At 58.8% G+C, this 55,841-nt stretch carries 54 protein-coding genes and 2 tRNA genes (2 of these 56 cut by a window edge); 29 read left to right on the top strand and 27 right to left on the bottom strand.

Annotated features, from left to right (window positions below):
• Positions 1-334, bottom strand: partial view of an electron transfer flavoprotein-ubiquinone oxidoreductase gene (locus B9Z40_RS01325; protein WP_100171528.1) — the 5' portion only. Its footprint begins 1,358 nt before the window's first position; the window shows 334 of its 1,692 coding nt (coding positions 1-334); it begins with the start codon at positions 332-334; the stop codon falls past the left edge of the window.
• A gap of 151 nt (positions 335-485) precedes the next feature.
• Here B9Z40_RS01325 and B9Z40_RS01320 point away from each other — a divergent pair, with 151 nt between their 5' ends.
• Both B9Z40_RS01320 and B9Z40_RS01315 read left to right on the top strand, forming a co-directional pair.
• Positions 486-1,268 (top strand): SDR family oxidoreductase, encoded by a 783-nt coding sequence (locus B9Z40_RS01320; RefSeq protein WP_100172848.1) that lies wholly within the window; start codon positions 486-488, stop codon positions 1,266-1,268.
• A gap of 11 nt (positions 1,269-1,279) precedes the next feature.
• Complete coding sequence (locus B9Z40_RS01315; RefSeq protein ID WP_100171527.1) at positions 1,280-1,702, top strand: thioesterase family protein; 423 nt, start codon at positions 1,280-1,282, stop codon at positions 1,700-1,702.
• A 39-nt stretch (positions 1,703-1,741) separates the two neighbouring features.
• Here B9Z40_RS01315 and B9Z40_RS01310 read toward each other — a convergent pair whose 3' ends face one another.
• On the bottom strand, positions 1,742-2,626 hold the full coding sequence (locus B9Z40_RS01310) for a metal-dependent hydrolase (RefSeq protein ID WP_100171526.1): 885 nt from the start codon (positions 2,624-2,626) through the stop codon (positions 1,742-1,744).
• 99 nt (positions 2,627-2,725) lie between these two features.
• Between B9Z40_RS01310 and B9Z40_RS01305 the strand changes: the two genes are divergently transcribed.
• On the top strand, positions 2,726-3,394 hold the full coding sequence (locus B9Z40_RS01305; RefSeq protein WP_233204747.1) for a TetR/AcrR family transcriptional regulator: 669 nt from the start codon (positions 2,726-2,728) through the stop codon (positions 3,392-3,394).
• Positions 3,395-3,477: 83 nt separating this feature from the next.
• On the opposite strand, the gene B9Z40_RS01300 is transcribed toward B9Z40_RS01305, so the two are convergent.
• Positions 3,478-4,071 carry a peroxidase-related enzyme gene (locus B9Z40_RS01300; RefSeq protein ID WP_100171524.1) on the bottom strand — a complete coding sequence of 198 codons (594 nt, stop codon included), beginning with the start codon at positions 4,069-4,071 and terminating at the stop codon, positions 3,478-3,480.
• A gap of 57 nt (positions 4,072-4,128) precedes the next feature.
• Between B9Z40_RS01300 and B9Z40_RS01295 the strand changes: the two genes are divergently transcribed.
• A complete protein-coding gene (locus tag B9Z40_RS01295; RefSeq protein WP_100171523.1) occupies positions 4,129-4,554 on the top strand; it encodes a carboxymuconolactone decarboxylase family protein in 426 nt (141 codons plus the stop codon).
• 53 nt (positions 4,555-4,607) lie between these two features.
• Here the strand turns inward: B9Z40_RS01295 and B9Z40_RS01290 are convergent, their stop codons facing one another.
• Positions 4,608-5,789 (bottom strand): OmpP1/FadL family transporter, encoded by a 1,182-nt coding sequence (locus tag B9Z40_RS01290; protein ID WP_143473914.1) that lies wholly within the window; start codon positions 5,787-5,789, stop codon positions 4,608-4,610.
• Positions 5,790-6,033: 244 nt separating this feature from the next.
• On the opposite strand from B9Z40_RS01290, the gene B9Z40_RS01285 reads away from it, so the two are divergent.
• The 11 genes from B9Z40_RS01285 to B9Z40_RS17295 all read left to right on the top strand — a co-directional run bounded on the left by B9Z40_RS01285 (position 6,034) and on the right by B9Z40_RS17295 (position 19,382).
• Positions 6,034-6,702, top strand: coding sequence for a TetR/AcrR family transcriptional regulator (locus B9Z40_RS01285; RefSeq protein WP_100171521.1), 669 nt, complete (start codon positions 6,034-6,036; stop codon positions 6,700-6,702).
• Between the two features lie 65 nt (positions 6,703-6,767).
• Positions 6,768-7,595: a DAPG hydrolase family protein gene (locus tag B9Z40_RS01280; RefSeq protein ID WP_100172847.1), complete on the top strand. Its 828-nt coding sequence runs from the start codon at positions 6,768-6,770 to the stop codon at positions 7,593-7,595.
• Positions 7,596-7,616: 21 nt separating this feature from the next.
• A complete protein-coding gene (locus B9Z40_RS01275; RefSeq protein WP_100171520.1) occupies positions 7,617-8,972 on the top strand; it encodes an FAD-binding oxidoreductase in 1,356 nt (451 codons plus the stop codon).
• An 86-nt stretch (positions 8,973-9,058) separates the two neighbouring features.
• The gene (locus B9Z40_RS01270) at positions 9,059-10,240 is read left to right on the top strand and encodes a glutathione S-transferase family protein (protein ID WP_100171519.1); all 1,182 of its coding nucleotides are present in this window, start codon (positions 9,059-9,061) and stop codon (positions 10,238-10,240) included.
• Positions 10,241-10,319: 79 nt separating this feature from the next.
• Positions 10,320-11,084, top strand: a complete 765-nt coding sequence (locus B9Z40_RS01265) for a crotonase/enoyl-CoA hydratase family protein (protein WP_100171518.1) — start codon at positions 10,320-10,322, stop codon at positions 11,082-11,084.
• Positions 11,085-11,134: 50 nt separating this feature from the next.
• The gene (locus tag B9Z40_RS01260; protein WP_158238045.1) at positions 11,135-11,851 is read left to right on the top strand and encodes a crotonase/enoyl-CoA hydratase family protein; all 717 of its coding nucleotides are present in this window, start codon (positions 11,135-11,137) and stop codon (positions 11,849-11,851) included.
• 1 nt (position 11,852) lies between these two features.
• Positions 11,853-13,523, top strand: coding sequence for an AMP-binding protein (locus B9Z40_RS01255; RefSeq protein WP_100171516.1), 1,671 nt, complete (start codon positions 11,853-11,855; stop codon positions 13,521-13,523).
• Positions 13,524-13,606: 83 nt separating this feature from the next.
• Positions 13,607-15,238, top strand: coding sequence for a hypothetical protein (locus B9Z40_RS01250; RefSeq protein WP_199172464.1), 1,632 nt, complete (start codon positions 13,607-13,609; stop codon positions 15,236-15,238).
• A gap of 46 nt (positions 15,239-15,284) precedes the next feature.
• The gene (locus B9Z40_RS01245) at positions 15,285-16,259 is read left to right on the top strand and encodes a nitronate monooxygenase family protein (RefSeq protein WP_100171514.1); all 975 of its coding nucleotides are present in this window, start codon (positions 15,285-15,287) and stop codon (positions 16,257-16,259) included.
• Between the two features lie 72 nt (positions 16,260-16,331).
• Positions 16,332-17,003 (top strand): nitroreductase, encoded by a 672-nt coding sequence (locus tag B9Z40_RS01240; protein WP_100171513.1) that lies wholly within the window; start codon positions 16,332-16,334, stop codon positions 17,001-17,003.
• A 60-nt stretch (positions 17,004-17,063) separates the two neighbouring features.
• Positions 17,064-19,382 carry an acyl-CoA dehydrogenase family protein gene (locus B9Z40_RS17295; RefSeq protein ID WP_143473913.1) on the top strand — a complete coding sequence of 773 codons (2,319 nt, stop codon included), beginning with the start codon at positions 17,064-17,066 and terminating at the stop codon, positions 19,380-19,382.
• 10 nt (positions 19,383-19,392) lie between these two features.
• Here the strand turns inward: B9Z40_RS17295 and B9Z40_RS01230 are convergent, their stop codons facing one another.
• Positions 19,393-19,953, bottom strand: coding sequence for a PAS and helix-turn-helix domain-containing protein (locus B9Z40_RS01230; RefSeq protein ID WP_100171511.1), 561 nt, complete (start codon positions 19,951-19,953; stop codon positions 19,393-19,395).
• A gap of 101 nt (positions 19,954-20,054) precedes the next feature.
• Here B9Z40_RS01230 and B9Z40_RS01225 point away from each other — a divergent pair, with 101 nt between their 5' ends.
• Entirely contained in the window at positions 20,055-20,762 is a 708-nt protein-coding gene (locus B9Z40_RS01225) for a CoA transferase subunit A (RefSeq protein ID WP_100171510.1), read from the top strand.
• A 1-nt stretch (position 20,763) separates the two neighbouring features.
• Positions 20,764-21,405: a 3-oxoacid CoA-transferase subunit B gene (locus tag B9Z40_RS01220; protein ID WP_100171509.1), complete on the top strand. Its 642-nt coding sequence runs from the start codon at positions 20,764-20,766 to the stop codon at positions 21,403-21,405.
• 69 nt (positions 21,406-21,474) lie between these two features.
• Here B9Z40_RS01220 and B9Z40_RS01215 read toward each other — a convergent pair whose 3' ends face one another.
• The 3 genes from B9Z40_RS01215 to B9Z40_RS01205 all read right to left on the bottom strand — a co-directional run bounded on the left by B9Z40_RS01215 (position 21,475) and on the right by B9Z40_RS01205 (position 23,905).
• Positions 21,475-22,275: a plasmid replication/partition related protein gene (locus B9Z40_RS01215; protein ID WP_100171508.1), complete on the bottom strand. Its 801-nt coding sequence runs from the start codon at positions 22,273-22,275 to the stop codon at positions 21,475-21,477.
• 61 nt (positions 22,276-22,336) lie between these two features.
• A tRNA-Gly gene (locus tag B9Z40_RS01210) sits at positions 22,337-22,410 on the bottom strand.
• Positions 22,411-22,423: 13 nt separating this feature from the next.
• On the bottom strand, positions 22,424-23,905 hold the full coding sequence (locus B9Z40_RS01205; protein ID WP_100171507.1) for an NAD-dependent succinate-semialdehyde dehydrogenase: 1,482 nt from the start codon (positions 23,903-23,905) through the stop codon (positions 22,424-22,426).
• 167 nt (positions 23,906-24,072) lie between these two features.
• On the opposite strand from B9Z40_RS01205, the gene alaS reads away from it, so the two are divergent.
• The gene (gene alaS / locus B9Z40_RS01200; RefSeq protein WP_100171506.1) at positions 24,073-26,724 is read left to right on the top strand and encodes an alanine--tRNA ligase; all 2,652 of its coding nucleotides are present in this window, start codon (positions 24,073-24,075) and stop codon (positions 26,722-26,724) included.
• A gap of 40 nt (positions 26,725-26,764) precedes the next feature.
• Here alaS and B9Z40_RS01195 read toward each other — a convergent pair whose 3' ends face one another.
• The 7 genes from B9Z40_RS01195 to B9Z40_RS01165 all read right to left on the bottom strand — a co-directional run bounded on the left by B9Z40_RS01195 (position 26,765) and on the right by B9Z40_RS01165 (position 32,239).
• Positions 26,765-27,673, bottom strand: coding sequence for a pseudouridine synthase (locus B9Z40_RS01195; protein WP_100171505.1), 909 nt, complete (start codon positions 27,671-27,673; stop codon positions 26,765-26,767).
• 1 nt (position 27,674) lies between these two features.
• Positions 27,675-28,424, bottom strand: a complete 750-nt coding sequence (gene trmB / locus B9Z40_RS01190) for a tRNA (guanosine(46)-N7)-methyltransferase TrmB (RefSeq protein ID WP_100172846.1) — start codon at positions 28,422-28,424, stop codon at positions 27,675-27,677.
• 93 nt (positions 28,425-28,517) lie between these two features.
• On the bottom strand, positions 28,518-28,985 hold the full coding sequence (locus B9Z40_RS01185; RefSeq protein WP_100171504.1) for a PIN domain-containing protein: 468 nt from the start codon (positions 28,983-28,985) through the stop codon (positions 28,518-28,520).
• Positions 28,972-29,199: a DUF6364 family protein gene (locus tag B9Z40_RS01180; RefSeq protein ID WP_100171503.1), complete on the bottom strand. Its 228-nt coding sequence runs from the start codon at positions 29,197-29,199 to the stop codon at positions 28,972-28,974. The genes B9Z40_RS01185 and B9Z40_RS01180 overlap by 14 nt, the downstream gene beginning before the upstream one ends.
• 47 nt (positions 29,200-29,246) lie before the next feature.
• Complete coding sequence (gluQRS, locus tag B9Z40_RS01175; protein ID WP_100171502.1) at positions 29,247-30,185, bottom strand: tRNA glutamyl-Q(34) synthetase GluQRS; 939 nt, start codon at positions 30,183-30,185, stop codon at positions 29,247-29,249.
• 6 nt (positions 30,186-30,191) lie between these two features.
• Positions 30,192-31,238, bottom strand: a complete 1,047-nt coding sequence (locus B9Z40_RS01170) for an NAD(P)/FAD-dependent oxidoreductase (RefSeq protein ID WP_100171501.1) — start codon at positions 31,236-31,238, stop codon at positions 30,192-30,194.
• 68 nt (positions 31,239-31,306) lie between these two features.
• Positions 31,307-32,239, bottom strand: coding sequence for a LysR family transcriptional regulator (locus B9Z40_RS01165; protein WP_100171500.1), 933 nt, complete (start codon positions 32,237-32,239; stop codon positions 31,307-31,309).
• A 106-nt stretch (positions 32,240-32,345) separates the two neighbouring features.
• On the opposite strand from B9Z40_RS01165, the gene B9Z40_RS01160 reads away from it, so the two are divergent.
• The 5 genes from B9Z40_RS01160 (at position 32,346) to B9Z40_RS01140 (ending at position 39,138) form a co-directional block, all read left to right on the top strand.
• Entirely contained in the window at positions 32,346-33,059 is a 714-nt protein-coding gene (locus B9Z40_RS01160; RefSeq protein WP_100171499.1) for a pirin family protein, read from the top strand.
• Between the two features lie 56 nt (positions 33,060-33,115).
• Entirely contained in the window at positions 33,116-33,649 is a 534-nt protein-coding gene (locus tag B9Z40_RS01155; RefSeq protein ID WP_100171498.1) for a flavodoxin family protein, read from the top strand.
• Between the two features lie 168 nt (positions 33,650-33,817).
• Entirely contained in the window at positions 33,818-34,513 is a 696-nt protein-coding gene (locus B9Z40_RS01150) for a DUF599 domain-containing protein (protein WP_100171497.1), read from the top strand.
• 46 nt (positions 34,514-34,559) lie between these two features.
• A complete protein-coding gene (gene dnaE, locus B9Z40_RS01145) occupies positions 34,560-38,087 on the top strand; it encodes a DNA polymerase III subunit alpha (RefSeq protein WP_100171496.1) in 3,528 nt (1,175 codons plus the stop codon).
• A 64-nt stretch (positions 38,088-38,151) separates the two neighbouring features.
• Entirely contained in the window at positions 38,152-39,138 is a 987-nt protein-coding gene (locus B9Z40_RS01140) for an NADPH:quinone reductase (protein WP_100171495.1), read from the top strand.
• Positions 39,139-39,155: 17 nt separating this feature from the next.
• On the opposite strand, the gene tolA is transcribed toward B9Z40_RS01140, so the two are convergent.
• The 9 genes from tolA to B9Z40_RS01095 are packed head-to-tail and all read right to left on the bottom strand — an operon-like array spanning position 39,156 to position 45,673.
• Entirely contained in the window at positions 39,156-40,124 is a 969-nt protein-coding gene (gene tolA, locus B9Z40_RS01135; RefSeq protein WP_100171494.1) for a cell envelope integrity protein TolA, read from the bottom strand.
• A 10-nt stretch (positions 40,125-40,134) separates the two neighbouring features.
• A complete protein-coding gene (locus tag B9Z40_RS01130; protein ID WP_100171493.1) occupies positions 40,135-40,554 on the bottom strand; it encodes a biopolymer transporter ExbD in 420 nt (139 codons plus the stop codon).
• A 10-nt stretch (positions 40,555-40,564) separates the two neighbouring features.
• Positions 40,565-41,263: a protein TolQ gene (gene tolQ / locus B9Z40_RS01125; protein ID WP_100171492.1), complete on the bottom strand. Its 699-nt coding sequence runs from the start codon at positions 41,261-41,263 to the stop codon at positions 40,565-40,567.
• Complete coding sequence (locus B9Z40_RS01120) at positions 41,260-41,682, bottom strand: YbgC/FadM family acyl-CoA thioesterase (RefSeq protein WP_100171491.1); 423 nt, start codon at positions 41,680-41,682, stop codon at positions 41,260-41,262. The genes tolQ and B9Z40_RS01120 overlap by 4 nt, the downstream gene beginning before the upstream one ends.
• Complete coding sequence (locus B9Z40_RS01115; protein WP_100171490.1) at positions 41,679-42,866, bottom strand: pyridoxal phosphate-dependent aminotransferase; 1,188 nt, start codon at positions 42,864-42,866, stop codon at positions 41,679-41,681. Before B9Z40_RS01115 ends, B9Z40_RS01120 begins: the two co-directional genes overlap by 4 nt.
• An 11-nt stretch (positions 42,867-42,877) precedes the next feature.
• A complete protein-coding gene (gene nusB / locus B9Z40_RS01110; RefSeq protein ID WP_100171489.1) occupies positions 42,878-43,402 on the bottom strand; it encodes a transcription antitermination factor NusB in 525 nt (174 codons plus the stop codon).
• Complete coding sequence (gene ribH, locus B9Z40_RS01105; RefSeq protein WP_100171488.1) at positions 43,402-43,908, bottom strand: 6,7-dimethyl-8-ribityllumazine synthase; 507 nt, start codon at positions 43,906-43,908, stop codon at positions 43,402-43,404. Before ribH ends, nusB begins: the two co-directional genes overlap by 1 nt.
• A 2-nt stretch (positions 43,909-43,910) precedes the next feature.
• The gene (gene ribBA, locus B9Z40_RS01100; RefSeq protein ID WP_100171487.1) at positions 43,911-45,038 is read right to left on the bottom strand and encodes a bifunctional 3,4-dihydroxy-2-butanone-4-phosphate synthase/GTP cyclohydrolase II; all 1,128 of its coding nucleotides are present in this window, start codon (positions 45,036-45,038) and stop codon (positions 43,911-43,913) included.
• Positions 45,035-45,673 (bottom strand): riboflavin synthase, encoded by a 639-nt coding sequence (locus B9Z40_RS01095; protein WP_100171486.1) that lies wholly within the window; start codon positions 45,671-45,673, stop codon positions 45,035-45,037. Before B9Z40_RS01095 ends, ribBA begins: the two co-directional genes overlap by 4 nt.
• A gap of 240 nt (positions 45,674-45,913) precedes the next feature.
• Between B9Z40_RS01095 and phaR the strand changes: the two genes are divergently transcribed.
• Positions 45,914-46,471 carry a polyhydroxyalkanoate synthesis repressor PhaR gene (phaR, locus tag B9Z40_RS01090; RefSeq protein WP_199172511.1) on the top strand — a complete coding sequence of 186 codons (558 nt, stop codon included), beginning with the start codon at positions 45,914-45,916 and terminating at the stop codon, positions 46,469-46,471.
• Positions 46,472-46,528: 57 nt separating this feature from the next.
• Positions 46,529-47,926: a 30S ribosomal protein S12 methylthiotransferase RimO gene (rimO, locus tag B9Z40_RS01085; protein ID WP_100171485.1), complete on the top strand. Its 1,398-nt coding sequence runs from the start codon at positions 46,529-46,531 to the stop codon at positions 47,924-47,926.
• A 133-nt stretch (positions 47,927-48,059) separates the two neighbouring features.
• Here the strand turns inward: rimO and B9Z40_RS01080 are convergent.
• Positions 48,060-48,144: transfer RNA gene (locus B9Z40_RS01080), tRNA-Leu, on the bottom strand.
• An 18-nt stretch (positions 48,145-48,162) separates the two neighbouring features.
• On the opposite strand from B9Z40_RS01080, the gene rnr reads away from it, so the two are divergent.
• Positions 48,163-50,439 carry a ribonuclease R gene (gene rnr / locus B9Z40_RS01075; protein ID WP_100171484.1) on the top strand — a complete coding sequence of 759 codons (2,277 nt, stop codon included), beginning with the start codon at positions 48,163-48,165 and terminating at the stop codon, positions 50,437-50,439.
• 6 nt (positions 50,440-50,445) lie between these two features.
• Here rnr and B9Z40_RS01070 read toward each other — a convergent pair whose 3' ends face one another.
• The gene (locus tag B9Z40_RS01070) at positions 50,446-51,939 is read right to left on the bottom strand and encodes an NAD(P)H-hydrate dehydratase (RefSeq protein ID WP_100171483.1); all 1,494 of its coding nucleotides are present in this window, start codon (positions 51,937-51,939) and stop codon (positions 50,446-50,448) included.
• Positions 51,936-53,291 carry an amidase gene (locus tag B9Z40_RS01065; protein WP_100171482.1) on the bottom strand — a complete coding sequence of 452 codons (1,356 nt, stop codon included), beginning with the start codon at positions 53,289-53,291 and terminating at the stop codon, positions 51,936-51,938. The genes B9Z40_RS01070 and B9Z40_RS01065 overlap by 4 nt, the downstream gene beginning before the upstream one ends.
• Positions 53,292-53,503: 212 nt before the next feature.
• Here B9Z40_RS01065 and rpsB point away from each other — a divergent pair, with 212 nt between their 5' ends.
• The 3 genes from rpsB to pyrH all read left to right on the top strand — a co-directional run.
• Positions 53,504-54,253, top strand: a complete 750-nt coding sequence (rpsB, locus tag B9Z40_RS01060) for a 30S ribosomal protein S2 (protein WP_100171481.1) — start codon at positions 53,504-53,506, stop codon at positions 54,251-54,253.
• Between the two features lie 78 nt (positions 54,254-54,331).
• Entirely contained in the window at positions 54,332-55,225 is an 894-nt protein-coding gene (gene tsf, locus B9Z40_RS01055) for a translation elongation factor Ts (protein ID WP_100171480.1), read from the top strand.
• Positions 55,226-55,284: 59 nt separating this feature from the next.
• On the top strand, positions 55,285-55,841 hold the 5' portion of the coding sequence (gene pyrH / locus B9Z40_RS01050; RefSeq protein WP_100172844.1) for a UMP kinase. 166 nt of this gene lie beyond the right edge of the window; 557 of the gene's 723 nt are visible here — the first part of the coding sequence; it begins with the start codon at positions 55,285-55,287; its stop codon lies beyond the right edge, outside the window.

The following is a 55,841-nucleotide window of genomic DNA, read 5'->3' as shown; positions in this document are numbered from 1 at the left end:
AGAAGATGCCGGGGGTGCGGGTGGCACCGGTTTCAGACAAAAAGCTCCAGGCGTCGTCGGTCACGGGCTGGTTCAGCGGGGCGCCCAGTTCTTTCCAGTTGGGAAACAGTTCGGTCAGTGCTTTGGGGTCCATGATGGCGCCGGACAAGATGTGCGCGCCGGGCTCGCCGCCTTTTTCCAGCACGACCACCGACACGTCCTGGCCTTTTTCAGCGGCCAGTTGTTTGAGTCGAATGGCAGTAGACAGGCCGCCAGGGCCGCCACCGACCACGACCACGTCGTATTCCATGGATTCGCGGGGGCCGTAAGTGCTCAGGATTTCTTGGGGGCTCATGAACTTCTCTTCAGTGCAGGGGGTCAAAACAAATGCCCGGACTCTGTGCTGTCGGGCGTGTGACTCATTTTATGCGGCTCTTTGAGGCTTGGCCCGCACAATGGTGTCAGCAGTTGTTGCCCAAAATGGGTTCATTCTTGAAGGAGTTGTCATGGCTTATGAAATTGATTTGTCGGGCCGCGTGGCTTTGGTCACGGGGGCTTCGGGCGGTTTGGGGGCGCAATTTGCCCGAACACTGGCCGCAGCAGGTGCAGGCGTGGTGTTGGCCAGCCGCCGCATCGACAAGCTCAAGGACCTGCGCGCCGAGATCGAAGCAGCAGGGGGCGACGCCCATGTGGTCGAGATGGACGTGACCGACCGCCACAGCATTGCGGCTGCCGTGGCGCACGCCGAAACCGAGATGGGCAGCCTCGACATTTTGGTCAACAACTCGGGCGTGAGCACGACCCAGCGCATCCAGGATGTGACGGAAGAGGATTACGACTTCATCATGAACACCAATGTGCGCGGTGCATTTTTTGTGGCGCAAGAGGTGGGCAAACGCATGTTGGCCCGGGCCAAAGGCGCTGCGCCTGGCAGCTTCACGGGCGGGCGCATCATCAACATCGCTTCGATGGCGGGCCTCAAAGTGCTGCCGCAAATTGGTGTGTATTGCATGAGCAAGGCCGCCGTGATCCAGATGACCAAGGCTTTTGCGGTGGAATGGGGCAAATTTGGCATCAACGTGAACGCGATTTGCCCGGGCTACATCGACACCGAGATCAACCACCACCACTGGTCAACAGAGCAGGGTCAAAAGCTCATCAGCATGCTGCCGCGCAAGCGTGTGGGCCAACCGCAAGATCTGGATGCCTTGCTCATGCTGTTGGCCAGCGACCAAAGCCATTTCATCAATGGCGCGGTCATTTCGGCTGACGACGGATTTGCTGTCTGAGGAGCCAAGCCATGAAGTTGGAGCTGCCTGAACACAAAAAACTGGTGCATGAGCTGGTGATCCCCATCCGTTGGGGCGATATGGACGCCATGGGCCACGTCAACAACACGGTCTACTTTCGCTACTTGGAGTCCACCCGCATCGATTGGTTCGACAAAATCGGCTTTGTGCTCAACCCCAAAGGCGAGGGGCCGGTGATTGTGAATGCGTTTTGCAATTTTTACCGGCAGTTTGAATACCCGGGCGACATCTTGGCCAAGATGTATGTCAGCGATCCAGGTCGCACCACGTTTGAAAGCTGGTGCACGTTGGAGCGGGTCGACCAGCCTGGCCGCGTGGACGCAGCGGGGGGGGCCACCACCATTTGGGTGGATTTCCCGCAGCAAAAAGCCGTGACCATGCCTGACTGGGTGCGCGAAAAAGTCACGCCCTGATCAGGGTGGTTCAGGGCCGGCTAGGCCTGCTTGAGCGTCTTAAGCCTTGGCCCCGACCGCCGTCCATTGGTCGGCATGGTTTTGCAGCCAGTCTTTCGACAAGGTCTCGCTGCCCACTTGCATGGGGTGAAAGTCTTTGCGGGTGTATTCCCAAACGGGTTTGGCCACGCGCCAAACCATGCCGTGGCGACCGAACAAGAACTTGCCTGCTGACCACCAGGTGGAAGGCTTAAAGAGCGTCTTGTCGTGCCAGAGGTTGTTGACCGTTTGGCGAAATACGTCGGTGCTGAACTGGATGGTGACGTACCAAAACCAGCGCATGCGCCAAGTGTGGTTGCCCCCTAAGCGTTGGTACAGGTCAAAGGCCACGCATTTGTGCTCGGACTCTTCGGCCGCGTGCCAGCGCCAGAGGGTTTTAAGAGGGTCTTCTGCACCAGCGAACCAGTCGCCTGGCTGGTCCAGTCGGTCCAAGGTCAGGTCGCCAAAAATCGAGGTGTAGTGCTCAAAAGCGGCGGTGATGGCCAGCTCGTGCAAGTAACCTTTCTCGCTTTTGCTGAAAAATTCTTCGCGGCCTTTCTTCAGGCGGCGCTCTGCGCGAGGCCCCCAGTGGTTCACCAAGCCTTGCTTTTCAAGGTGGGCGTTGTACAGCGCATGCAGGTGGCGGTGCGTGGCTTCCTGGCCAATAAAGCCTTTGGCAACGCTTTTCAGGTCAGCGTTCTCTGGTGTGTCGGGCAAGACTTTGGCACCGTTCTTGACCGAATCGATGAAGGATTGCTCTCCCACGGGAAAGCTCATGGACAGTGCATTGGCGTAGGCGGTGAGGAAGGCGTCGCCGCCATTCCAGTGGCGTGAAAAACCTTGGCTCAGGTCAACCGACAAGCGGCGAACCGTCAGGTCGGAAGGGGCTGCTGCGTGAGTGCTCATGGGGAGTGCCTTGGAAATCGATCAGAATGTGAGCATTGTTCAGGTTTTGCAAAGACCTTGCAACTCGCGATCTGCTCACATTTTTTGAAGGGCTTTTTTATGGCCACGGCCAAACCTTCCAAGACGACACCTCAGCCGCAAGCCTTGCCCAGCATCAGGCGCCAGCCTTCGCAGGCCCGGGCCCAGCAAACCATGCAAACGCTGTTCAAGGCGGCTGCTCAGATTTTGGACAAGGAGGGCGAGGCGGGTTTGACCACCAACAAGGTGGCTGCGGCAGCTGGTTTTTCGATTGGCACGCTGTACCAGTACTTTCCGAGCAAAGAGGTGCTGGTGCGCGCCATGGCGGCCAAAGGCCAAGACATGGTGCTGCAAGCCCTGGAGCAATATTTGGCGGCACTCGAGCTCAGACCAGACGTGGCCCAGATGGACCCGCAAGACTTTCTGCGCCAAGCCATGAAGATTTTGCTGCAGGGATTTGCCACGGGCAAAGGCTTTAGCCAAAGTTTGATTCGCCTGGGCTGGCTGATGGAGCAACCGCAAGAGACGGCCAGCGTGGTGCGCCAAGTGGCCGATCGTTTGGCGATCTTCTTTGAGCGCATCAACCATCCTGCCTTGAAATCACCATCGCCCGCACAGTTGTTTGTGCTCAGCCGCTCGGTGATCGGCACCCTGCGCAGCGCCAGCCTCGAAAAATCACCGCTCTTGGGCAGTGCGGCGCTCGAGGACGCGCTGGTGCAGGTGGCTTGGGCCTTGCTGGCCCGCAAGTGATGTGGGAGCCCCGCCCCCGGGGCGATGGTTTGGGGTCTGACGGGGGCGTTTTCGCGGCGAGGGCGCCGCTCCTACAGCGGAGGTCAGGCGGGTTTGACTTTGGGCGCACGGCCCATCAGATAAAACTCGGGGTTGGGCATCATGCCGCTGAAGCTGGCCATGCGGTTACTCAGACCAAAGAAGGCCGTGATCGCCGCGATGTCCCAGATATCCTCGTCGTTGAAGCCGTGCGCATGCAGGGCGGCAAAGTCGGCTTCTTCCACTTCGTCGGAGTGCTGGCACACCTTCATCGCAAAGTCCAGCATGGCGCGCTGGCGTGGGCTGATGTCGGCCTTGCGGTGGTTGATGGCCACTTGGTCGGCCACCAGCGGTTTCTTTTCGTAGATGCGCAGAATAGCCCCGTGCGCCACCACGCAATACAGGCAGTGGTTGGCCGCGCTGGTGGTGGTCACGATCATCTCGCGCTCGCCTTTGGTCAGGCCACTCGCGCGCCCCACCGACTCGGGCACCATCAGGGCGTCGTGGTAGGCAAAGAAAGCCCGCCACTCGGCTGGGCGGCGTGCAAAGGCCAGAAACACATTGGGGACAAAACCGGCTTTTTCTTGCACTTCCAACACTTTGGCTTTGATGTCGTCGGGCAAGTCATTGATATCGGGGGCAGGGTAGCGTGTGCTCATGGCGTCTCCAATGGGTGATATTTTTGATTATGCTCATGACACTTCAAGGAGCCTGTCATGTCCAACACACCTTCACGTTCACCCATCGAGCAAGCCCGCGACGCCCGCCCCGAAGACGCCGCCTTCCAGGCGGGCCTGACCACCCGCACCCAGGTCATGGGCCCCGAGTACGTGGACCGCGCCTTGGGCGCCGCCACCGACTACACCATGCCCATGCAGGAGTTCATCACGGCCAACGCCTGGGGCAATGTCTGGCAACGCCCAGGCCTGGACCTGAAAACCCGCAGTTTGATCACCGTGGCCATGCTCACGGCCCAGGGCAAACAGCACGAGCTCAAGGCCCATGTGCGCGGCGCCCTGAACAACGGCGCCACCCCCGAAGAGCTGCGCGAAGTCATGCTGCACGCCACGGTGTACTGTGGCTTTCCTACCGCGATTGACGCCTTTCGCAGCGTCACCGAAGTGGTCGAATCTCTGGCCTGAGGGGCGTGGAGACCGCGCACGGCCAGAGATCGCCTGGGTCTGAAGCGATGGCTTTAAAAGCGTGACTGGTAACCCAGTCGCAGCACTTGTGTATGCCCCTGCAGAGAAACGCCTGAACTTGCACCTGTGCCGGTCAGTGTTCTCTGGGGCGCAGCATCAAAACTGAAACTGATGTCGGATTTATCATCGAGTTTCATGCTCGCGCCAACAGCGATGTTGCTGTTGTCGATGGCTGGCGACAGAATGTTTTGCATCACTCGGCTGCTGTCGATTTGTGCGGTGTTTTTGCTGTAGCCTGCGCGCAGAGTCCATGTTGGGTTCAGTTCCCAAGCCGCCCCGACTTTGAAGATTTTTTGATCGCTCCAGCGAGGGCCGGCAGGATCCTGATTCGCTTTGACCGCAGCGTAATTGACTGTGATCCAGTCGGCCGCTAAGGTCACTGCAGGCGTCACTTTCCAGGCTGCACCGATGCCGTAATCGGAAGGCAAATCGACTTTGCCTTGGCTGTACAAAAGAATGTCCTGAGAATAACCTGACAGGGCGCTCATCGATGTTTTGGATCGGTAAGTGGTGCCCAGTGAAAGTTCTGGGGTGACGTTCCACAAGGCACCCAGTCGGGCACTCCAACCCGATGCCGATTGCGTGCCGTGACCTGGGACCGCTGCCATGCCGACACCCGGAATCGCCAGCAGAAGACCTTGAGAGTTCAGTTCTTGTTTGGCGTAAATCACGCTCAATCCCAATGCCAAATCGGCGCGGGGTTTCCATGCTGCACTGTGTGCGATCTCGGCAATCTTGCGATTGGATTTCAAGTTTTGTGCTGTACCCAGGACGGGTGTGCCCGGTGGCAAAGGCAGTGGGGCACCATAGTCAGAGCCCGCGCCTGCACCTGAGATGGTCACACCGACTGTCCATTCTGGATTCAAGACTTTGGCGAATCCACCCTCGGGTGCCATGACGGTGGTGTTGTCACGGAGATTGACCGGACCGACCGATGCGGTGGTGTTGCCACTGAACGCTACGAGATTGACAGCAAAAGATGTGGGTACAAAGCCCAATCCAGCAGGGTTGTTGACTGGTGCGGAGGCGTCCAGTGGCAGGGCAATTGATGCGCCGCCCATGCCTGCGTTTTTGATACCATAACCATTCAACTGGATGCCGTTGACCGCCCAAGCATTGCTCGCGAGCAAAGCCATTGTGGTGCCGCTTGCGCTGACTTTCAGGATGGTTTTCAAGATGTCTTGATGCGTTTTTTTTCTGCATGTTTATCTCCAGTGCGTGTTCGGTGTTGAAAAATGACACCCTCTTGAGAAGGCGCAAGTTGATCGAACTCAACTTGATTTAATTATGCTTATCGGTATAAATAAATTGCTAGCTAGGACTTTCACCTAGACGTTTGTGACCATGGGCCGGATGTATCCACGCCATGACTTATCCACCCTCAAGCGCTTGGCGCTATTGAGTTAAAGTTCATGCCCTATGCATGCCAACACGCCCGAAACGCCAACGCCACGCAGGCGCGGACGTCCTGTCAAGAGCGACATCGATGCCGCTGTTGTCATTCGCCAGGCCGCCCTCAAGGCATTTGCCCGCGCAGGCTTTCAGGGGGCCAGCATTGTCGAAATAGCTCAATTAGCAGGCGTCGCCAAGCCTCTGGTGCATTACCACTACGCGTCCAAAGACGTGTTGTGGGAAGCCGCTGTGAGCGGAGCTATGGCAGATCTGATGGCAGATATGGCCAGTTTTCAAAAAGATTTGAGTGCCTTGCCGATCCAGGATTTGCTGCGAAAGTCTGCCAAGCAATTGGTGGTTTTTGCGTCACGTCATCCTGCCCTGGTACATATCGTTGTGGATGAAACAGCCAAGGGTGGCGCTCGTGCGCAATGGCTGCAAGAACATTTTTTGCTGCCCAGCTATGCCATGGCCAAAAACCTTCTCAACGTTGTTGCCATGATGCAAAACCCCGCGATTGCCCCATTGCCCGTTGAGCACATCGTGCCCATGGTTTTGGGGGTTATGAATTTCGCTTTTATGGAAGCACAGGTGATTCGCAAGGCCTATGGTGTGGATGTCTATTCAGACGTGTACATCGAACGCCATGGGGAATTGCTTTTTCAACTCCTGAGCGGCTTGCTTTCCAAAACTTAGGGAAAGTTCTAGGGTGAATTTATTATGCTGATTGGCACAATAAAACCTTGCCCAAGGATTTTCCCATGTCTATACGCCATCCCAAAGCGCTGCATCTGGGCTACTCGCCATCTGAGCTTGCCAGCAGTCCTTATGCACGTTTTTTCAAGACGGATGTATCACCGCTGGCCGATCATGTTAACGAAGCCTTGCTGGTGGGTACCCAGCCCAGCGAATTGTTTCCGGATGTTAATCAAGCCCGCTTGCTTTTGAACCCGGGATACTGGCCCATAGAGACGGGTTATGGCTTGGGGCCTGACGGATCGGTGCAAGTCTTTGCACTCACTCCGATGCCAAGGGTCACGCCTGCCATGTGGGACTGGTGGTTCGCCTGGCACGGCAGCGAGGCGCAGCGCTACAAACTGTGGCACCCCCGCGCCCATTTGCACGTCGTTTGGGCCGATGGCCGCGCTGACCTGACGCACTACGTGGGTCGCGTCTCCAAAGTCGTGGAATACGTGGGGCCAGAACGCCTAGATTTGACCATCCGCTTTGTCTCGCCCGCCAGTCTGGGTTTGGATGAACACACGCTCCAGCAGCAAGGTGAAGTCGCCATTTGTGCACGAGGCGGTATCGCTGGCACGCCCGTAGAAACAGGCTGGTTGATTCACCATCTCCGGCCCGTCGCTGGGGGGTGCGAAATGCGGTCTCGCTTTTGGTTGGGGGGGCGCCATGTTCAGTTGCGAGGCACCAAGGGGGTGATGGGTTCACTGTTGGGTCGTGCCGCGGCTTATTTCAACCCCTTGAGTGCAAGTCAAGGCGCTGAATTGTTAGTGCACTGTGCTCAGGAAATGAGCCATCTGGCGACCATCTTGCCTGAGCTCTACAAAGAGTTTGGCCCTCACTCACGCTGAACAAACACAGGAGTTTTCTTCATGCAACGCACATCCTCACGCGGCCAGATTTTTCGCCGTGGACAAGCTGGCTTTGAGCAAGCTGTTCTGGGCACGAGTTTTACAACCAGAGATCCAGGGCGTCGGCCGGACATCGTGGTGCAGGCCAATGACCTTAGCGAAGTCATCACAGCAGTTCGTCAAGCCCATCAAAATGACATGCACATCGGCATGTGCTCGGGTGGTCACAGCTGGGCGCAAAACCACATCCGAGAGGGCGGCATGATGCTGGACCTTTCGCGCCTCAACTCGATCGAAGTCAACCCCACCCAGATGACAGCCATCATCGGCCCGGCGGTTCTTGCGGGTGAACTGAATTTGGCCTTGGTGCCGCACAAGTTGTTCTTCCCAACTGCTCACGCCTGGACTGTGGGTATGGGCGGCTTTCTGCTGCAAGGCGGGTTCGGTTGGAATAGCCGCAACGTGGGTGTCGGGTGTCAAAACGTCATTGGGATCGATGTGGTCCTGGCCGATGGCACATTGGTGCATGCCAACGAAATTGAAAATGCCGATTTGTTCTGGTCTGCTCGCGGTTCAGGTCCAGGGTTTTTCGGTGTGGTGGTGCGCTTTCATTTGAAGCTGCACAAGCGTGCCAAATTCATTGGCATGAAATTGCAGGTGTTTCGCATCAAGCACCTTGAAGAAGTCTTGGCCTGGGCCGATCGTGTGGGGCCTACCGTGTCACCTAATGTGGAATTCCAGATGGTCATGAACCCCAAGGCCACATTGATCAATGCGCATGGCATCGAGGTGGTGTCACCGGTCATGGCCGACAGTTGGAAGGAGGCTCGCGAGTTGGTGGCATTCATGTCGAACAGCCCGGTACGATCCAAAGCCAGTTTCACGCTGCCGCTGCTGCCCATGTCGCTGAATTTCATGATGAAGGCGGGCGAAAAAACCTTGTTCTTGTCCAACACCCGCTGGAGCGCCGACAACATGTGGATGGACAGCCCCGTCGATCCGCTGCTGCCCGCGATTCGCAGCATCGCGGACACCCAGCCGCCTCATCCCAGCCATGTCCTTTGGCTCAACTGGAATGGTCCGGTGCAGCGCCCGGACATGGCTTTTTCTCAAGAACACCGCACCTATTTGGCGCTGTATTGCGGTCTTGGCAAAGGCGTGGATGAAGCCAAGCATGCCAACTGGGCAACGGATCACATGAAAGCCTTGGAGCCATGGAGCCGGGGTATTCAACTGGCCGACGAAAACCTGGCCCGCAGGCCCTCCAAATTTGTGTCTGACGCCAACATGGTTCGGCTCGATCAAGCCAGGGCCAAGTATGACCCTCAGGGGCGCTTTCATCCTTGGATGGGGCGTTTGCCCGCTCCAAGTGCATGAGACACAAGTCGTCAATCGAATGACCGTCATTGGGCCAAACGTTTGGTTTGTCCGGCCCAGCGATTTTTGAATGGAGAGTTAAGAAAATGACCACCGCAGTTGATCCGAAACGTCCATACATTCTTTGGGGCACGCCCCACTCGCTTTACACCGGCAAAGCACGGTCCTGCTTGATCAAGAAAGGGCTTGCATTCGTCGAACGTTGTCCTTCGCATCCGGATTACAAAGCGCGCGTTCGTCCGGCGGTCGGGTTGGTGACCTTTCCAGTGCTTGAAACGCCAGAGGGGCATTTCATTCAAGACTCGACGGACATCGTCACTTATTTGGACGCTCTGGATGCTCAGGATTCTGCAAATTCGATGTGTCCAAATTCGCCGCTACAGCGGGTGGTGGCACGACTGATCGACGGCTTTGGCCTCGAGGGCATGCTGCAGGCCGCCATGCACTACCGCTGGAGCTATCGCGACGAGCAGGAACTGTTCTTGCAGACTGAATTCGGACGTGGACTCTACGCCGGACCAGACCCCGAAGCACGAAGGGCTGCTGGCAGGCGTGTGATGGATTTCTTCAGCGCCAGCTTGCCAGCTCTGGGCATCACCCCGCAGACCCAGCCTGCGATCGAGGCGGCATATGAAGAACTTCTGGAAGCTCTTGACGTTCACTTTCAGAGCTATCCCTATGTGATGGGCTGGCGTGTCAGCATGGCCGACCTGGGACTGATTGCGCCCATGTACGCGCACCTTGGGCGCGACCCTTACCCGACAGCGCTGATGAAAAAGCGCGCGCCCAACGTGGCGCGCTGGGTAGAGCGCATGCAATTGCCCAATACACCCGATGGCGAATTTGCAACGCATGAAGCCGATTGGTTGCCCGATGACACCATCCCTGCCACGTTGGAGCCAGTGCTGACCTTGATGTTCAAAGACTGGGGACCTCAGCTTTGTGCAGACATGGCGATCTACCAGCAATGGTGTGATGCCCACCCTGATGCGCCATCAGGTCAATTGATTCACTTCAGCAATGACCCCGTGGTGCACCCCACTGTGGGCATGGTCCGCTACACATGGCGTGGTGTCCAGGTGCAACGTGCCAGTGCCGTGCATGGCTTGTGGCTGTTTCAAATGGCTCAACTTGCTGCACAAGATTTGCCCGGTGAGGCCGCGCAAAACCTGGCGGCGCTGTTGCAGCGCACAGGGGGGCAGGAGGTGATGACCTTGAATCTGCCTCGCCAGATCGAGCGTCGAAACAACGTGCTGGTGCTCCAGTAACCCAAGGCAATTCCTCATCCAAACGCTGCGTTTTCATCAGCGTCAAGTCAAGCAATATTTCAATCATCAGGAGTTTTCAATGAGCGACACAGTGCAGGTGAGCGTCGATCAAGGCGTCATGACGGTCACGATCAATCGCCCCGAAGCCAAGAATGCGGTCAACCGCGAAGTGGCCGAGGGCATCGCTGTGGCTATGATCGCGTTGGACAGAAACCCGGCGATTCGCTTGGCGATTTTGACGGGTGCGGGCGGCATGTTCTGCTCAGGCATGGATCTGAAAGCCTATGTTCGTGGCGAATCGCCCTTCATCAATGGCCGTGGCTTTGGCGGGCTGTGCAGCAAACCACCCCAAAAGCCGCTGATTGCAGCGGTTGAAGGCTTTGCGCTGGCTGGAGGGTTTGAGCTGGCTATGGCTTGTGACCTCATCGTGGCCGGCGATGGCGCCCGTTTTGGCACGCCCGAGGTCAAGGTCGGATTGATTGCAGGTGCTGGCGGGCTGCTGCGCACGCCGCGCCAAATTCCCCAACGCGTTGCCATGGAAATGGCCCTCACTGGCGAGATGATCAGCGCTGCACGCGCGTACGAGTTGGGGCTGGTCAATCGGGTTGTGGCCTCAGGTGGGGCGCTGACTGCCGCACTGACATTGGCGCGTGTGATAGCCGCCAATGGGCCTCTTGCCGTAGCCGCCAGCAAGAAAGTCATATCCGAGTCGCAAGACTGGTCATCCCAAGAAATGTTTGCCCTGCAAGAACCCTTGCTTAAAGCGATTGCCACCAGCAAAGACGCCATGGAAGGGGCAACCGCTTTTGCTGAGAAGCGCCGACCTCAATGGCAGGGTTGCTGATCGATGCGCAAGCCCTCCAGCTCTTTAGCACTTTTTTATTTGGAACTGACATGAATACCCTGGTTCGTTATGACTTGAACAACGGTGTGGCAACGCTTCGCATGGACGACGGCAAAGCCAACGTCATGAACATCGCCATGCTGGCAGCCCTGAATGGGGCGCTGGATCGCGCAGAACAAGAAGCCAAGGTGGTGGTCTTGTCTGGCCGCGATGGTTCCTTTTCGGGTGGATTTGATTTGGGGGTTTTCAAGCGTGGCGGCCCCGACGTGCAGACCATGTTGGAGGAGGGGATGCGCCTGTGCGCTCGCTTGGTGGACTATCCACTGCCGGTGATCGCTGCTTGCACCGGCCATGCTGTTGCGCTGGGGGCCATTTTGCTGCTGTCATGCGACCTGCGTGTTGGTGTCGATGTGGGCGCCCGATTCCAGATCAATGAAGTACGGTTAGGCATGGTCTTGCCGCGACTGACAGTGGAGGTCTGTCTCAGAAAGCTGGCGCCGGCGCAAATGCACACCGCGACAACGCTGGGTATGCCCTTTACACCAGCATCTGCATTGTTGGCGGGCTTTGTCGACGAATTGGTGCCCGCTTACGCCATGCAAGAAGCTGTTCAACGGCACTGTGCCGACCTCCTCGCGCTGGACTCGAAGTCTTTCGCCATGAACAAGCACCGCATCAATGCCCAAGTGATGGAGGCCATGGCCGTTGCTATGAAGGCCGATATGGCCGAATGGAATGCAGCACATATGGGCATGGAGGTGGCTTGACATGGACACATCCTCCAACATGCTGGCCCTTCAAAGGCTCTACCACTGGGAAGCTACGGCTGCGCATCGCGTGTGCTTCACACAGCCCATGGGTCAAGGTTTGGTCGAGACATTCACATGGGCCGAAGCCGCTCATGAGGTGCGCTGCATGGCCAGCCATTTGCAATCGCTGGGACTTCCCCCGGGCAGCCGGATCGCGATTTGGGGGAAAAACACAGCACATTGGCTCATGGCCGACTGGGCCATCTGGATGGCGGGCCATGTCTCCGTGCCTCTGTATCCAACGCTGGCCAGCAAGACAGTGCGTCAAATTTTGGACCACAGCTGCGCGTGTCTGATCTTTGTCGGTAAACTCGACAACCCCGAAGCGATGAGGGCCGGTCTGCCCGAGCAGTTGCCTTGCATCAAGTTGCCTTTGAGTCCGCCATGGTCTGGTTCTGACTGGTCAGAGATCGTTCGGTTGCAGCGCCCCCTTCAGGGCCAAGTCATTCGCCCCGCCCAAGACCTGTGCACAGTGATGTACACCTCTGGGACCACTGGAAATCCCAAAGGCGTGATGCACAGTTTTGGCACGTTCCAATCGATCATTGCACAGGGGCTCGAACGTATTCCATTGGACGAAAACGACAGGATGCTGTCTTATTTGCCTCTGTCGCACATTGCCGAACGGGGTCTGGTTGAACACATGCTGTTGGCCACGGGCATGCATGTCTTTTTTGCGGAATCCCAAGAGACATTTGCACAGGACATGCAACGGGCACGCCCCACGTTCTTCTTTTCTGTACCCCGGTTGTGGCTCAAGTTTCGGGAAGGTGTACACGCCAAGATGCCACCCCAAAAGTTGGCGCTTTTGCTCAAAATTCCATTGCTCAATCGGTTGGTTCAAAAAAAGATATTGACCGCCTTGGGTTTGGACCAATGCCGTGTGGCCGCAGGAGGTGCCGCGCCCATGCCGCCTGAGTTGTTGCGTTGGTATGGCGCACTGGGTTTGAACCTCATCGAGTTGTATGGCATGACCGAGAACGGATGCACCCATACGACCGATGTACATCACCCCTTGCCTGGCAGCGTGGGGAAAGTTCTGAATGGCGTGAAATGCCGACTTGACCCGGAGACGAGTGAAGTGCAGGTCCTGTCCTCGGGGCTGATGGTGGGGTATTTTCTGGAGCCCCAATTGACCGCTCAAGCCTTCACATCGGACGGCTGGCTGCACACCGGAGACAAGGGATCGGTCGATGCGCAGGGCAATCTGAAACTGACAGGCAGGGTGAAAGACCTGTTCAAAACCAGCAAGGGCAAATATGTGGCACCCGCGGCCATAGAGGCCATGCTGTCGTTGATGCCTGGTGTGGAAGCCTGCTGTGTGGTGGGTGCCAACATGGCTCAACCGCTGGCCATTCTGGCACTGACACCTGAACGGGTCAAACAAGCCTTGGAGCCAGAACAGCGTCAAAAATTACAAGCCGATTTTGAACGTGAACTGGTCCTGATCAATCAACAGCTTGACCCGCATGAGCGGCTCTCTTGCCTGGTTCTCGATCAAACACCATGGACGGTGGATTCTGGATTCATCACCCCCACGTTGAAAGTCAAGCGCAACCAGATTGAAGCGGTGTATGGGCCTTCTTTTGAAGCCTGGTCCGAACTTCAAAAATCCATCGTCTGGCTTTAGGGCGCTGATTTTTAACCTGCCCGATGCATCTGTCATTCGCCACTCAAATTTACTTGTTGAATTATTTTTAAAGGAGACTGTTCATGAATTTATTTAAAAACTCACGAGGTATTTTTTTCTCAGGAATGTTGATGGCATCGCTGCAGGCTAGTGTGTCTTTGGCACAAAATTACGGCCCACCGCAGGCCGTGGTGGCACCGTCAAGTTTCAAAGGCGTTCATGGCTTGGCGATAGACAAGCAAGGGCGACTTCTGGCGGGTAGCGTGGTGGGGATGTCCATCACCCAGGTCGATGCCGCAACTGGCAAAAACACCATTTTGGTAGACGCTCCGCAAGGTCAGGCAGATGACATCGCCATCGGGCCCAAGGGCGAAATGGCCTGGACTTCGTTTCTGCAAGGTGTTTTGCGCATTCGTGAAAATGACAGTGCACCGATTCGAGTCATTGCCAAGGATCTCCCCGGCATCAACTCACTGGCCTTCGATCCAAAGAGCGGCAAGTTGTATGCATCCCAGGTTTTCTTGGGTGACGCACTTTGGGAAATTGATGTGACCGGTGTCAAACCTCCCCGCTTGATCAAAAAAGACATGGGCGGTCTGAACGGTTTTGAAGTGGGTGCAGATGGTTGGATCGTCGGACCTTTGTGGTTCAAAGGACAAGTTGTCAAGCTCAATCCAATCGATGGCGAGATGAAAGTCATCAACAGCGAATTCAAAGTTCCTGCTGCAGCCAACTTTGACAGCAAAGGAAATATCTGGGTCGTGGACGCTAAAACCGGCGGCTTGTACCGAATCCATGCGGCTGACGGCAAGCGCACACGCGTTGCACAACTGGAAACAGGCCTGGACAACCTGGCGCTGGACAAGAACGACAACATTTATGTTTCCAATATGGTGGACAACGGTGTGCAACAGATCAACCCAGTCACGGGCCAAGTTACACAAATCATCCAAGGCGGCATGGCGGCACCAGGCGGTATCAAGTTGTCGGAAGATGGCAAGACATTGTTTGTGGCGCACGTTTTTGGATTGCGTGCGGTCGATACCGTCAGCGGCAAACTCAACGACATCGCACGGATGCACGGTGACCCTATCGAATATCCGTTTGCCCTGTCTTTGTCCAAAGACCACTATGTGATGTCGAGTTGGTTTACAGGCACGGTGCAATTGCTCAATCGCAAAGACAAAAGCACCAAAGCTATGGGGCATGGCCTGGCCGCACCCATGGATGCCATCGAACTGGGCGATGGCCGGGTGCTGGTATTGGAGTTGGCTTCTGGCGCTTTGACGCAGTTGAGCGGCGCAGATTTGCATGACAAAAAACAAGTGGTCACGGGTTTACAAGGACCCACACAAATGATTCTTGGAAAAGATGGCGGCGTGTACATCACCGAGCTGTCTGGGCGGTTGGTTCGAGTGGACACCGCTGACTGGAGTCAGAAAACCATTTCAGAAGGACTGGCTGCTCCGGAGGGACTTGCACAAGCGCCGTCCGGAAAATTCATCGTCGCTGAAACAGCCAAGCGTCAGTTGACTGAAGTCGATCCGTCGAACGGCATCAAGCGGGTGATTGCTTCAGACTTGCCCATCGGCTTTGAAGCTGGTCCTGGCTTGCCACCGCCTTACTTGACGACGGGTGTGGCTGTTGCAGCCGATGGCACGGTTTATTTCAGTGCCGATCGGAACAACGGCATTTACAAAATCAAACCGCAATGATCGACTGGCGAGTTATTTTTTCCTTAACTGACGCAGGAAGCAAAACATGAAAACACGCATCACAGAACTCTTGGGCATTCGCCACCCGATCATGCAAGGGGGCATGCACCATGTGGGTTATGCCGAGCTGGCCTCGGCCGTGTCCAATGCCGGGGGCTTGGGCATCATCACCGGCTTGACCCAGAGAACGCCAGAGTTGCTGGCCAAGGAAATTGCGCGCTGCCGCCAGATGACCGATCAACCCTTTGGTGTGAATCTGACCTTTTTGCCCGCCTTCACTGCGCCCCCGTATCCGGAATACATCCGGGCCATCATCGAAGGCGGTGTCAAAGTGGTGGAAACCGCCGGGCGCAACCCGCAAGCCTACATGCCTGCATTGAAGGCGGCGGGCATTAAGGTGATTCACAAATGCACCTCGGTCAGACATGCCCTGAAGGCCGAAGAAATTGGCTGTGATGCGGTCAGTGTGGATGGCTTTGAGTGCGGCGGCCATCCTGGCGAGGACGACGTGCCCAATTTCATCTTGTTGCCCCGTGCGGCAGAGGAACTCAAAATTCCATTTCTGGCCTCTGGTGGCATGGCCGATGGCCGCAGCCTGGTGGCGGCCTTGGCCATGGGCGCTGACGGTATCAACATGGGAACCCGCTTCATTGCCACGCAAGAAGCGCCAGTGCATGAAAAAGTGAAGCAGGCCATTGTGGCCGCCAGTGAGCTGGACACCACGCTCATCATGCGGTCCATCAAGAACACCGAGCGCGTGCTGATGAATGAGGGCGTGAAGCGCGTTCAAGAGATTGAACGTGAAAAAGGCGCAGCCCTGAGCATCAGCGACATTGTTGAGCATGTGGCGGGCGTCTATCCCAAGGTCATGAACGATGGAGACCTTGATGCCGGTGCCTGGAGTTGCGGTATGGTGGCGGGGTTGATCCATGACGTGCCCACATGTCAGCAATTGGTCGATCGGATCATGGCGCAGGCCGATCAGCTGATTCGCCAGCGGCTCAGTGGCATGTTGGCTTGAGTAACCTAGGCATCACAGTTGAATTGACGGCTCAAAACTTTTCAACCATCCTTAGATGAGGAGACAAAACCCATGGAATTTTCAGAACTCATCAAGGCCCGAAAAAGCGTTCGCGGCTACCTGCCCAAACCCGTGCCACGCGAGGTGATCGAAGAGATCATTGAGGTGGCCAAGTGGTCGCCTTCGTCGATGAACACGCAGCCTTGGTATGTGCATGTGGTCACGGGCGAGCCTTTGGATCGCATTCGCCGGGGCAACACCGAGAACATGGTCAAGGGTGTGCCGCCCAAGCGCGACTTCCCGATGAAAGAGGCCTACGACGGTATCCACCGAAAGCGCCAGGTGGACATCGCCATTCAGCTGTTCGACGCCATGGGCATCGCCCGCGACGACAAAGAGCGGCGCACCGATTGGGTCATGCGTGGTTTTCGGCAGTTCGATGCGCCTGTGTCACTGGTGCTGACCTATGACAAATACCTCGAACCTGCGGCCATCAGCCAGTTTGACCTGGGCGCTTTGTCGCATGCGCTGGTGCTGGCCGCGTGGGAGCGCGGCTTGGGCAGCGTCATCAACGGCCAAGGCATCATGCAGTCGGCCGTGGTGCGTGAGCACGCGGGCATTCCAGATGACCAGAACATCATGATCTGCATCGCCATGGGCTACCCGGACGAAGACTTTGTGGCCAACAGTGTGAAGTCGGTGCGCGAAGACGCTGCCAACTTTGTGCGTTACGTCGGCTTCTGATCCCACTTTTGACCCAGGCGCCATCAGGCGATGGCGGCCGCCTCTGAGAGCGATGACCCCATGAACTTGAGCAAAGACGAACTGGCATTTCGCGACGAAGTGCGCGCCTTTTTGGCGGCAGAGTTGACCGACGAAATTCGCCTGGGCGGGCACCGCACCTCGGGCATTTTTTCGGACTACGCGGTCGGCATCCCTTGGCAGCGGATTCTGGCCAAGCGCAGCTGGGCTGCGCCGCACTGGCCGGTGGAGTGGGGTGGCTGCGGCTGGACGCCCAGGCAGCACGACATTTTTGCCAGCGAGATGTCGGCCGCCGACGCCCCCAAAATTTCGCCCCTGGGGCTGGTGATGGCCGCACCGGTGCTGGTGGCGTTTGGTACGCAGGCCCAAAAAGAGCGTTGGCTCGCGGACATCCGCAACGGCGTGAGTTACTGGTGCCAGGGTTACAGCGAGCCAGGGTCGGGTTCCGACTTGGCATCGCTGCAATGCCGTGCCCGCCGAGACGGCAACGAGTGGGTGATCAATGGCTCCAAAATTTGGACCACTCACGCCCACAATGCCACCCACATGTTTTGCCTGGTGCGCACCGACAGCAGCGGCAAGCCCCAGCAAGGCATCAGCTTTTTGATGTTCGAGCTGAACAACCCGGGCATCCAGATCCGGCCGATCATCAGCATCTCGGGCGACCACGAATTCAACCAGGTCTTTTTTGACGAGGCCCGTGTGCCCGCTGACGCCCTGATCGGCGAAGAAAACCAAGGCTGGACCATTGCCAAATTTTTACTGGAACACGAACGGGGCGGCTCGTCTGCGCCGTTCTTGCGGGGTCGTTTGGCCCGCTTGCGCGAGTCCTTGCAAGAAGCCTTTGCGCAAGACGCGCCCGGCTCCGAGCAAGAAGACATCGCCCTGAGCTTGGCCAACGCGCAGTGCCGCATCGACGCTTTGCACGCCTGGGAACAGCAGGTGCTGACCGCCCGCATTGGCGGCGGCACGCAACCTTGCTGGATGCCGGCTGCGCCCTCCATGGGCAAGGTGCTGGCGACCGAGCTCAAGCAACACCTGACCGAGCTGGGCCTGGACATTGCAGGCCCCTATGGCGCCAGCAGCCTGACGATCGAGGAGGCAACTGCCCACGCTTTGCCTGTGCCCGAAGAGTCGGTGTTCGCAACCCGTGCGTATTTGAACGACCGCGCCGCGTCGATTTATGGCGGCACCAACGAAGTCCAGCGCAACCTGATCGCCCGCCACATTCTGGGGGCCGAAGTGGTAGAGCCTGTGGTGCCTACCGACGAAACGCAGGCCATGCTCGTGGCCAGTCTGCAAGGCTGGCTGCAAGACAAATTGCCCTTCGAAAAACGCGCACAAATGATCGCCACGCCACAGGCGATAGGGCCGCTGTGGCAAGGTTTGGCGCACGAGCTGGGCCTGTTGGGTGCGGCATTGCCAGAACACCTGGGCGGCATGGGCGGTGGATTACCCGAGCAGCTGCTGATCTGCCAGGCCTTGGGTGCGGCTTTGGTGGCCGAGCCTTACAGCAGCACTGCCGTCTTAGGGGCGACCTTGTTGCAGGCGCTGGGCGACCCGGCAGCCGATGCTTTGCTTCAAGGCCTGGCCGAGGGCCAAGTGCGTTTGGCCGTAGCAGCCTTAGAGCCTGGCGGGCGCACGGACCTGAGCCGGGTGCAGACCCGTTTGCACAACGCGAACGGACAGATACACATCAGCGGGGGCAAAGCCCTGGTGCGTGGCGCACCCGGAGCCACGCATTGGCTGGTCAGCGCAAGAGACGACGCGGGCCAGCTGTGTATCTGCCTGCTCGATCCCGCAGCCAGCGGGGTTCAGCGGCGTGATGTTCGGCTGATTGACGGCGCTTGGGCGGCTGAGTTGGCCTTTGACCAAACGCCCGTGCAGGCTCTTATCGGTCAGGGCGACGCAATGGCAGCACTCACGCAAGCCTGGGACACAGCCACCTTGGCCGCAGGTGCTGAAGCTGTGGGCGTGATGCAGGCCTTGATGCGCGACACGCTCAACTACACCAGCCAGCGCAAGCAGTTCGGCCAACCCTTGGCGGCCTTTCAGGCTTTGCAACACCGCATGGCCGACATGTACATGGCCCTGGTGCAGGCCGCAGCGGCGGTGGGTGCTTGTGCCGATGTGCTGGGCGAGAGCCCCGAGCGCCGCGCCGAGCGGGTGTCATCGGCCCATGTGACCGTGTTGCGTGCGGCCCGTTTGGTGGGGCAGGGCGCTGTGCAGTTGCACGGCGGCATGGGCATGACCGACGAGCTGGCCGTAGGCCATGGCTTCAAACGGCTCACGGTGATCGAGCAGCAGTTTGGCGGGGTGGCGCAGCATCTGCGGCGGGTGGCGGGTTTGACACGAGCCTGAGCTTGAACGCTCACCCCCGCATCAGCTTCTGAATCAGGTCCGCCGCCCCCGAGGCTTGGTATTTGCGCATCAGTTTGACGCGGTAGATCTCCACCGTGCGGTGGCTGATGCCCAGAGCCTTGCCAATCTCTTTGCTGGTCAGGCCATCCATCAGGTGGGCGGCGACTTCGCGTTCGCGGGCGGTGAGTTCGGCCTTGACGGGTTTGCGCGCCGAGAGGTCTTCAAAGGTCCAGATGCCTGCCTCGTGCGGCGCGTCACGGTTGAGTGCACGGCCTGTCACATGGCACCAAAAGGTCTCTCCTTTGAAGCGGCCATCCACCCGTTTCATGACGCGGTCGTCAGCGTACACGCCCTTGGCATTCAGGATGGGACTGATGCGCTGGCCGGTGCGTTCGTATTCGTCGGCGCTGGGGTAGAGCAGCTGAAAGGTCTGACCAATGAGTTGTTCGCGGGGCACACCAAACATCTCGCACACGCGCTGGTTGCAGTCGACCATGGTGCGGTTGCGCGAGAGCACCATGCCGATGGGGGCCAGGTCAAAGGCGAGGCGGTAGTCGATGTCTGAGTTCATGAGCGGGATAGCCTGCAGCTAGGGGAAGCCCTCTACGAAAAACTACGTAGTTGAATACGTAGTATCGTAACGCTTTCATTCATCCTTCATGGGAGACCGGTGTGAACAAAATTTATCCCTCCGCAGCCGAGGCCTTGAAGGGCATCGTGGCTGACGGTCAATTGTTTGGCGTGGGCGGTTTTGGCCTGTGCGGCATCCCCGAAGCGCTGATTGCCGCCTTGCGCGACAGCGGCGTGCAGAACCTGACCGCGATTTCCAACAATGCAGGCGTGGACGACTTTGGTCTGGGCATCTTGCTGCAGACCCGCCAGATCAAGAAGATGATTTCTTCTTATGTGGGCGAAAACAAAGAGTTCGAGCGCCAGTACCTCGCGGGCGAGCTGGCCCTGGAATTCACCCCCCAAGGCACGCTGGCCGAGAAGCTGCGTGCGGGCGGCGCGGGCATCCCGGCGTTCTTCACCAAGACCGGTGTGGGCACTTTGGTGGCCGAAGGCAAAGAACTGCGCGAGTTTGACGGCGAGACCTACGTGATGGAGCGTGCCTTGGTGCCCGATGTCTCGCTGGTCAAAGCGCACCGCGCCGACAAGTCCGGCAACCTGCAGTTCCGTTACACCTCGCGCAACTTCAACCCCGCTGTGGCCATGGCGGGCAAGATTTGTGTGGTCGAGGTCGAAGAGATCGTCGAGACCGGTGAGATGCACCCCGACAGCGTGCACCTGCCCGGCATTTATGTGCACCGCATCGTGTTGAACGCAAAACCAGAAAAGCGCATCGAGAAGCGCACCATCACTGAAAAGGCGGGAGTCTGATATGAGCTGGAGTCAAGACCAAATGGCCGCCCGTGCGGCCCATGAACTGGAAGACGGTTTCTATGTGAACCTGGGCATCGGCATCCCCACGCTGGTGGCCAACTTTGTGCCCGCCGACAAGGAAGTCTGGCTGCAAAGCGAAAACGGCATGCTGGGCATTGGCCCGTTTCCGAACGAAGACGAAGTCGATGCCGACCTCATCAACGCAGGCAAACAGACGGTGACGACCATCAAGGGCTCGTCGATCTTTGGCAGTGAGCAGTCGTTTGCCATGATCCGTGGCGGCAAGATCAACCTGTCGATCTTGGGCGCCATGCAGGTGAGCGAAAAGGGCGATCTGGCTAACTGGATGATTCCCGGCAAGATGGTCAAGGGCATGGGCGGCGCGATGGATTTGGTCGCAGGCGTCAAGCGCGTGATCATCTTGATGGAACACGTCGCCAAGAAAAAAGACGGCACCGAAGACATGAAGATTTTGCCCACCTGCACCTTGCCTTTGACGGGTGTGGGCGTGGTGGATCGCATCATCACCGACCTGGCCGTGATGGACGTGACCGACGCAGGCCTGAAGGTGGTCGAGTTGGCTCCGGGCGTGACGCCTGAGGCGCTTCAAGCCAAGACGGGCGTGAAGCTGATTTTCTGATCGGCATTGGCCCTGAAAAAACCAAAGGCCCCGTGAGGGGCCTTTTTCATGGTGGCTTGAACGCCGTGCTCAGTGCCGCTGCGCTTCGAGCTGCGCCACGCGCTCGCGCAGGGCCTGGTTTTCCAAGGTCAGCGTGGTCACGCGCTCTTGCAGCTGACGCATTTCATCGCCCTGTGAGGCCTTGGTTTCTTGCGCATCTTCTCTGGCCGTTTTGCGGGTGACATCACGGACTTTTTTGGCCGCTTGTTTGAGCTCATCCTTGCCGCCCAAGGCCGCTTGTTTTTGCTCTTCAGCGGGCAGTGTGGCCACGGCAGCGGCGGCGTTGATGGAGATCGTGCCCGCCTTGACGGCGGCCACCAGCTCGGGCGCGGCTTGCTTTTGGATTTTTTCGATGTTCACCACCTGGCTGCTGCTCAGGCGCGCGGCCTTGGCAATGTCGGTGCGGCTTTTGAGGGCGTTGATCTCGCCACTGATGGTGCTGTCGTCGAGGTCCTTGTCAGCAGAATAGCCCTCGGCGTCGTGTGTGGCACTGACCGCTTGGGCGCGGCGCTCAGCCAGGATCTCGCGCTTGCGCAAGGCCAGCACGCCGCGCTGAAAGTCCGACACGCTGCGCCGCCCCAGGTGCTGGTCGATCATCCACAGGTGCACGTCTTCGATAGACTGAAAACGTGTGTTCTGTACGGTCTGAAAGGGCAGCCCATGCTTTTGGCAAATGCCGTAGCGGTTGTGGCCGTCAACCAACAAATCGCCCCACAGCACCAGAGCATCGCGGCAGCCTTCGGTCAGGATGCTGCGCTCCAAAGCCGCATGCTCATTGGGCGTCAAGGGGTCGATGTAGGCTTTGAGTTCTTCGTTGACGGTGATGTTCATGGGCAGGGAATCAAAATGCCGAAGGCCCCTTGCGGGGCCTTCTTTAAATCGGCATGAGAACTGGAGCGGGAGATGGGAATCGAACCCACGTTATTTGCTTGGGAAGCAAGAGTCCTACCATTAAACGACACCCGCGATGGCATGAATTTTACTTCAGGATGTCACCCATGCAGAGGAATTTGATCTCGACATAGTCTTCAATGCCGTGGCTCGAGCCTTCGCGGCCAAGGCCCGATTGTTTGACGCCACCAAAAGGCACATGTTCAGTGGCCAAAATGCCCACGTTGATGCCCACCATGCCGTACTCGAGCGCTTCGCTCACGCGGAAGATGCGGCCCACGTCGCGGCTGTAGAAGTAGCTGGCCAGGCCAAACTCGGTGTTGTTGGCCGCGTCAATCGCCTCTTGCTCGGTCTTGAACTTGAAGATCGGCGCGAATGGACCAAAGGTCTCTTCTTTGGCGCAGACCATGTCAGCCGTCGCATCGGCGATCACGGTGGGCTCGAAGAATTGGCCGTCCAGGCGCTTGCCGCCCACCAGCACACGACCGCCCTTGGCGATGGCGTCTTTCACATGGTGCTCAACTTTGTCCAGCGCAGCAGGCTCGATCAGCGGACCTTGGTTCACGCCGTCTGCAAAGCCATTGCCCACTTTGGCTGTGGCTTTGACCTTGGCGGCGAACTTGGTCGCAAACTCTTCGTAAACGGCTTCTTGCACATAGATGCGGTTGGAGCACACGCAGGTCTGGCCTGCGTTGCGGTACTTGCTGGCAAAAGCGCCTTCAACGGCACTGTCGATGTCGGCGTCTTCGAACACAATGAAGGGCGCGTTGCCGCCCAGCTCCAGTGACATTTTTTTCACGGTGGGGGCCGACTGTGCCATCAAGATTCGGCCCACTTCCGTGGAGCCGGTGAAGCTGATGTGGCGCACCACGTCGCTCGCACACAGCACTTTGCCCACTGCAATCGAGTTGTCGCTGTCGGCGGTGACCATGTTGAGCACGCCCGCTGGGATGCCTGCGCGGATGGCCAACTCGGCAGCGGCCAAGGCTGTGAGCGGTGTCAGCTCGGCGGGCTTGATGATGACCGGGCAGCCCGCAGCCAGTGCTGGGGCCACCTTGCGGGTGATCATGGCCAGTGGGAAGTTCCAGGGCGTGATGGCGGCGCACACGCCAATGGGTTGCTTGAGCACCAAGAGGCGGCGGTTGTTGTCGAACTGGGGCAGGGTCTCGCCGTTGATGCGCTTGGCTTCTTCGGCAAACCATTCGACAAAGCTGGCACCGTAGGCCACTTCGCCTTTGGCTTCGGGCAGGGGCTTGCCTTGCTCGGCGGTCATGATGCGCCCCAGATCGACTTGGTTGGCCATCAGCAGGTCGTACCACTTGCGCAGGACGATGCTGCGCTCTTTGGCGGTTTTGGCTTTCCAGGCTGGCCAAGCGGCGTTGGCGGCTGCAATGGCTTGTTCGGCTTCGACGGGTCCGAGGTTGGCCACATCCGCCAGATGCATGCCGGTTGCGGGGTCGGTCACGGCAAAACGGCTGCTGCCCGATACCCATTGGCCGTTGATCAGGGCGTCGGTCTTGAGCAGGCTGGGGTCGTTCAGCTGGGCGAGGGGTGAGGTTTTCATGTCCATGGTATCTCCGGTTTATTTAACTTGTTAAGTAAATTGTGCCATGGGTGCCAGCATAGCGCAGCTGCCCTCAGGCTAGTGTCGCAAAGACTACGGGGCAAAGGCGCAGGTTCGGGGACATTCGGGCGCAAACTTATAATCGCCGGCTGCACTTGAAAGCTGTAAAGACCATGAGCCAACCCGTTATTTCCGTCGCCGACATCCGCAAGACCTTTCTGGACTTTTTTGAGTCCAAAGGCCACACCGTGGTGGCCTCCAGCCCCTTGGTGCCGGGCAACGACCCCACCCTGATGTTCACCAACTCGGGCATGGTCCAGTTCAAAGACGTGTTTTTGGGCTCGGACAAGCGCTCTTATGTGCGCGCCGCGTCCGTGCAGGCCTGCCTGCGTGCCGGTGGCAAGCACAACGACCTGGAAAACGTGGGCTACACCGCGCGCCACCACACCTTCTTTGAAATGCTGGGCAACTGGTCCTTTGGCGACTACTTCAAACGCGAATCGCTGCAGTGGGCGTGGGAGTTGCTGACCGAAGTTTACAAACTTCCCGCAGACAAGCTCTACGCGACCGTCTACATGGAAGACGACGAAGCCCATGGCATTTGGGAAGGTATTTTTGTCAAAGCCGGTTGGACGCCCGAGCGCATCAAGGCAGAAAACCGCATCATCCGCATCGGCGACAACAAGGGTGGCCGTTACAAGTCCGACAACTTCTGGATGATGGCCGATACGGGCCCCTGCGGTCCTTGCTCTGAGATTTTTTACGACCATGGCGCGCACATTCCCGGCGGCCCACCCGGCAGCCCCGATGAAGACGGCGACCGTTTCATCGAAATCTGGAACAACGTGTTCATGCAGTTCAACATGGACGAAACCGGTGCCGTCACCCCGCTGCCCGCACCCTGCGTGGACACCGGCATGGGCCTGGAGCGCTTGGCCGCCATCTTGCAGCACGTTCACAGCAACTACGAGATCGATATTTTTGACGCGCTGATCAAGGCCGCATCGCGCGAAACCGGCTGCACCGATCTGAACAACAAGTCGCTGCGCGTGATCGCCGACCACATCCGTGCCACTTCCTTCTTGGTGAGTGACGGCGTGGTGCCAAGCAATGAAGGCCGCGGCTATGTGCAGCGCCGCATCATCCGCCGCGCGATTCGCCACGGTTATTTGCTGGGCCAGAAAAAACCGTTCTTTCACAAGCTGGTGCCCGATTTGGTGAAGCTCATGGGCGCGGCTTACCCCAACATGGCCGATCAGGCCGATCGCATTGCCGATGTTTTGCGCGTGGAAGAAGAGCGCTTCTTCGAGACACTGCAAAGCGGCATGCAGATTCTGGATTCGGCCCTGGATGGTGGTGTCAAAGTCCTGCCCGGCGAAGTGGCCTTCAAGCTGCACGACACCTACGGCTTCCCGCTCGATTTGTCGGCCGATGTGTGCCGTGAGCGTGGTTTGACTGTGGACGAAGCGGGTTTTGCCACCGCCATGGAAAAGCAAAAAGCCCAAGCCCGCGCCGCTGGCAAGTTCAAGATGGACAAGGCGCTGGATTATTCCGGCGCTGGCAATGACTTCGTCGGCTACGACGACCTCACGGCCAACGCCAAAGTGCTGGCCCTGTACGCCGACGGCAACGCGGTGACCGAGCTGAAAGCTGGCCAAGCTGGCGTGGTGGTTTTGGACACGACACCGTTCTACGCCGAGTCCGGCGGTCAGGTGGGCGACCAGGGCATGCTGCACAACGCGGGTGGCCAGTTCAATGTGTTGGACACACTCAAGATCAAGGCCGATGTGTTTGGCCACCATGGCGAAGTCAAAACCGGCAGCCTCAAAGTGGGCGATGCGGTGCAAGCCCATGTGGACATGGCGGTGCGTGCCGCCACCGTGCGCAACCACAGCGCCACCCACCTGATGCACAAGGCCCTGCGCGAAGTGCTGGGCAGCCATGTGCAGCAAAAAGGCAGCTTGGTCAACGCCGAGCGCACCCGGTTTGACTTTGCGCACAACGCCCCCGTGACCGATGCCGAGATCCGCCAGGTCGAAGCCCAAGTGAACGCCGAAATTTTGGCCAACGCTGTGGCGCAAGCCCGGGTGATGGACATCGAAAGTGCCCAGAAAACCGGCGCGATGATGTTGTTTGGCGAGAAGTACGGCGAGACTGTGCGCGTCCTCGACATTGGTTCCAGCCGCGAGCTGTGCGGCGGCACCCACGTCAAAGCCACGGGCGATATTGGTCTGTTCAAGATCGTCAGCGAAGGTGGCGTTGCCGCTGGCGTGCGCCGCATCGAGGCGGTGACGGGCCAAAACGCCTTGGCTTATCTGCAGTCCCTCGAAGACACCGTGACCCAAGCCGCAGGCACACTCAAGGCCCAACCGGCTGAGCTGAATAACCGCATTGCGCAAGTGCTTGACCAGGTCAAGGCGCTGGAAAAAGAACTGGCTGCCGCCAAAGGCAAGCTCGCTTCTGCCCAGGGCGACGAGCTCATGACGCAAGCCGTTGACATCAAGGGCATCAAGCTCTTGGTGGCCAAGCTGGAAGGCGCTGACGCCAAGACCCTGCGCGACACCATGGACAAGCTCAAGGACAAGATGAAAACTGCGGTGATCGTGCTCACCACGGTGGACGGCGACAAGGTGCAGATCGCCGCAGGCGTGACCGCCGACACCACAGGCAAGGTCAAGGCGGGCGAGTTGGCCAGCTTTGTGGCGGGCCAAGTGGGCGGCAAAGGCGGCGGCAAGCCCGACATGGCCATGGCCGGTGGCACCAATGCAGCGGCCTTGCCTGCAGCGCTGGCCAGCGTTCAAGCTTGGGTGACCGAGCGGGTGTGAGACCGACTTTCGTGTGACTGAAGATTAGGTCCGATTGTCTTTAGAACTGAAGTTGCAGCTGACTTTCAAACACACGGGCTTGGCCCGTGTGCGGGTCGGTGAATTTCACGGACTGGGCCAGCAGCTGCAAGGGTTGACTGAAGTCTTCCGGCGCGTCCGGACCCCGCAGCACCGTGGGGTAAAACAAATCCCCTTCAATGGGTAAACCCAAGGCGTTCATATGTACCCGTAGCTGGTGGCGTCTGCCGGTTACGGGTTCGAGTTGGTAAAGCGCACGTTCACCTTCGGTTTTTAAAACCCGGATCCGGGTTTCGCTGTTGGGCGTGCCTGGCACTTCCATCGTTCTGAAAAAAGGCTCGCCGGGGACCAATCGACTGGTGTAAAGAGACGGCAATTCAAAGCCCAGCGAGGCTGCCGCCACGGCGTGGTAGGTCTTGTGGATGTCTTTGTCTCTGAAGAGCGCATGGTATGCGTCACGGTCTTGCAGGCGTTTGCCCAGCAGCACCAGGCCAGCGGTTTCGCGGTCAATGCGGTGCAGCGGCACCAAATCGGCGCAGCCCGTCAGGCGCTTGAGCTGCACCAAAAGACTTTGCTGCACGTAGCGGCCCGACGGTGTGACGGGCATGAAATGCGGCTTGTCGGCCACCAGCAAGTGCTCGTCTTCAAACACGATGTGTGCTTGCGATGGCAACACCGGTTCATCGGCCAGATGCCGGTAGTAGTACAGGCGTTCCCCAGCGTGACAAGACGCATCGGGCAGGGCGGGGCTTCCGTTTTCGAGCAAGACCAAACCTTGCGCCAAGCGATCGGCCCATTCTTCCCGCGAAATGCCGGGCATGCGCTGTGCCAAAAAATCGAGCACATGGGTCGCGCCTTGGGGCACTGACACCACACTGGCGCTCACGCCATCGCGCATGGGCAACTGGTGTGTGTGCCCGGATTCATGCATGTCAGACGCGGCGGAAAACCAGATCCCACACGCCGTGGCCGAGTTTCAGGCCCCGGTTTTCAAACTTGGTCAGCGGCCGGTAATCGGGCTTGGCAGCAAAGCCGTCGGCCGCATCGCTGGTGTTCACCAGCAAGGGCTCGGCGCGCAGCACCCCCATCATTTGTTCGGAATAAGGCTGCCAGTCGGTGGCCAGGTGCAGGTAGCCACCAGGTTTGATGTGCTGGGCCAATCGCTCGATGAAGGGCGACTGGATCAGGCGGCGCTTGTGGTGACGGCTTTTGTGCCAAGGGTCCGGGAAAAAGATGTGAACGCCATCCAGGCTGTCTGTGCCCAGCATGTGGTCCATGACTTCGATGGCGTCGTGTCGCAGGATGCGGATGTTGCCAATCTGTTCTTCGCCGCAGCGCTTGAGCAATGCACCGACACCCGGCTCGTGCACTTCACAGCACAAGAAATTGTCATTGGGTCGCACCTGGGCGATCTTGGCCGTGGCATCGCCCATGCCAAAACCGATTTCCAAAATCAAGGGTGCGTTGCGCCCAAAGGCGGCCGCCACATCCAGGCGCTCTGGGCTGTAAGGGATCAAAAACTGGGGGCCGAACTGCTCATACGCCCGTACTTGGCCCGAGCCCATGCGCCCTGCGCGCAGCACATAGGTCTTGATGGTGCGCATGAAGGGCGCGTCAGGGACAGCCAGCTCGGTGGCGGATTCGGAGGCAGGCAGCTGGGGGGCGTTGTCGGGGGTCGTCATGGCGGGTGAGGGCGGATAAGCGAGAGGCGGTTTGCCTCGCAAGGCTGTCATTATCGCGGGTGATGTGAAGGGCGATGCTTGGAACGTGAAGGCTCAGTTGCCCTCAAACGGGTTGACCAACTGCACGCCAGCCAGAACTTCGCCGGAGCCCATGTCTTCGGTCAACAGCACCGCGCAACCAGAAATGTGGGCGCTGGCCAGAATCAGGGCGTCCCAGTAACTGAGGGCATGTTTTTGGTGCAGATCGAGTGCCATGTCGATGGTGTCTGGGGTCACACCCGCCACCTCCATTTGCCGGTAGCAGTTCAGTTGCTCCCGAAGATGGTTGTGCGAAAGGCCCAGTTTGCGAAGGCCGACTTGTATGTATTCGTTGAGCACCTGTGTGGACAAAACGCCCAGTCTCTTTAATCGCAGGTGCTGCAACAGGTCGATGGCGATGCGCTGTTTCTGAGGCTCATCGGTGCTGTCGGCATAAACCAGAATGTTGGTGTCGATGAAGCACCTGGCTTTGGGCAGGGCGAGCAGTTTTCCCCACGGCGGCGTGGGTTCAGCCGCGATCATGCAGGGCATCCCGGTCAAATTTCCAGCCGTTCAGTCGACCCCCACCGTTCAAGCAGCGTTGCTCCCACGCTTGCCATTCAACGGCTTGACGCTCCTGTCCTGCCAACTGTTCCAGGTAGTCGCGCACGGCCTGATTGAGGCTTTTGCCCATTTTGCGGGCCGCTTCGCGCGCTGATTCTGCGATTCGCTCGTCTACCGACAAGGTGATGTTCATGATTTGACCTCCCTCAAGACATTCAATTCACACGTATTATGTGTGAATTACGCTTTGGGCGCCATCTTGACCGAAACGGCTGACCCCAAAGTCTTGCCGTAAAGAGGCGTCCAATGGACCAAAGCCTGCTCGATCGGCGTTTGTTCGGGCATCGCAGGCAAACCCAGTGTTTGTGCCGCTGCGTTCAATGCTTGCAGGGGATGCTGCAAATCCAGCGCCATGGCCCCGTTTTGTTTGCTGAGTTTTTCGCCGTTGTCACCCAGCACCAAAGGTGTGTGCAGGTATTGGGGTGTGGGCAGGTCCAAGGCTCGTTGCAGCACGATTTGCCTGACCGTGTTGTCGGCCAGGTCTTCGCCGCGCACCACATGGGTGATGCTTTGCACGGCGTCGTCCACCACCACTGCCAATTGATAGGCCCACAGACCGTCGGCTCTGCGCAATACGAAGTCGCCAACCGCTTCGCTCACGTTCTGTTGTTGTGGCCCCAAGCGCCGGTCTGGCCAGTGGGTGAGGGCGGGAAGCCCCAGCGCCGTTTGCACGGCCTGCACATTCAGACGCCATGCCCGAGCGGGTTTGCCGTTCAGTCCGTTCCGGCAAGTGCCGGGGTAAACCGCAGCCTGGTGCCGCGCCAAAGACTGCGCCTGCGTTGTTTCGAAGGCCGTTTCAATGTCTTTGCGAGAACAGCCGCAGGGGTAGGCCCAACCTTTTCTAACCAGCATATCCAGGCCGGTTTGGTAAGCGTGTGATCGCTGGTTTTGCCAAAGGACCGGGCTGTCGGAGACCATGCCGCAAGTCCCCAACTGCTGCAAGATGGCATGGGCGGCACCTGGCATGCAGCGAGGTGTGTCCACATCTTCAATGCGCACGAGCCATTGGCCGCCGTGGGCGCGGGCATCCAGCCAGCTGGCCAGGGCCGCAACCAGCGAGCCCGCATGCAAAAGGCCGGTTGGCGAGGGCGCGAACCGGCCTGTGTAGGGCAATGCCATGGACGATCAGCGTTTCTTCAGCACCGCCAAGGCCAGTTCTAGGCCAGAGACAAAAGCATCTTCCACCCGGTGGCCCAGGCACCAGTCACCGCAAAGGCCAATCCCCTGGTCTTTGGACCATAAGAAGCTTTGGCCTAAGGGCTTGGCGGTTTTGGCGTACAGCCAGCGGTGCACCTCGGCGTGGTCAGGGGTCACGCGAATGCCGGTGATTTCGGCAAAAGCCTTGACCAATTTTCCTTTGACGCGTTCGGGCGTGTCGTTGACATGCTCGGCAGACCAGGGGGCGCTGGCCTGCACCGTCCAGCGCTCGATGCGCTCGCGCCCGGGCTTGGACGACTCGCGCGCCATCCATGCGATGCGGTGGTGCGTGCTGCGGGCCGCGTTCCATTGGGGGCCGATGGTGATCAGGCCAGGCTGCACGGCTTGGGGGTAAGCCAGCATGAGTGTCCAGCAAGGGTCAACCGTCACATGGGCCAACGGTTCAGCCAAATCACTTTGCCCCGAGGCTTTGAGCAATGCGCTGGCTTGCTCTGGTGGAATGGCCAAGATGACTTTGTCAAAACCCGCGTAAATGTGTTGACCACCATCTTCGGTTTCGGTTTGCAACTGCCAACCGCCTTTCTTCAGGGGGTCGACCATGATCTGCGTCACACGGGTTTGCAGCTGCACATTGCCGTCTTCAACCAAGGGTGCTGCCCATGCTTTGACCAAGGCATTCATGCCTGGGGCAGCGACCCAGTGGCGTTCGCCGCCAGGCAGACCCGCTTCGATGACCCGCCCATTGGGGTCGAGCACACGCACTGCGTTGGCGCTCCAGGGTTTGCAAACGCCGGGTGCAGTGCCAATGGCCAGCTCAAATCGCGGATCGCGCACGGTGAAGTACTGGGCTCCGTGGTCAAAGCTGCCGAAAGCGCTGGACCGGGTGGACATGCGTCCGCCGAGGCCACGGCTTTTTTCGAACAAAGTGACGTTGTGTCCGGCTTGGCGCAAAGTGCGTGCGCAAGTCACGCCGGCCATGCCGACACCAATGATGGCGATGTGTTGTGTGGTCATGCTGCCACTTTAGCCCAGAAATGCGCACGAATGTCGCTTGGGTGGGTTTGTCCCGATGCCGCTTGGTTTCAGGACTTCAAGCCCAGCAATGCCTCTCTGGTTGTTGCTTGGTTGAGCTGCGCCGTCCACCACAGCAGGGCGTGGCCCGCAGGGCTCAGGCGGCTGTCTCGCCAAGCCGCATGCACACTGTTCAGGCGCGTTTGTTCGGTGGTTTTGATGACCAACTGCCCCTTCGCAACAAAGGGCTGCGCCAAGCTAAGGGGCAAAAAACCAGCGCCCAGACCTCGCAGTTGCGCCTGCAATTTGCTGGGCATGTCGGGCACCGTGAAAACGTCTTGTCCGCCTTGCAGGCCCACGGTGAGACCGCTGCCGCGTTGGACCGAATCGGCCACAGCCACCACCCGGTGTTGCATCAGCAGGGCATTGCTCAAAGGTTCGGGCGCTTGGGCCAAAGGGTGTTGGGGGGCCACAGCAAAAACAAATGGCACATCGCCCAGCGCGACATGCTGGATGTCCGCGGCCATGTGTTGGCCCAGAGCAACCCCCACAGCCAAGTCGGCTTGCCCAGAGGTCAGTGCGGCCATGGTGCCCGACAAAGCCTCATGGCGAATGCGCAAGCGGGTGGGGCTGTTCAGCGCCAAAAAGGCTTCGCACAAATCCATCACCACGTCACGGGCCATGATGCTGTCCACCGCCACCGTGAGCACGGCCTCCCAGCCGGTGGCCACGCGTTTGACCCGGTTTGCTACGGCGTCGATGTCTTGCAGCAAGCGTCCCGCTTCGCGCAACAACTCTTGACCGGCTGCGGTGGGGCGGGCTTGGCGCGCACTGCGGTCAAACAGCAGCACATCCAGTGCGTCTTCGAGCTGTCGCACCCGGTAGGTCAAGGCACTGGGCACGAGACCCAACTGACGAGCGGCAGCCGCAAAACTGCCTTGCTCGGCAATGGATTGCAGCATGAACAGAGCGTCTGGGGTGAGCCAATCTTTAGGACTTTGCATGGTCTGCCTATTTTATTTCAAATAATTTGAATGGTGACGGCAAAACCATTGCACCGCAGCGGGGTGTTCTTTCCTTAAAGTTGAGCACTATTTAGAGGAGTTCCCTATGTTGACCCTGCGCAAATCGAACGAACGCGGCTACGCCGACCATGGCTGGCTCAAGTCGTTTCACAGCTTTTCTTTTGCCAACTACTTTGACCCGGCCCACATGGGCTTTGGCAACCTGCGTGTCATCAACGAAGACCGCATTGACCCCGGCACAGGCTTTGGTACACATGGCCACCGCGACATGGAAATCATCAGCTACGTGTTGTCGGGCAACTTGGCCCACCAAGACAGCATGGGCAACGTCAAAGGCATTCCGCCCGGCGACATACAGCGCATGAGCGCAGGCAGTGGCGTTCAACACAGCGAGTTCAACCACGCCAAAGGTGAGCAGACCCACTTTTTGCAAATTTGGATCGAGCCCAATGTGAAGGGCATCGCCCCTGGCTATGAGCAAAAAACCGTGCCTGAAAGCGCCAAACGCGGCCAACTCGCTTTGGTGGCTGTCCCTGCAGCAGACGCCCAAGCCGCCGAATACGCGGTGCAGATCCATGCCGATGCCCGCATGTTTGCAGGTCTTTTTAATGGCGCTGAGACTGCCCAACTGCCACTCAACTCAGCTCGCAAGGCTTATGTGTTTTTGGTGCGCGGCAGCCTGCAGGTCAACGGCCAAACTTTGCAGGCGGGTGATGCCGCCATGCTGCAAGCCGAATCGTCTTTGGCTTTGAGCCAAGGCCAAGACGCTGAAGTGCTGGTGTTCGATCTGGCGGCTTGACCCCTTTTTTCTTTCCCTTTTTCCCTCTCCCTTTTTTAAACCCAAGGAGTTTTCTCATGGCTAAAACAGTTGTTGTCTACCATTCCGGCTACGGCCATACCCAGCGCGTCGCCCAGTTTGTGGCCCAAGGCGCCAACGCACAAGTGATCGCCATCGACGCCGACGGCAACATCACCGACGCCGACTGGACCGCATTGGATGCCGCCGACGCCATCATCTTCGGCTCGCCCACCTACATGGGCATGGCCTCATGGCAGTTCAAGAAGTTTGCCGACGCCACTTCCAAGCGTTGGTTCACCAGCGCCTGGAAAGACAAAGTCGCAGGCGGCTTCACCATCTCGGCCAGCCCCAGCGGTGACAAGCTGTCCACTATCCAGTACTTCATCACCTTGTCTCAGCAGCAGGGCATGATTTGGGTGGGCCAGCCCGCCATGAACGACGGCACGATCAACCGCATCGGCTCCAACTCCGGCGTGATGGCCCAAGTGGGAACGACCAGCCCTGCAGAAGACATCCCCCAAGGTGACTTGGATACCGCCAAAGCTTATGGCGAGCGCATTGCGGCTATTGCGGCCAAATTGCGCGGCTGATTAGCCCATTGTGGGAGGCTGCCCCTGCGGCCGAATGTTTGTGGTCCATGACCGTTCATTCGCGAGCAGGGGCTCGCTCCCACAGGGTCAACCGATCTTGTGGGAGGCGGCCCTTGCGGCCAAAGGTGCGTCTGTCGGAGTGGTGTTCCTCTCGGTTAGCATGGCAGTATGAAAATCATCACCATGCTGCCGTGGGCCGATTGGCTGGCGCTGATCACTTTTTTTGCTTTGTGGGTCGGCTACGCCTGGCTCGCCAAAGTGCGCGGTCTGCGTGACCAAAGCCTGATCGCTAACACCAACCGTTACCGCCAACTGTGGATGATGCAAGCCACCCAGCGTGACCCGCGTGTGCTGGACGGTGTGATCACCCAGAATTTGTCGCAAACCCCGGCCTTTTTCTCGTCGACCAGCATCATCATCATTGGTGGACTGTTTGCGCTGTTGGGCACCACCGACAAAGCTGCAGAGTTGGTGCGTGAAATCCCGTTTGCCCAGCCCACGCCTTTGCCGATCTTTGAACTCAAGATCCTGGTGATGGTCGGCATTTTTGTGTACGCCTTTTTCCGCTTCTCTTGGTCCATGCGGCAGTACACCTTTGTGGCGCTGGTCATCGGGGCCATGCCTTCTCCTGAAGACTTTGATGCCAAACGGTATGACCGACAGCACTTTGCCGAGCGTGCGGGCAATTTGGTGAGCGCTGCTGCCGAGACCTTCAACGACGGTCTGCGGGCTTATTACTTTTCATTTGCCGCCATGGCCTGGTTTTTCTCGCCCATGGCGCTGGTGCTGGCCACGGCCTTGGTGGTCTTGATTTTGTACGGACGCGAATTCCGCTCTGAGGTTCTGCAGGTCTTGCGGGACTGAAAACGCACACCTTTTGCCGCAGGGTGACCTTCTACAATGGCAGGTTATGTTTGTTCACCTGCGCCTTCACTCCGAATTCTCTGTTGTTGACTCCACTTGTCGCATCGACGATGTGGTCAAGATCGCGGCCAAAGACGCCCAGCCTGCGCTGGCCATCACCGACCTGAACAACCTGTTCGGGACCGTCAAATTTTACAAAGAAGGCCGGGGCAAAGGCGTCAAGCCGATCATCGGTGCCGAGATCAACCTTGAAGGTTTGGGCGGCGATGCGGGCGCCATCAGCCGCGTGGTGCTGTTGGTTCAAAACCACCGGGGTTACCTGCATCTTTGCGAGTTGTTGGCCCGAGCTTGGACCCAAAACGTGCTCAAAGGCGTGGCCGTGGTCAAGCTGGCTTGGCTGCAAGAGTTGTCTGAAGGCCTGATTTTGTTGTCGGGTGCGCAAGCCGGGCCGGTGGGCCAAGCGCTTGTGCAAGGTGACACCGACAAAGCGGCCGATGTGGCGCTGCAGTTGGGCTCGATCTTTCCGCACCGTTTTTATTTGGAGCTGCAACGCGCAGGCCGCCCGGAAGACGAGCCACAAGTGGCGGGTGCTGTGGCGCTGGCCGCACGCTTGGGTTTGCCGGTGGTGGCCACGCACCCGGTGCAGTTTCACGGCCCTGACGATTACGAAGCCCACGAAGCGCGGGTGTGCATTTCGGAGGGCGAAATCCTGGCCAACCAGCGCCGTGTGCGCCGCTTCACACGCGAGCAGTATTTCAAGTCCGCTGCACAAATGTGCGCCCTGTTTGCCGATGTGCCCAGCGCCATCGCCAACACGCTCGAAATTGCCAAACGCTGCAACCTCACCTTGGTGTTGGGCAAACCTCAACTGCCAGACTTCCCGATTCCACCCGTGAACGGTCTGGTCATGTCGGTGGAAGACTATTTCCGCCACGTCTCCTTTGAGGGCCTCGAAGCCCGTTTGGTGCACCTGTACCCGGTCGAAGCCAAACGGAACGAAGAGCGTGCGCGTTATGTCGAGCGCTTGGAGTTTGAGCTGAACACCATCTTGAAGATGGGTTTTCCGGGTTACTTCTTGATTGTGGGTGACTTCATCCAGTGGGCCAAGGCCAATGGTTGCCCGGTCGGCCCGGGCCGGGGTTCGGGCGCAGGCTCTTTGGTGGCTTATGCGCTCAAGATCACCGACCTCGATCCGCTGCAATACAACTTGCTGTTCGAGCGGTTTTTGAACCCCGAGCGGGTGTCCATGCCCGACTTCGACATTGACTTTTGCCAGGGCAACCGCGACCGGGTGATCGACTATGTGAAGGATAAATACGGGCGCGAGGCCGTCAGCCAGATCGTGACCTTTGGCACCATGGCTGCGCGTGCGGCGATTCGTGACGTGGGCCGTGTGCTGGACATGAGCTACACCTTTTGTGACGGCATCAGCAAGCTCATCCCCAACAAGCCGGGCATGTCGGTCACGCTGCAGTACCCACCCGCCACGCCCAAGGAGGGCGACAAGAACAATTACGCGATTGCCATGGAGCCGATCTTGGCCGAGCGCATCGAGCGTGAAGAGGATGTGAAGACTTTGATCGAACTGGCGCAAAAGCTTGAAGGCATGACCCGCAACGTGGGCATGCACGCCGGGGGCGTGTTGATTGCACCAGGCAAGCTGACCGACTTTTGCCCGCTGTACCAGCAGCCCGGCAGCGAATCGGCGGTGAGCCAGTATGACAAAGACGACGTCGAGGCCGCAGGCTTGGTGAAGTTCGACTTCTTGGGTTTGGCCACACTGACCATTCTGGAAATCGCCCGCGAGTTCATCATCAAGCGTCACAAGGGCCAGGAAAACTTTGCTTTTGAAAACATTGCGCTGGACGACGCACAGACCTACAAATTGTTTTCAGACGGCAAGACCGAGGCCGTGTTCCAGTTTGAAAGCCGCGGTATGCAGGGCATGCTGCGCGACGCGCGCCCCAGCCGCTTGGAAGACCTGATCGCGCTGAACGCGCTCTACCGTCCGGGGCCCATGGACCTGATTCCCAGCTTTGTGGCGCGCAAGCACGGGCGCGAAGAGGTGGAGTACCCGCACCCTGCAGTGGCGCAGATGCTGTCTGAGACCTACGGCATCATGGTCTACCAAGAGCAGGTGATGCAGACGGCCCAGATTCTGGGTGGCTACTCGCTTGGTGGCGCCGACTTGCTGCGCCGCGCCATGGGCAAGAAGAAGGCCGAAGAAATGGCCGAGCACCGCGAGAAATTCCGCGCAGGCGCATTGGCCACGCACAACATTCCGCAGGACAAAGCCGACGAAGTCTTTGACCTGATGGAAAAATTTGCAGGCTACGGCTTCAACAAGTCGCACGCTGCCGCTTACTCGCTGCTGGCTTACCACACGGGCTGGCTCAAGGTGCATTACACCGCCGAGTTCTTCTGCGCCAACATGACGGTGGAGATGGACGACACCGACAAGCTCAAGGTCTTGCACGAAGACGCGCTCAAGTTTGGCATCCGCTTTGACCCGCCGGACGTGAACCGCGGCACGCACCGCTTTGAGCCGGTGACCGACAAGATCATCCGCTACGGTCTGGGTGCCATCAAAGGCACAGGTCAGCAGGCCATCGACGCCATCGTGGCGGCTCGTACCGAGGGTGGTCCTTTCAAGAGCTTGTTTGATTTTGCAGTGCGCGTGGACCGCACCAAAATCAACAAGCGTACGGTGGACGCGCTCATCAAGGCCGGAGCCTTTGACTCGCTGCACATGAACCGTGCCGCTTTGTCGGCCAGCATCGACCGGGCGTTTGAGTTCTCGAACGCCACCACGGCCAATGCCAACCAAGGCGGCTTGTTTGACATGCTGGGCGACGACTCGCACGGCTCGAGCACGCAAGAGCCTGACCTGGTCGAGGTCATGCCCTGGGGCATCAAGGAACGACTGTTGCTTGAAAAAACAGCCGTGGGCTTCTTCTTGTCCGGCCATTTGTTTGACGCGGTCGAGCGCGAAGTGCGCCAGTTTGCCCGCCGCAAGATCGACGAGCTGATCGACAGCCGAGAGTCCATGGTGCTGGCGGGCATCGTGACCGATTTGCGCATCATCAACGGCCAGCGCGGCAAAGTGGCTATCTTCAAGCTGGATGACAAAACCGGTGTGATGGAAGCCACCGCCGACGAGGCGCTGATCAACTCGGCCAAGCATTTGCTGAAAGACGACGAGCTGATCATCGTCACCGCCAAGATGCAGGCCGATCGCTTCTCGGGCGGTTTCCGACTGAAAATGGAGCAGATCATGGACTTGGGCGCTGCCCGTTGCCGTTATGGCAAATACCTGCGCGTGGCGGTGAATGGTCGTGCGCCCGACATTGCCCGCTTGGTGCGCGAGTTTCCTGCGCAACGCGAGCAGACCGAGCAAGGCGACTTGGTCCGCGGTTTGCCGGTTCGTTTGGTGCTGGAGCGCCGCAGCGAAGACCTAAGCGCCCGCGCCGAGCTGGCGCTGGGTGAGGCCGCCAAATTTTTCCCTACCGACGCGGCACTGGCCAGCTGGATGGCGCAAGCCGATCAGGGCCAGGCGCGGATTGTGTACGACTGAACTTCTCCTCACACCCCTTCAAAACTCATTCAACGCCCATTCAAAGGCCACTCAGGAGCACTCCATGAAAGCAGCTTGGTACAGCCACAACGGCGAAGCCTCGGACGTGATGCAGGTGGGCGAGCTGCCCACCCCCACACCCCAAGTGGGGGAGGTGCTGGTGCGTTTGATGACCTCGGGTGTGAACCCATCGGATGTCAAATCCCGCCGCGCTCGGCCGCTGACAGATCCACTGGTGGTGCCGCACAGCGATGGTGCGGGTGTCATCGAAGCGGTGGGAGCTGGCGTTTCGGCTGCCCGAGTGGGCCAGCGCGTGTGGATTTGGAATGGCCAGTGGCAACGCGCCATGGGCACCTGTGCCCAATACATCGCCTTGCCCGATGCACAAGCGGTGGCTATGCCCGATGGCACCGATTTTGCGGCTGGTGCCTGTATGGGTATTCCGGGCCTGACCGCTGTGCAGTCGGTCATTCTGGCGGAGCGCTTGACGGGTGATTTGCGTGGGCAAACCGTTTTGGTGAGCGGCGCCTCATCGGCTGTTGGCCATTACATCACCCAGATGGTGTGTTTGGCCGGTGGCCGAGTGATCGGCACGGTAGGTTCTGAAGCCAAAGCCGTGCACGCGAAATCTGCGGGTATGGAGGAAGCGATTTTTTACAAGACAGAATCTGTCCCCGAACGCGTTAAAGCACTCACGCAAGGGCGGGGTGCCGACGTCATCATTGACATGGATTTCTCGACCACCGCCCGCTGGGCTGCCGAAGGCGCTTTGGCCCCGCACGGCCAAGTGGTCTGCTATGGCTCGAATGCGCTGGAGGTCAACTTGCCGTTTCGCCCTTGGTTGTTCCAGTCGATGGGCGTGAAGTTCTTTCTGGTCTACGACCTGACCCCGGCCGACCGCCTGAGTGCTGTGGCCCGCTTGTCAGGCATGCTGTCGCAAAAGCAATTGCAGCACAGCATCGGTGCCCGTTTTGCCCTCGATCAGATCGCCTTGGCCCATCAAACCGTCGAGGCAGGGCAGACGATAGGCAATGTGGTGGTGGACTTGTAAGTCCGCGCACTCTGGTTTCAATCCAACGGCCTGAACCCCAACACGATCACCGGCGGCACACGCCCGTCGCTGTCTTTGGGGAAAACTTCCGTTTTGTCGATGGCGCGCAGCACGGCGTCGTCCCAGGCTTTGTTGCCGCTGGTTTGCACGATGCGGCGGCTGAGAATGGTGCCGTCCGGGCTGACTTTGACTTCCACTTCTGCGCGTGGGTTGCCCACCACGTCGCCGGGGTAGGTGATGTTGGGTTTGATGCGACCCACCAAGCGGCCCGCATAACTGGCCGAGGGACCTGATGATTTGAGTGCGGTGCCCGTTGCGTTTTCACCGCCCGAAGCGCCTGCCATGCCTTGCATGCGCTTGAGGTTTTCATTGCGCATCGCGTCAGCTCTGGCAGCATCGGCTTTCTCAGCGCTGGCTTTTTCTGCGGCTTTTTTCTTGTCGCGTTCTTTCTCTTCTTGCGCTTTTTTCTCTTTGGCCGATTTTTCTTTTTCTTTGGCTTTGTCTTCTTTCTCGCGCTCTTTTTCACGTTCCTTGCGCTTGAGTTCAGCCTTTTCCTTGTCCGCTTTTTCCTTGGCGGTTTTTTCTTTTTCGGCCTTCAACTTTTCAGCTTTCTCAGCCTCTTTTTTCTTTTCTTGCTGCTTTTTCTTTTCGAGCGCGATCTGAGCGTCACGGCGCTCAATTTGCGGGTCGGGTGCAGGCGGAGGCGGTGGGCTGGGTTTGACGATGTGCTTGGGCTCTGGTTGCGGCGTCGGTTCTGGTTCCGCCTCGGCTGGGGGCTCTTGCAGGCGCGGCGCTGCGGCTTGTGCTGTGGCCGACCACAGCTCGGCTTCTGCTTGAACGGTTTGGGGTTGGGTTTTCCAAGCAGTGGCCAGGCCCAACGCGAGGAAAAGCAGCCCGTGCACCAGGCCTGCGGCCAACCAAGATCTGCCCGCACCCGGCTGAGGGGGCGGTGCAAATTCGAGGTGCTGTGCTGGCTTGGTGTTCAAACCCGAATCCTCAAGGGGCCAGCTGGACCGACAAACCCACACGCGCGATGCCCGCACGCTGCAGGCTGTCCATGACCTTGACCACGGTTTCGTATTTCACGGTCCGGTCGGCGCTGATCACCACGGCGGTGTTGTCACCGTCACCCACCAGGCCTTTGACGCTGGTAGCTACGCTGGCGAGGGTGGCGCTGTCGGTTTTGCCATCACTCACCAGTTCCAGGCGCTCGTCTTTTTGGATCACGATCTGGATGACTTTGTCGGGTTGCTTGGCGGCTTTGCCCACGCTGGGCAGGTCGACCACGCTGGGCGTGATCATGGGCGCGGTCACCATGAAGATGATCAGCAGCACCAACATCACGTCGATGAAGGGCACCATGTTGATTTCGGCGATGGTGCGGCGACCACGGCCCCGAGATGAAACACCGGGCATGACGTTCCTTTCAGTGGCCCGAGGCCGAGCTGTTGGCTCCGCCCAGGCTGCGCTGCAGGATGTTGGAGAACTCTTCGATGAAGGTTTCCAGCTTGATGGCAATACGGTCCACGTCGTGAGAGAAGCGGTTGTAGGCCAGCACGGCAGGGATGGCGGCAAACAAGCCAATGGCGGTGGCAATCAGGGCTTCGGCGATGCCCGGGGCCACGGTGGCCAAGGTCACTTGTTGCAAGCTGGCAAGCCCGGTGAAGGCGTGCATGATGCCCCACACGGTGCCAAACAAACCGACATAAGGGGAGATGGATCCGACCGAGGCGAGGAAAGCCAATTGCGATTCGGCCACATCCATTTCACGCTGGAAGCTGGCCCGCATGGCGCGGCGTGCGCCGTCAAGCAAGGTGCCTGCGTCGCTGATCTGGCGCTCACGCAGTTTTTGGTATTCGCGCATGCCACTGGCAAAAATGCGTTCCATCGGGCCGGACAGTTTGGCGTTTTGGCTGGCCGAATTGAACAGCTCGTTCAAGCTGGTGCCCGACCAAAATACGCGCTCAAACTCTTCGTTGAGGTTCTTGATGCGTTTGATGGCCCCGAGCTTGCGCACGATGGCGGCCCAGCTGGACACCGAAATCGCCAGCAGCAGCAAGACCACCAATTGCACGACAAAACTGGCGTGCAAGAGCAGCGAGACGATGGACATGTCTTGGTTCATTTCAGGGCTTCCAGAACGGGGGCCGGAATGCGGCCAGGTTTCAAGGTGGTGCTGTCGACCCAGCCCAGGCGGATGGTGCCTTCGGCCAGCAGTCGGTCGGGTTGGCCTTGGGCACGCAAATAAGCGCGCTGGGCAATGGTCAAGCTGGCTTTGCCGCCGTTTTGCAATTCGGCGGTGACGACCAAGGTGTCGTCCAGACGGGCTGGCGAATGGTATTTGACAGCGGTTTCAGACACCACAAACATGCCGCCCGATTGGTCGCGCAACACCTGTTGACCAAAGCCCAGGGCGCGCAGCCATTCGGTGCGGGCGCGCTCAAAAAACTTGAGGTAGTTGGCATAAAACACGATGCCGCCCGCGTCGGTGTCTTCCCAATAGATACGGATGGGGTGCGCAAAAGCGGCGGTACTGTCGGTCATGGGTTCAACCAGGCTTTCAGGCGCGCAATCGCGGTCTGCAGTTCGGCCATGGAATTGGCGGTGGAAAAGCGCACAAAGCGGGCGGTTTGGTCGGTGCCAAAGTCGCGCCCGGGCGTGATGGCCACATGGGCGTGCTCCAGCGCGGCAAAAGCAAAGTCCCAGCTGTCTTTGAGGCCCAGCTTTTGGCAGGCGGCGGTGCAGTCGGCCCAAGCGTAAAAAGCGCCATCGGGGGCGACGGGTACCGTCAGGCCCAGCTCATTGAGTGCTGGAATGAAGTAATCGCGCCGGGCTTTGAACTCGGCGCGGCGGCGCTCGTATTCGGCGATGCTCTCAGGTTCAAAGCAGGCCAGAGCCGCTTGTTGCGCCACCGTGCTGGCACAGATGAACAGGTTTTGCGCCAAGCGCTCCAGCACGGGCGTGAGCGTTTCGGGCACCACCAGCCAGCCCAAACGCCAGCCGGTCATGTTGAAGTACTTGCTGAAGCTGTTGATGCTGATGACGTCGTCGCCCAGTGCCAGGGCGCTTTGGCCAAAAGTGTCGTCGTGGCTCAGGCCCAAATAGATCTCGTCGATGAGGGTGATGCCGCCATGGCTGCGCACCACTTCGACGATGCGGGCCAGCTCGGCCGGATCGATCGAGGTGCCCGTGGGGTTGGAGGGCGAGGCCAGCAAAACGCCACGGGTTTGAGGGCCCCAGGCGGCAGCCACTGTGGCAGCACTCAACTGAAAGCGTTCTTGTGCGGTGGTGGGCACCAACACGGCCGTGCCTTCGGCCGCGCTCACAAAGTGGCGGTTGCAGGGGTAGCTCGGGTCGGGCATCAGGATTTCATCGCCCTGGTCAATCAGCGCCAGACACACCAGTTGTAGCGCCGCCGATGCACCCGCCGTGACCACAATCCGGCTGGCCGGTACCTGCACGTTAAAGCGCTGCGCGTACCAGTCGCTGATGGCTTGGCGCAAAGCGTCCAAACCTAAAGCGGGGGTGTATTGGGTTTGCCCAGAAGCAATGGTGGCCTGCGCGGCTTGTTGTACGCGGGGTGGGGCGGTGAAGTCGGGCTCGCCAATGTTCAAAAACACCACGGGCCGATCGGTGTGGGCCACCTCACGGGCTTTTTGGGAGGCAGCTTTGGCCACTTCCATGACCCAAAAGGGCTCGATCCGCTCGGCTCGCTCAGAGATGCGCATGGTGGTGTGGCTTATTTGATGCGGCCAGATTGGCGGTCGGCCTGCACTTCTGCGCTGCGCAATTCGGGGGCCAATCCCCCCAGAACCGCGTTCACATACTTGTGGCCGTCGGTGCCGCCAAAGTCTTTGGCCAGCTCAATGCATTCGTTGAGCACCACGCGCCACGGCACGTCCAGGCAGTGTTTCATTTCGTAAACACCGATCCACATGATGGCGTGTTCGATGGGCGAGATCTCTGCAAATTGACGGTCGAGTTTGGGCGCGATCAGAGCGTCCAGACTTTGGGCTTGTTCGATGCAGCCGTAAAGCAAGGCGTCGTAATGGGCCGAATCGGCTTTGTGAAAGCCCGACAGGTCGCGGGTGAAGACGTCGATGTCGGACGCCTCGTTGCGGCCCACGATGAATTGGTACAAGGCTTGTAATGCAAATTCACGCGAGCGGCTGCGGGCAGGCTTGGCTGAGGACTTGCGTGTGCCGGCTGCACCAGGTGGCGTGCCTTCGTTGGCGGTGTCGGGCGTGCTGGTCGAATCGTTCATCAGGCTTTGTCTTCTTCGTCGAATTCATCGGCCAACTCGGCCATGTCGGCGGCCAAGTCGTCCATGATGCAAGCCATTTCAACCGCGACGCGGGCAGCGTCACGGCCTTTTTCGGTTTGGCGGGCGATGGCTTGGTCGAGGTTCTCGGTGGTCAAAATCGCGTTGGCAATGGGCAAGTTGTAGTCAAGGGACACGCGGCTGACACCCGCGCCGGACTCGTTGGCCACCAATTCAAAGTGGTAGGTTTCACCACGGATGATGCAGCCCAGCGCAATCAGTGCGTCGTACTCGGCCCGCTCGGCCATGGCTTGCAAAGCGACAGGCACTTCCAAGGCACCCGGCACCATGACGTGGTCGATGCTGGTCACGCCCAATGCTTCAAGTTCAGCAATGCAGGCCTTTGCCAGTGCATTGGTGATGTCTTCGTTGAAACGCGCCTGCACGATGCCGATGTGCAGAAATTGGCCGTCGAGTTCTTCGGCTTGGCCTTTGTTGGCGTCTTGCATGTTTATTCCTTGGGGATGTAAGCGGTGATTTCGAGGCCGTAGCCGGTCATGCTGGGCATGCGGCGCGGGTTGCCCATGAGGCGCATTTTGTGCACGCCGCACTCGCGCAGGATCTGAGCGCCCACACCGTAAGTGCGCAGGTCCATCTTGCCGCGTTCGGGCGCTTGGGCCGAGCGGGCACGGCCTTCAAACTGGGCCAGCAATTGGTCTGCCGATTCGCCGCAATTGAGCAGCACCGCCACACCGCTGCCTTGGGCGTTGATGTATTTCAGGCTCGCGTCCAGGCTCCAGGAGTGCATGGCGCGGTTGACTTCGAGGGCGTCGAGCACCGACAGCGGTTCGTGCACGCGAACTGCAACTTCAGAGTCGGCCGACCATTGGCCTTTGACCAGAGCCAGGTGCACAGTTTGGCTGGGTTGGTCGCGGAAGGCGTGGGCTGTGAATTCGCCGTGGGCGGTTTGCAGCGTGCGGCTGCCGATGCGCTCGACCAGCGACTCGTTGCGGCTGCGGTACTGGATGAGGTCGGCAATCGTGCCGATTTTCAGGCCGTGCTCGGCCGCAAAGATTTGCAGGTCCGGTAGGCGGGCCATGGTGCCGTCGTCTTTCATGATCTCGCAAATCACGGACGAGGGTGAGCAACCGGCCATGGCGGCCAAATCGCAACCGGCTTCGGTGTGGCCTGCACGCATGAGCACGCCACCGTCCACTGCTTGCAGCGGGAAGATGTGACCCGGCTGTACCAAGTCGGTGGGCACCGCGTTTTTGGCCACGGCCACTTGCACGGTCTTGGCGCGGTCAGCGGCCGAGATGCCGGTGGTCACGCCTTCGGCGGCTTCGATCGACACCGTAAAGGCGGTGCTGTAGAAGGTGCCGTTGCGAGCGGCCATGGGGGGCAGCTTCAAAAACTCGCATCGCTCACGGGTGAGCGTCAGGCAAATCAGGCCCCGGCCAAAGCGGGCCATGAAGTTGATGGCTTCGGGTGTGACATGGTCAGAAGCCAAGACCAGATCGCCTTCGTTTTCACGGTCTTCTTCGTCGACCAGGATCACGATGCGACCGGCTTTCATCTCGGCCACGATCTCTTCGACGGGCGAAATCGCCACGGGGGTCAGTTGCGCGGGGGCGTTCATGCAGGGTCTTTCTGAGTCAGGCCTGCGCTGAGCATGCGCTCTACATAGCGGGCCACGGTGTCGATTTCGAGGTTGACCCGGCTGCCCGCTTGGAGGCTGCCAAGGGCGGTGTTGTCCACGGTGTGGGGGATCAGGTTGATGCTGATCTCACACCCATCGGCCAGATCGGCCACGCGGTTAACGGTAAGACTGACCCCGTTGACGGTGATCGAGCCTTTATAGGCGAGGTATTTGGCCAAGGTGTGGGGCGCCAGGACGCGCAGTTCCCAGCTTTCGCCAATTTGTTCGAAATGGCTGATGTGGCCAACGCCATCGACATGGCCGGACACGATGTGCCCGCCCAGACGGTCATGGGCTCGCAGCGCTTTTTCGAGGTTGACGGTGCCTTCTTGGTCCAAACCGCTGGTTTTGTCGAGCGATTCGGCCGAGATGTCGATGGTGAATTGACGGCTCTCTGGGCTGAAGGTGGTGACGGTCATGCAAGCGCCGTTCAAGGCGATGCTGTCGCCCAGGCCCACATCGTCAAGGTACCCGGCGGGGGCCTCGATGGTGAGGCGCTTGCCGTGGTGTAAAGAGCGACCCAGGTCGTGGATGGCGACGATTCGCCCCACGCCGGTGATGATTCCGGTGAACATAGCTGTCTATTTTCGCAGGTAAAGAGCGTTTATCGGCTGGCCTCGCAACAAAAATGCGCGCAGTCCAGTGCGTCAGGTGCTGGCTTGACTCATGTAAAGCTCAGGGTAAACCAAGGCGACAAGCCACAAAGTGTGTGCCTAGAATGGTGCATTGCAGCAGATTTTTCATAGGCTGCTTCTCACCAGGAGTTTTCTTTGCCGGCCAAATCTCCAATTCAATCGACCCAAGCCACCAAGACAATCCGGTCTGGGAAGACGGCCAGCCCACCCGAGTCGCCATCCTTGGTGGCTCGCACCATCAAAAAATACCCGAACCGCCGGCTGTACGACACCGAGACCTCCAGTTACGTGACCTTGGCAGAGCTCAAAAAACTCGTGATGGCCTCAGCGCCCTTGGTGGTGCTTGATGCCAAAACCGGCGAAGACCTGACACGTTCCATCTTGTTGCAGATCATTTTGGAGGAAGAGTCTGCGGGCGTGCCCATGTTCAGCGAAGCGGTTTTGTCCAACATCATCCGTTTTTATGGCCATGCCATGCAAGTTCACATGGGTTCTTATTTGGAAAACCATGTTCAGTCCTTCATGGACTGGCAAAACAAATTGGGCGAATCCAGCCCGGCCCTCAGCCCCGAGGTTTGGACGCAGTTCATGAAGTGGCAGACGCCGCTGATGCACAACATGTTTTCGGGACTGGCCGATCCCTCTCAAAACGTGATGGTGCAGATGCAAGATCAGGTGCAAAAACAGATTCAGAAAAATGCCGATCAGTTCTTGGGCGCGATGGGTTTGAAGTCATGAGGGGTGAAATAGGCCGTTTTGTCACAAGACGGTCGTTTTTGCGGGGACAATGGGGGCATGAGTGAAATGACCGCAACTGCACCCCTTCCGACCCCCAAAGTGGGTTTTGTCAGCCTGGGTTGCCCCAAAGCCCTGACCGATTCCGAACTGATCCTGACGCAATTGAGCGCCGAGGGTTACCAAACCTCCAAAACCTTTGAAGGCGCTGACTTGGTCATCGTCAACACCTGTGGGTTCATTGACGAAGCCATCAAAGAGAGCCTGGACACCATTGCCGAGGCCCTGAGTGAAAACGGCAAGGTCATCGTGACCGGTTGTTTGGGAGCCAAAACGAGTGAGGGCGGCGGCAACATGGTGCTTGAAATGCACCCCAGTGTGCTGGCCGTGACCGGGCCGCACGCCACACAAGAGGTGATGGACGCGGTGCACACCCATTTGCCCAAACCACACGACCCGTTTCTGGATCTGGTGCCAGGCGGTTTTGGCGAGGCGGGCCTCAAGCTCACGCCGCGCCACTATGCTTATTTGAAAATCAGCGAAGGCTGCAACCACCGCTGCACGTTTTGCATCATCCCTTCTATGCGCGGTGACTTGGTCTCGCGCCCGATTGGCGATGTGCTGAAGGAAGCCAAGTCCCTTTTTGAAGGGGGTGTGAAAGAGTTGCTGGTTATCAGCCAAGACACCTCTGCGTATGGGGTGGATGTGAAATACCGTACCGGGTTTTGGGACGGCAAGCCTGTCAAAACCCGCATGCTCGAGTTGGTTCAGACCTTGGGCGAGATGGCCCGCGCGCACGATGCTTGGGTGCGTTTGCACTATGTTTATCCCTATCCCAGTGTGGACGACATCATCCCCTTGATGGCCCAGGGTTTGGTCTTGCCCTATTTGGATGTGCCGTTCCAGCACAGCCACCCCGATGTGCTCAAACGCATGAAGCGCCCGGCCAGTGGCGAGAAAAACCTGGAGCGCATCCAGCGTTGGCGCGAACTGTGTCCAGAGTTGGTGATTCGCAGCACTTTCATTGCCGGCTTCCCGGGCGAGACCGAAGAAGAATTTGAGCACTTGTTGGGCTTTTTGCGTGAAGCGCAGATTGATCGGGCAGGCTGCTTTGCTTACAGCCCCGTGAAAGGGGCCACGGCCAATGAACTGCCAGGCATGTTGCCCGAAGCACTGCGCGAAGAGCGCCGTGCCCGTTTCATGGCGGTGGCCGAAGAGGTTTCGATTGCCCGATTGCACCAGCGCGTGGGTTCCACCATGCAAGTGTTGGTAGACAGTGCGCCGGCCATGGGCCGTCGTGGTGGCGAAGGCAGAAGCTTCGGCGATGCGCCAGAGATCGATGGCGTGGTGCGTTTGTTGCCGCCCGAGAAGCTGAGCAAGACTTTGAAAGTGGGTGAATTCACCCGAGCCCGCATTGTCAGCGTGGAAGGCCACGATTTGGTCGGGGTCCCCGTTTGACACCAGCGCTTGAACTGCCGCGCACCTCTGGGCAAGCGCAGCAGTCCTTCAAGATGTTTTCAGTCAACAAAAAAGCCGTTGATCAGAAATCAACGGCTTTGAGTGTTTTTTTACTTACCGTGTTCGATAAGATTGGTGCCCAGAAGAGGACTCGAACCTCCACGATGTTACTCGCTAGTACCTGAAACTAGTGCGTCTACCAATTCCGCCATCTGGGCGCCTCAGGAATAAAAGGATTGTATATCAAAAAAGTAGCGCCACCCAGCGGCTTGCTGGAAGAAATCGAAGGCAGTGTCCAAGGACACCGCGATGGTCATGGCTTCTTGGTCCGTGACAGCGGCGACTCTGACATTTACCTGTCCCCCAATGAAATGCGTGCCGTTTTGCACAAGGACCGTGTGAAGGTTCGCATCGTGCGTCAGGACCGCAAAGGGCGACCGGAAGGCCGCATTGTTGAAATCCTTGAACGCCCCGAGCATCCCATCATCGGCCGATTGCTGCACGAAGGCGGTTTGTGGTTGGTGGCGCCCGAAGACAAGCGTTACGGCCAAGACGTGATGATTCCCAAAGGGGCCACGGGCGCTGCCAAGCCAGGCCAAGTAGTGGTCGTGGAGTTGACCGAGCCGCCTGCATTGTTTGGCCAGCCTGTGGGCCGCGTGAAGGAAGTGCTGGGTGAGATCGACGACCCAGGCATGGAGATTGAAATTGCCGTGCGCAAATACAGCGTGCCGCACGAATTTTCTGCCCTGTGCGTTGACCAAGCCAAAGGATTGCCTGACAAAGTGTTGGCCAAGGACCGCAAAGACCGGGTCGATTTGCGCGATGTGCCTTTAGTCACGATCGACGGCGAAGATGCCCGCGACTTTGACGATGCGGTGTATTGCGAACCGGCCAAAGTGGGCCGCGGCAAAGGCTGGCGTTTGTTGGTCGCGATTGCCGATGTCAGCCACTATGTGCAAACAGGCAGCGCGATTGACATCGACGCTTATGACCGCGCCACCAGCGTTTATTTTCCGCGCCGCGTGATCCCCATGCTGCCCGAAAAATTGTCGAATGGCCTGTGCTCCTTGAACCCGGATGTGGACCGCTTGTGCATGGTGTGTGACATGCTGGTCAACGCCAAGGGCGACGTGCACGCTTACCAGTTTTACCCGGCGGTGATGCACAGCCATGCGCGATTCACTTACACCGAAGTGGCCGCCATTTTGGGCAACACGCGCGGGCCAGAAGCGGCCAAGCGCAAGGAGCGCGTCACTGACCTGATGAACCTGCAAGACGTTTACAAAGCGCTGCTGGCTTCGCGTGAGGTGCGCGGTGCTGTTGACTTCGAGACCACTGAAACACAGATCGTGTGCGACGAGAGCGGCCGTATTGAGAAAATCGTGCCCCGCGTGCGCAACGAAGCGCACCGCCTGATCGAAGAAGCCATGCTGGCAGCGAACGTTTGCAGCGCCGATTTCATCCAGCAGGGCAAGCACCCTGGCTTGTTTCGCGTGCACGAAGGCCCGACGGCCGAGAAAAAAGACATCCTGCGCAATTACCTCAAGGCGCTTGGTTTGGGCTTGAGCATCAGCGACGACCCGCACACCAGCGAGTTCCAGAAGATCGCGCAAGCGACCAAGGACCGCCCGGATGCGCAGCAGATCCACACCATGCTGCTGCGCTCGATGCAGCAGGCCATTTACACTCCGGTCAACAGCGGACATTTTGGTCTGGCCTACGAGGCTTACACCCACTTCACCAGCCCGATCCGGCGTTACCCGGATTTGCTGGTGCACCGGGTCATCAAGGCGATTTTGCTGGACCGCAAATACACGCTGCCCAGCCTGCCAGTGCCCGGCGAGGCGCATGCCAAGCTGAGCAAACGGCTGGAGAAAAGTCGTGCGGCCAAGGGTGATGCGCCCGAGTCGTCCGCGCCACGGGTGCGCATGTCGGCTGCCGACCAACGCGCTTGGGAGGCTGCGGGTCTGCACTGCAGCGCCAACGAGCGTCGCGCCGACGAGGCCAGCCGCGATGTGGAAGCCTGGCTCAAGTGCAAATACATGCGCGAGCATTTGGGTGAGGAGTACAGCGGCGTGGTGTCGGCGGCCACCAGTTTCGGTATCTTTGTCACGCTGGACGCTCTGTATGTCGAGGGTTTGGTGCACATCACCGAGTTGGGTGGCGAGTACTACCGCTTTGACGAGTTGCGCCAAGAGTTGCGCGGCGAGCGGACAGGCATCCGTTATGCCATTGGCAGCCGTGTCCAGGTGCAGGTCAGTCGGGTGGATTTGGACGGTCGCAAGATCGATTTCCGTCTGGTGAATGACGGTGACGACTTGGTGCCCCGCGCCATGCGCGACAAGGGCGTTGTGGTACCCGGCGAAGGTGGGCGAGGCAAAAAGCAAGCGTCGACCGATCGCAGGCAAGCTGATGCTGAACGCAACCGTTCTCCGATTCAGGCGCTCAAAGCTTCTGTGAAAAAAGCGGCGACCAAGAAAAAAGGCACGCGCACGACCAAGCCGCGCCGCTGATCGGCCTCAGACCAGCCGCTGTGCCAAGCGGCTGGCGGTGAGGGCCTGGCCGTTTGGCCAGTCGTTGGCCACTTGGCCATGCTGCGCCACGGCCGTGCAAGCGGCCTCAAAAGGGGCCAAACACTGTGCCATGCGGGCAGCGATCAAACCGGCCAGCACATCACCCGTGCCGCCCGTGGCCAATCGACCATTGCCTGTGGGATTGATGCGCGGTGTTTGTCCGGGTGCTGCGATCACTGTGCCCGAGCCTTTCAAAACCACGGTGCATTGGTACAACTCCACCAGATCTTGTGCCGCTTTCAGGCGGTCGCTTTGAACTTGGGTGGTGCTGGTGTTCAGCAAACGAGCGGCTTCCAAGGGGTGTGGGGAGATCACCGTGGGGTGATCTTGAGTGCGTTGGCGCAGCAATGATTGAAGGGCTGGGTCTTGCGACAACGCATTGAGGCCATCGGCGTCCAGCACCAATTGCATGGATCGACTCAGAACCTCAGGCAAGATTGTTTTGACAGACGCCCCACCGCCACAACCGCACACCACATGCAGCCGCTCCAAGTCCAGACTTTGCCAACTTCGCTGCATCAGGTCGGGTGTTGCGCTGAGGGTGGCTTGGCCTGAAAGCAGGCTCAAAATGACGCGGCCAGCGCCCGCATGCAAGGCCGCAGTGGCCGCCAGCACTGCGGCACCGGTCATGCCCATGCCGTGAAGATCCGCTTCGCCGCCGATCACGGCCACATCGCCGTGGCTGCCTTTGTGGCTGGCATGACTTTTCTCTTGGTGCCTTGTTCTTGGGTTGAGCCATACGGCAGGCTCTGACCCACCCGTGCTATGCGTGAAGCCCAAGTCGGCCAGCCAAATTTGCCCGCACATGTCGCGCCCATGCCCCATGAAAAGACCGGGTTTGGCGGCGATGAAGGTGAGCGTGTGGTCGGCTCTGACGCATTCAATGTCTTGGCTTTGCCCCAAGAACTGTCCCGAATCTGCGTCCAGTCCTGTGGGCACATCAACGGCCAACACGGCTGCTTGTGATTGGTTGATGGCTTGTACCCAAGTGAGCATGTCGCCCTGCAGTCGCCGAGTGGCACCCATGCCCAAAAGTGCGTCAATGACCAGGTCTTGTTGTCCCAAGTTTTTCAGTCCGTCGCTGGGCAGTCCATCAGCAATGGGAACTCCGGCGGCGTGTGCCCGTTGCCAAGCGGCTCGGGCGTCCGAGGGCAATGCCTCGGCTGGCACCGTCATGCTCACCTGCACTGATTTACCCCATTGGTGCAGATGAAAGGCCGCTTCGAGTCCGTCACCCCCGTTGTTGCCTGGACCTGTTGCGATCCAGATGTGCTGTGCATGCGGTGCCACGGCCATGGCCAGCTGGGCTGTGGCCAATCCCGCTTGCTGCATCAGCGGGCTGGCGCTTCGCGCTTGCAACAAAACTTCCAGAGCCCGAATGCTGTCTCGGCCATACAAAGGCCATGCACAGTCAGCATTCAAGCTTTGCAGGTGAATCATGAGGCTTGCAGCACAGGCTCGAGGTGCAGGGCCAGCTGCAAAATGGTGTCGTCGTGCATGGCGGCGTGCCAAGCCATCATGCCCACGGGCAGTTCGCCCGGTGCGTGGCAGGGCAGCGAAATCGCGCAACCGTCCAGCGTGTTGATGGCGCTGGCGTTGCGCAGCAACAAGGCATTCACCCTGAAGAATTCGGCATCGCGATCGGCACCCGGGGCCACAGTGCTGATGAGGGGGGAGGTGATGGGCGTGGTGGGCGACAACACCGCGTCAAAGCGCTGCAATCGTTGTGTCATGCGGCGAATCCAGTCCGCACGGTTTTGTACCAATTGGATGTACTCGTGTGCAGACATTTGGGCACCCCGCTGAATGCGCAGCGCTACGCGAGGGTCGTATTCATGGGCATGCTGAGCCAGCAGTTCGCGGTGCCAGGCGTAGCTTTCGGCAGGGCTGAAGCCGCCAGTGGCCATCATGGGGCCGAGTTCCAGCAGTTCGGTCAATGGAATTTCTTCAATCTGGGCCCCTGCGGCACGCAAATTTTGCAAACTGCGCTCAAAAGCCCGGGTGACGCCGCTGTCCATGCCGTCTTGCATCAGGCTTTGTGCCACGGCGATACGGTAGGTGGACAGAGGTCTTGTGGATGTGGGCACCTTTCGGGCCGACAACACTTCATGGGCCAATATCGCATCTCTGACCGAGCGGGTCATGGCGCAAACTGTGTCCAGCGTGGTGGACAAGGGCAGTGCACCTTGGGTGGGGACACGGCGAGCGGTGTTTTTGAAACCCACGATGCCGTTCAGAGCAGCTGGAATGCGGATGGAGCCGCCCGTGTCAGAGCCCAGCCCGATGAAGGCCGCGCCGGTGGCCACCGAAACACCAGCGCCTGAGCTGGAACCCCCTGGGGCATGGGGGGCTTGAGGTGCTCCGGCGGGCTTGTCCGTCAAAGCGTCCCATGCGGCAGGTGTGCCATGGTGTGGGTTGATGCCCACCCCTGAAAAGGCAAACTCGACCATGTGGGTGCGGCCAATGAAGCCTGCGCCTGCGGCACGCAAACGCGCGATGGCCGGGGCGTCTTGACTTGCCGCTGGCTGGTTTTGCAGAAAGGTGGAGCCTGCTGCCGTGTTTTGGCCCTGCACATCAAACAAGTCTTTGACCGAGACAGCCAAGCCCGCCAGAGCTTGTGTCGGTGCATGGGGCTGGGTCGCGGTGGTTCTCAGGCTCTCGGCCGTAATTTGCCTGAAAACATGCTGGCAAGCTGGGCTGTGTGCAATCTCCAGGCAGGCCTCTGCCACTTCCAAAGCTTGTTGGCGGCCATTCAATAGGGCTTCGCGGGTGGCGATCAGGTCTGATTTCATCGGGTGGTGCCTCGAAAAAGGGGTGTCTGGGTGCTACAATCCTAAGGCTTTGTCCAGCGCGATCCATGTCTTTTGGGTGTCAACTACAAAAGATGTGTTTCAAGTCAATAAAGCACATTCGCAAACCTGTCCCATCAAGGTGTTTGTTTTGTTTTTTTTAAACAATTCGAATGAGTGGACAGGTTTTAGACCCAACCTTTGGAGTATTTACTATGTCCGTTACCATGCGCGAAATGCTGGAAGCCGGTGTCCACTTCGGTCACCAAACCCGCTTCTGGAACCCCAAGATGGCCCCCTTCATCTTCGGTCACCGCAACAAAATTCACATCATCAACCTGGAAAAATCGCTGCCGATGTTCCAGGACGCGATCAAGTTCGCCAAGCAGTTGTCCGCCAACCGCGGCACCATCTTGATGGTCGGCACCAAGCGTCAAGCCCGCGAAATGGTGGCGTCAGAAGCCCAGCGCGCTGGCGTGCCTTTTGTCGACCAACGCTGGTTGGGCGGCATGTTGACCAACTTCAAAACCGTCAAGACCTCGATCAAGCGTCTGAAGGACATGAAGGCTCAGCAAGAAGTCGGCCTTGAGAGCCTGAGCAAAAAAGAACAACTGATGTTCAAGCGCGAGATGGAAAAGCTCGAAAAAGACATCGGTGGCATCCAGGATATGGCTGCTTTGCCTGACGCGATTTTCGTGATCGACGTCGGTTACCACAAAATCGCGATTTCTGAAGCCAAAAAATTGGGCATCCCATTGATCGGTGTGGTGGACTCTAACCATTCGCCAGAAGGCATTGACTACATCATCCCAGGTAACGACGACTCGGCCAAGGCCGTGGCTTTGTACGCCCGTGGCATTGCAGACGCCATCATCGAAGGCCGTGCCAATGCGGTCAACGACGTGGTCAAGGCTGTGACCGAAGGTGCTGACGATTTCGTCGAAGAAGCCAACGCTTCTGCCTGAGTTCCCAAGACTCGATGAAAGGGGCTTTGTGGCCCCTTTTTTTTAATTTGACTTTAAGACTGAATACGGAGAAATCAAATGGCTGTAATTACCGCAAGCATGGTTGCTGAACTGCGCGCAAAAACCGATGCCCCCATGATGGAGTGCAAAAAAGCCCTGACCGAAGCCGAAGGCGACATGGTCAAAGCTGAAGAGCTGCTGCGTGTCAAGCTGGGCACCAAGGCTGGCAAGGCCGCTTCGCGCGTGACCGCCGAAGGCGTCGTGACCAGTTTCGTCAATGGCACAACCGGTGCCATGATTGAAGTGAACTGCGAAACCGACTTTGTGACCAAGAACGACAGCTTCCTGGCTTTGGCCAATGCGGCGGCCAAGCTGGTTGCTGAGCACAACCCTGCTGACCTGGCTGCCTTGGGCGAGTTGCCTTACAGCCAGGACAGTTTCGGCCCCACTCTGGAAGAAGTGCGCAAAGGTCTGATCGGCAAAATCGGTGAGAACATGAGCTTTCGCCGCTTCAAGCGCTCAGCGGGTGGTGCCAAAATTGCCAGCTACTTGCACGGCACCCGCATTGGTGTCTTGGTCGAATTTGAAGGCGACGAAACTGCTGCCAAAGATGTCGCCATGCACGTCGCCGCCATGAAGCCTGTGTCATTGACCAGCGCCGAAGTGCCTGCTGAGTTGATCGAAAAAGAGCGTTCGGTGGCTGCTGCCAAGGCTGCTGAGTCCGGCAAGCCTGCCGATATCGTCACCAAAATGGTCGAAGGCTCTGTCCAAAAGTACCTCAAAGAAGTGTCGTTGTTCAATCAGACTTTCGTCAAAAACGACAAGCAAACGGTCGAACAAATGCTCAAGGCCACTGGCACAACGGTGAGTGCTTTCACTCTGTATGTGGTGGGCGAAGGCATTGAGAAGAAAGTCGACGACTTCGCTGCTGAAGTGGCCGCTCAAGTGGCTGCCGCTCAAGGCGCAGCCTGAGTCCATTGCCCTGTTGAGTTGCTATTCCACCTTTTACATTGACCACCAAGGAGCCCACCATGTCCTCTGCCAAGCCAGCCTTTAAGCGTATTTTGCTCAAGCTGTCCGGCGAGGCCTTGATGGGGGACGATGCTTTTGGCATCAACCGCGCCACCATCGTGCGCATGGCCGAAGAGATCGCGGAGATCAACCGGCTGGGTGTGCAAGTGGCCGTGGTCATTGGTGGCGGCAACATCTTCAGGGGTGTGGCAGGCGGCTCGGTGGGCATGGACCGTGCGACGGCCGATTACATGGGCATGTTGGCCACGGTCATGAACTCCTTGGCCTTGGCTGATGCCTTGGACAAAGCGGGTTTGACGGCCCGTGTGATGTCGGCCATTGGCATTGACCAAGTGGTGGAGCCTTACGTTCGCCCCAAAGCTTTGCAATACCTGGAAGAGGGCAAAGTCGTGGTTTTTGCGGCGGGCACTGGCAATCCGTTTTTCACCACTGATACCGCTGCGGCTTTGCGCGGCGCCGAAATTGGGGCTGAAATGGTGCTCAAAGCCACCAAAGTAGATGGCGTTTATTCGGCTGACCCTAAAAAAGATCCCCATGCCACCCGTTACAGTGAAAT

It is taken from the genome of Limnohabitans sp. 15K, assembly GCF_002778285.1.
Taxonomy (GTDB): domain Bacteria; phylum Pseudomonadota; class Gammaproteobacteria; order Burkholderiales; family Burkholderiaceae_C; genus Limnohabitans_A.
Note: the sequence above shows the minus strand (reverse complement) of the source record. Positions and strands in the feature narration are given on the sequence as shown.

Excerpts from the sequence above, each read along its gene's own strand:
- B9Z40_RS01300 (WP_100171524.1), bottom strand. The coding sequence starts at position 4,071 with ATGAGCACACGCTACCCTGCCCCCGATATCAATGACTTGCCCGACGAC.
- B9Z40_RS01220 (WP_100171509.1), top strand. The coding sequence starts at position 20,764 with ATGAGCTGGAGTCAAGACCAAATGGCCGCCCGTGCGGCCCATGAACTG.
- B9Z40_RS01120 (WP_100171491.1), bottom strand. The coding sequence starts at position 41,682 with ATGACCGACAGTACCGCCGCTTTTGCGCACCCCATCCGTATCTATTGG.
- B9Z40_RS01280 (WP_100172847.1), top strand. The coding sequence starts at position 6,768 with ATGTCTATACGCCATCCCAAAGCGCTGCATCTGGGCTACTCGCCATCT.
- B9Z40_RS01260 (WP_158238045.1), top strand. The coding sequence starts at position 11,135 with ATGAATACCCTGGTTCGTTATGACTTGAACAACGGTGTGGCAACGCTT.
- B9Z40_RS01275 (WP_100171520.1), top strand. The coding sequence starts at position 7,617 with ATGCAACGCACATCCTCACGCGGCCAGATTTTTCGCCGTGGACAAGCT.
- B9Z40_RS01165 (WP_100171500.1), bottom strand. The coding sequence starts at position 32,239 with ATGCAAAGTCCTAAAGATTGGCTCACCCCAGACGCTCTGTTCATGCTG.
- B9Z40_RS01265 (WP_100171518.1), top strand. The coding sequence starts at position 10,320 with ATGAGCGACACAGTGCAGGTGAGCGTCGATCAAGGCGTCATGACGGTC.
- rimO (WP_100171485.1), top strand. The coding sequence starts at position 46,529 with ATGAGTGAAATGACCGCAACTGCACCCCTTCCGACCCCCAAAGTGGGT.
- gluQRS (WP_100171502.1), bottom strand. The coding sequence starts at position 30,185 with ATGGCATTGCCCTACACAGGCCGGTTCGCGCCCTCGCCAACCGGCCTT.
- B9Z40_RS17295 (WP_143473913.1), top strand. The coding sequence starts at position 17,064 with ATGAACTTGAGCAAAGACGAACTGGCATTTCGCGACGAAGTGCGCGCC.
- B9Z40_RS01070 (WP_100171483.1), bottom strand. The coding sequence starts at position 51,939 with ATGATTCACCTGCAAAGCTTGAATGCTGACTGTGCATGGCCTTTGTAT.
- B9Z40_RS01180 (WP_100171503.1), bottom strand. The coding sequence starts at position 29,199 with ATGAACATCACCTTGTCGGTAGACGAGCGAATCGCAGAATCAGCGCGC.
- B9Z40_RS01095 (WP_100171486.1), bottom strand. The coding sequence starts at position 45,673 with ATGTTCACCGGAATCATCACCGGCGTGGGGCGAATCGTCGCCATCCAC.
- B9Z40_RS01195 (WP_100171505.1), bottom strand. The coding sequence starts at position 27,673 with ATGCATGAATCCGGGCACACACACCAGTTGCCCATGCGCGATGGCGTG.
- B9Z40_RS01250 (WP_199172464.1), top strand. The coding sequence starts at position 13,607 with ATGAATTTATTTAAAAACTCACGAGGTATTTTTTTCTCAGGAATGTTG.
- tolQ (WP_100171492.1), bottom strand. The coding sequence starts at position 41,263 with ATGAACCAAGACATGTCCATCGTCTCGCTGCTCTTGCACGCCAGTTTT.
- B9Z40_RS01245 (WP_100171514.1), top strand. The coding sequence starts at position 15,285 with ATGAAAACACGCATCACAGAACTCTTGGGCATTCGCCACCCGATCATG.
- B9Z40_RS01065 (WP_100171482.1), bottom strand. The coding sequence starts at position 53,291 with ATGAAATCAGACCTGATCGCCACCCGCGAAGCCCTATTGAATGGCCGC.
- B9Z40_RS01240 (WP_100171513.1), top strand. The coding sequence starts at position 16,332 with ATGGAATTTTCAGAACTCATCAAGGCCCGAAAAAGCGTTCGCGGCTAC.
- B9Z40_RS01305 (WP_233204747.1), top strand. The coding sequence starts at position 2,726 with ATGGCCACGGCCAAACCTTCCAAGACGACACCTCAGCCGCAAGCCTTG.
- B9Z40_RS01170 (WP_100171501.1), bottom strand. The coding sequence starts at position 31,238 with ATGACCACACAACACATCGCCATCATTGGTGTCGGCATGGCCGGCGTG.
- B9Z40_RS01215 (WP_100171508.1), bottom strand. The coding sequence starts at position 22,275 with ATGAACATCACCGTCAACGAAGAACTCAAAGCCTACATCGACCCCTTG.
- ribBA (WP_100171487.1), bottom strand. The coding sequence starts at position 45,038 with ATGAACGCCCCCGCGCAACTGACCCCCGTGGCGATTTCGCCCGTCGAA.
- B9Z40_RS01320 (WP_100172848.1), top strand. The coding sequence starts at position 486 with ATGGCTTATGAAATTGATTTGTCGGGCCGCGTGGCTTTGGTCACGGGG.
- B9Z40_RS01310 (WP_100171526.1), bottom strand. The coding sequence starts at position 2,626 with ATGAGCACTCACGCAGCAGCCCCTTCCGACCTGACGGTTCGCCGCTTG.
- B9Z40_RS01270 (WP_100171519.1), top strand. The coding sequence starts at position 9,059 with ATGACCACCGCAGTTGATCCGAAACGTCCATACATTCTTTGGGGCACG.
- B9Z40_RS01115 (WP_100171490.1), bottom strand. The coding sequence starts at position 42,866 with ATGCGCATCTCTGAGCGAGCCGAGCGGATCGAGCCCTTTTGGGTCATG.
- ribH (WP_100171488.1), bottom strand. The coding sequence starts at position 43,908 with ATGCAAGACGCCAACAAAGGCCAAGCCGAAGAACTCGACGGCCAATTT.
- alaS (WP_100171506.1), top strand. The coding sequence starts at position 24,073 with ATGAGCCAACCCGTTATTTCCGTCGCCGACATCCGCAAGACCTTTCTG.
- dnaE (WP_100171496.1), top strand. The coding sequence starts at position 34,560 with ATGTTTGTTCACCTGCGCCTTCACTCCGAATTCTCTGTTGTTGACTCC.
- B9Z40_RS01315 (WP_100171527.1), top strand. The coding sequence starts at position 1,280 with ATGAAGTTGGAGCTGCCTGAACACAAAAAACTGGTGCATGAGCTGGTG.
- B9Z40_RS01150 (WP_100171497.1), top strand. The coding sequence starts at position 33,818 with ATGAAAATCATCACCATGCTGCCGTGGGCCGATTGGCTGGCGCTGATC.
- tsf (WP_100171480.1), top strand. The coding sequence starts at position 54,332 with ATGGCTGTAATTACCGCAAGCATGGTTGCTGAACTGCGCGCAAAAACC.
- B9Z40_RS01155 (WP_100171498.1), top strand. The coding sequence starts at position 33,116 with ATGGCTAAAACAGTTGTTGTCTACCATTCCGGCTACGGCCATACCCAG.
- B9Z40_RS01255 (WP_100171516.1), top strand. The coding sequence starts at position 11,853 with ATGGACACATCCTCCAACATGCTGGCCCTTCAAAGGCTCTACCACTGG.
- B9Z40_RS01230 (WP_100171511.1), bottom strand. The coding sequence starts at position 19,953 with ATGAACTCAGACATCGACTACCGCCTCGCCTTTGACCTGGCCCCCATC.
- B9Z40_RS01205 (WP_100171507.1), bottom strand. The coding sequence starts at position 23,905 with ATGGACATGAAAACCTCACCCCTCGCCCAGCTGAACGACCCCAGCCTG.
- B9Z40_RS01185 (WP_100171504.1), bottom strand. The coding sequence starts at position 28,985 with ATGATCGCGGCTGAACCCACGCCGCCGTGGGGAAAACTGCTCGCCCTG.
- B9Z40_RS01140 (WP_100171495.1), top strand. The coding sequence starts at position 38,152 with ATGAAAGCAGCTTGGTACAGCCACAACGGCGAAGCCTCGGACGTGATG.
- B9Z40_RS01160 (WP_100171499.1), top strand. The coding sequence starts at position 32,346 with ATGTTGACCCTGCGCAAATCGAACGAACGCGGCTACGCCGACCATGGC.
- rpsB (WP_100171481.1), top strand. The coding sequence starts at position 53,504 with ATGTCCGTTACCATGCGCGAAATGCTGGAAGCCGGTGTCCACTTCGGT.
- B9Z40_RS01285 (WP_100171521.1), top strand. The coding sequence starts at position 6,034 with ATGCATGCCAACACGCCCGAAACGCCAACGCCACGCAGGCGCGGACGT.
- nusB (WP_100171489.1), bottom strand. The coding sequence starts at position 43,402 with ATGAACGATTCGACCAGCACGCCCGACACCGCCAACGAAGGCACGCCA.
- B9Z40_RS01295 (WP_100171523.1), top strand. The coding sequence starts at position 4,129 with ATGTCCAACACACCTTCACGTTCACCCATCGAGCAAGCCCGCGACGCC.
- B9Z40_RS01130 (WP_100171493.1), bottom strand. The coding sequence starts at position 40,554 with ATGCCCGGTGTTTCATCTCGGGGCCGTGGTCGCCGCACCATCGCCGAA.
- trmB (WP_100172846.1), bottom strand. The coding sequence starts at position 28,424 with ATGACGACCCCCGACAACGCCCCCCAGCTGCCTGCCTCCGAATCCGCC.